The 51,632-nt window shown below is 70.4% G+C and carries 31 protein-coding genes and 3 pseudogenes; 15 read left to right on the forward strand and 19 right to left on the reverse strand.

Features of this window, described 5'->3' with window-relative positions; genetic code table 11:
* Nucleotides 1-221 precede the first annotated feature (221 nt).
* Nucleotides 222-2,003 (forward strand): annotated as a pseudogene (locus ACWD0A_RS28685) (IS481 family transposase).
* A gap of 164 nt (nucleotides 2,004-2,167) precedes the next feature.
* Here ACWD0A_RS28685 and ACWD0A_RS28690 read toward each other — a convergent pair.
* Nucleotides 2,168-2,398, reverse strand: a complete 231-nt coding sequence (locus ACWD0A_RS28690) for a DUF7848 domain-containing protein (RefSeq protein ID WP_451302722.1) — start codon at nucleotides 2,396-2,398, stop codon at nucleotides 2,168-2,170.
* Nucleotides 2,395-2,590, reverse strand: a pseudogene (locus tag ACWD0A_RS28695) (hypothetical protein). Before ACWD0A_RS28695 ends, ACWD0A_RS28690 begins: the two are co-directional and overlap by 4 nt.
* A 156-nt stretch (nucleotides 2,591-2,746) precedes the next feature.
* Between ACWD0A_RS28695 and ACWD0A_RS28700 the strand changes: the two are divergent.
* Complete coding sequence (locus ACWD0A_RS28700; protein ID WP_451302724.1) at nucleotides 2,747-3,469, forward strand: GntR family transcriptional regulator; 723 nt, start codon at nucleotides 2,747-2,749, stop codon at nucleotides 3,467-3,469.
* A 70-nt stretch (nucleotides 3,470-3,539) separates the two neighbouring features.
* Here ACWD0A_RS28700 and ACWD0A_RS28705 read toward each other — a convergent pair whose 3' ends face one another.
* Entirely contained in the window at nucleotides 3,540-4,409 is an 870-nt protein-coding gene (locus tag ACWD0A_RS28705; RefSeq protein ID WP_451302726.1) for a GntR family transcriptional regulator, read from the reverse strand.
* Between the two features lie 234 nt (nucleotides 4,410-4,643).
* Here ACWD0A_RS28705 and ACWD0A_RS28710 point away from each other — a divergent pair, with 234 nt between their 5' ends.
* From ACWD0A_RS28710 to ACWD0A_RS28730, 5 genes are all read left to right on the forward strand, one after another.
* Nucleotides 4,644-4,970, forward strand: coding sequence for an SCO3933 family regulatory protein (locus tag ACWD0A_RS28710; protein WP_241695228.1), 327 nt, complete (start codon nucleotides 4,644-4,646; stop codon nucleotides 4,968-4,970).
* Nucleotides 4,970-6,298 carry an FtsK/SpoIIIE domain-containing protein gene (locus ACWD0A_RS28715; protein ID WP_451302728.1) on the forward strand — a complete coding sequence of 443 codons (1,329 nt, stop codon included), beginning with the start codon at nucleotides 4,970-4,972 and terminating at the stop codon, nucleotides 6,296-6,298. Before ACWD0A_RS28710 ends, ACWD0A_RS28715 begins: the two co-directional genes overlap by 1 nt.
* 135 nt (nucleotides 6,299-6,433) lie before the next feature.
* Nucleotides 6,434-7,780: a replication initiator gene (locus ACWD0A_RS28720; RefSeq protein WP_451302730.1), complete on the forward strand. Its 1,347-nt coding sequence runs from the start codon at nucleotides 6,434-6,436 to the stop codon at nucleotides 7,778-7,780.
* Nucleotides 7,773-7,958, forward strand: coding sequence for a helix-turn-helix domain-containing protein (locus tag ACWD0A_RS28725; protein WP_043432604.1), 186 nt, complete (start codon nucleotides 7,773-7,775; stop codon nucleotides 7,956-7,958). The genes ACWD0A_RS28720 and ACWD0A_RS28725 overlap by 8 nt, the downstream gene beginning before the upstream one ends.
* Nucleotides 7,955-9,205, forward strand: coding sequence for a tyrosine-type recombinase/integrase (locus ACWD0A_RS28730; protein ID WP_451302732.1), 1,251 nt, complete (start codon nucleotides 7,955-7,957; stop codon nucleotides 9,203-9,205). The genes ACWD0A_RS28725 and ACWD0A_RS28730 overlap by 4 nt, the downstream gene beginning before the upstream one ends.
* 177 nt (nucleotides 9,206-9,382) lie before the next feature.
* Here the strand turns inward: ACWD0A_RS28730 and ACWD0A_RS28735 are convergent, their stop codons facing one another.
* From ACWD0A_RS28735 to ACWD0A_RS28785, 11 genes are all read right to left on the reverse strand, one after another.
* Entirely contained in the window at nucleotides 9,383-9,904 is a 522-nt protein-coding gene (locus ACWD0A_RS28735; protein WP_451302734.1) for a DUF4259 domain-containing protein, read from the reverse strand.
* Nucleotides 9,905-9,910: 6 nt separating this feature from the next.
* A complete protein-coding gene (locus tag ACWD0A_RS28740; RefSeq protein WP_451302736.1) occupies nucleotides 9,911-16,681 on the reverse strand; it encodes a polymorphic toxin-type HINT domain-containing protein in 6,771 nt (2,256 codons plus the stop codon).
* A gap of 189 nt (nucleotides 16,682-16,870) precedes the next feature.
* The gene (locus ACWD0A_RS28745; protein WP_451302738.1) at nucleotides 16,871-20,518 is read right to left on the reverse strand and encodes a LamG domain-containing protein; all 3,648 of its coding nucleotides are present in this window, start codon (nucleotides 20,516-20,518) and stop codon (nucleotides 16,871-16,873) included.
* A gap of 23 nt (nucleotides 20,519-20,541) precedes the next feature.
* The gene (locus tag ACWD0A_RS28750; RefSeq protein ID WP_451302740.1) at nucleotides 20,542-22,098 is read right to left on the reverse strand and encodes an FG-GAP repeat domain-containing protein; all 1,557 of its coding nucleotides are present in this window, start codon (nucleotides 22,096-22,098) and stop codon (nucleotides 20,542-20,544) included.
* Nucleotides 22,099-22,838: 740 nt separating this feature from the next.
* Nucleotides 22,839-23,993, reverse strand: coding sequence for a VCBS repeat-containing protein (locus ACWD0A_RS28755; protein WP_451302742.1), 1,155 nt, complete (start codon nucleotides 23,991-23,993; stop codon nucleotides 22,839-22,841).
* A gap of 1,632 nt (nucleotides 23,994-25,625) precedes the next feature.
* Nucleotides 25,626-28,280 carry an alpha-glucan family phosphorylase gene (gene glgP / locus ACWD0A_RS28760; RefSeq protein ID WP_451302744.1) on the reverse strand — a complete coding sequence of 885 codons (2,655 nt, stop codon included), beginning with the start codon at nucleotides 28,278-28,280 and terminating at the stop codon, nucleotides 25,626-25,628.
* A 178-nt stretch (nucleotides 28,281-28,458) separates the two neighbouring features.
* A complete protein-coding gene (locus ACWD0A_RS28765) occupies nucleotides 28,459-29,742 on the reverse strand; it encodes a flavin-dependent oxidoreductase (RefSeq protein WP_451302746.1) in 1,284 nt (427 codons plus the stop codon).
* A 43-nt stretch (nucleotides 29,743-29,785) separates the two neighbouring features.
* Nucleotides 29,786-30,907 (reverse strand): monodechloroaminopyrrolnitrin synthase PrnB family protein, encoded by a 1,122-nt coding sequence (locus tag ACWD0A_RS28770; RefSeq protein WP_451302748.1) that lies wholly within the window; start codon nucleotides 30,905-30,907, stop codon nucleotides 29,786-29,788.
* A 115-nt stretch (nucleotides 30,908-31,022) separates the two neighbouring features.
* Entirely contained in the window at nucleotides 31,023-32,483 is a 1,461-nt protein-coding gene (locus tag ACWD0A_RS28775; RefSeq protein WP_451302750.1) for an MFS transporter, read from the reverse strand.
* Nucleotides 32,480-33,940: a 4-hydroxyphenylacetate 3-hydroxylase family protein gene (locus tag ACWD0A_RS28780; protein WP_451302752.1), complete on the reverse strand. Its 1,461-nt coding sequence runs from the start codon at nucleotides 33,938-33,940 to the stop codon at nucleotides 32,480-32,482. Before ACWD0A_RS28780 ends, ACWD0A_RS28775 begins: the two co-directional genes overlap by 4 nt.
* Before the next feature lie 148 nt (nucleotides 33,941-34,088).
* A complete protein-coding gene (locus tag ACWD0A_RS28785) occupies nucleotides 34,089-35,054 on the reverse strand; it encodes an AraC family transcriptional regulator (RefSeq protein ID WP_307713346.1) in 966 nt (321 codons plus the stop codon).
* Nucleotides 35,055-35,172: 118 nt separating this feature from the next.
* Between ACWD0A_RS28785 and ACWD0A_RS28790 the strand changes: the two genes are divergently transcribed.
* From ACWD0A_RS28790 to glgB, 5 genes are all read left to right on the forward strand, one after another.
* Entirely contained in the window at nucleotides 35,173-36,120 is a 948-nt protein-coding gene (locus tag ACWD0A_RS28790) for an SDR family oxidoreductase (RefSeq protein ID WP_451302755.1), read from the forward strand.
* Between the two features lie 233 nt (nucleotides 36,121-36,353).
* Nucleotides 36,354-38,453, forward strand: coding sequence for an alpha-1,4-glucan--maltose-1-phosphate maltosyltransferase (locus ACWD0A_RS28795; RefSeq protein ID WP_451302757.1), 2,100 nt, complete (start codon nucleotides 36,354-36,356; stop codon nucleotides 38,451-38,453).
* Nucleotides 38,450-40,204, forward strand: a complete 1,755-nt coding sequence (gene treS, locus ACWD0A_RS28800; protein ID WP_451302759.1) for a maltose alpha-D-glucosyltransferase — start codon at nucleotides 38,450-38,452, stop codon at nucleotides 40,202-40,204. Before ACWD0A_RS28795 ends, treS begins: the two co-directional genes overlap by 4 nt.
* Before the next feature lie 177 nt (nucleotides 40,205-40,381).
* Nucleotides 40,382-41,746, forward strand: coding sequence for a maltokinase N-terminal cap-like domain-containing protein (locus ACWD0A_RS28805; protein ID WP_451302761.1), 1,365 nt, complete (start codon nucleotides 40,382-40,384; stop codon nucleotides 41,744-41,746).
* 915 nt (nucleotides 41,747-42,661) lie between these two features.
* Entirely contained in the window at nucleotides 42,662-44,944 is a 2,283-nt protein-coding gene (gene glgB / locus ACWD0A_RS28810; RefSeq protein ID WP_451302775.1) for a 1,4-alpha-glucan branching enzyme, read from the forward strand.
* A 90-nt stretch (nucleotides 44,945-45,034) separates the two neighbouring features.
* Here the strand turns inward: glgB and ACWD0A_RS28815 are convergent, their stop codons facing one another.
* A complete protein-coding gene (locus ACWD0A_RS28815; RefSeq protein ID WP_451302763.1) occupies nucleotides 45,035-47,302 on the reverse strand; it encodes a HelD family protein in 2,268 nt (755 codons plus the stop codon).
* Nucleotides 47,303-47,443: 141 nt separating this feature from the next.
* Here ACWD0A_RS28815 and ACWD0A_RS28820 point away from each other — a divergent pair, with 141 nt between their 5' ends.
* Complete coding sequence (locus tag ACWD0A_RS28820; protein ID WP_451302765.1) at nucleotides 47,444-48,091, forward strand: DUF6817 domain-containing protein; 648 nt, start codon at nucleotides 47,444-47,446, stop codon at nucleotides 48,089-48,091.
* An 81-nt stretch (nucleotides 48,092-48,172) separates the two neighbouring features.
* Here the strand turns inward: ACWD0A_RS28820 and trxA are convergent, their stop codons facing one another.
* Genes trxA through ACWD0A_RS28835 form a run of 3 tightly spaced genes read right to left on the reverse strand, consistent with a single transcriptional unit; the run spans nucleotide 48,173 to nucleotide 49,481 of the window.
* Nucleotides 48,173-48,511: a thioredoxin gene (gene trxA, locus ACWD0A_RS28825; RefSeq protein ID WP_451302767.1), complete on the reverse strand. Its 339-nt coding sequence runs from the start codon at nucleotides 48,509-48,511 to the stop codon at nucleotides 48,173-48,175.
* 3 nt (nucleotides 48,512-48,514) lie between these two features.
* Nucleotides 48,515-48,907 carry a MerR family transcriptional regulator gene (locus tag ACWD0A_RS28830; protein WP_451302769.1) on the reverse strand — a complete coding sequence of 131 codons (393 nt, stop codon included), beginning with the start codon at nucleotides 48,905-48,907 and terminating at the stop codon, nucleotides 48,515-48,517.
* 52 nt (nucleotides 48,908-48,959) lie between these two features.
* The gene (locus tag ACWD0A_RS28835; protein WP_307713356.1) at nucleotides 48,960-49,481 is read right to left on the reverse strand and encodes an Lrp/AsnC family transcriptional regulator; all 522 of its coding nucleotides are present in this window, start codon (nucleotides 49,479-49,481) and stop codon (nucleotides 48,960-48,962) included.
* Between the two features lie 85 nt (nucleotides 49,482-49,566).
* Here ACWD0A_RS28835 and ACWD0A_RS28840 point away from each other — a divergent pair, with 85 nt between their 5' ends.
* Both ACWD0A_RS28840 and ACWD0A_RS28845 read left to right on the forward strand, forming a co-directional pair.
* Nucleotides 49,567-50,487: an NAD-dependent epimerase/dehydratase family protein gene (locus ACWD0A_RS28840; RefSeq protein WP_451302771.1), complete on the forward strand. Its 921-nt coding sequence runs from the start codon at nucleotides 49,567-49,569 to the stop codon at nucleotides 50,485-50,487.
* Entirely contained in the window at nucleotides 50,484-51,362 is an 879-nt protein-coding gene (locus ACWD0A_RS28845; protein ID WP_451302773.1) for an aldo/keto reductase, read from the forward strand. Before ACWD0A_RS28840 ends, ACWD0A_RS28845 begins: the two co-directional genes overlap by 4 nt.
* A gap of 176 nt (nucleotides 51,363-51,538) precedes the next feature.
* Here ACWD0A_RS28845 and ACWD0A_RS28850 read toward each other — a convergent pair.
* A pseudogene (locus ACWD0A_RS28850) lies at nucleotides 51,539-51,632 on the reverse strand (cytidine deaminase); the annotation flags it as partial.

Genomic DNA, 51,632 nt, shown 5'->3' on the forward strand with positions numbered 1-51,632 from the left:
CCGGTGGCCGTTCTTGTATCCGGACACTCACTCCGACGCCAGGACAAACGCCCGGATCAGGTGGGAGCCCGTACACCACCTCTCAGGACGCAACCCGGTACTGTCCGGTCTCGGTTGATGCTTGACGCAGTGGCTTCACCTGATGCTTGACACCGCTTTCCTCGGCTTGGCTGTGTGCCTGGATTGGGCGCATGGGGAGGGCCGGGGCCGTGCTGGTGGAGTTGAGCGTGGTCGAGCAGAGGTATCACGCGGTCATGGAGGTGGCCGCGGGGGTTCCGGTCACTCAAGTCGCGGCCCGGTATGGGGTGTCGAGGCAGTCGGTGCATGCGTGGGTGCGCAAGTACGAGCAGTCGGGTCTGCCGGGCTTGGCGGACCGGTCGCACCGGCCGGCCTCGTGTCCGCACCGGATCGCGGCGGAGGTGGAAGCGGTGGTCTGCGAGTTACGGCGTCGGCATCCCGGCTGGGGGTGAGCGCCGCTTGGTGCACGAGCTGGACCGCAGGGGCATCGTGCCGGTGCCGGCGCGGGCGACGGTCTATCGGGTCCTGGTGCGCAACGCTCTGATCGCGCCCGGGGTCCGTAAGCGGCGCCGGTCGGATTACCGCAGGTGGGAACGGTCTGCAGCGATGGAGTTGTGGCAGATGGACATCGTCGGCGGGGTCCTGCTTGCGGGCGGTGGCGAGTGCAAGATGGTCACCGGGATCGATGACCATTCGAGGTTTGTGGTGATCGCGAAGGTGGTTGAGCGGGCGACGGCCCGGGCGGTGTGTCGGGCCTTCGGGGAAGCCCTGATGCTGTTCGGGGTGCCCGAGGAGGTGCTGACGGACAACGGCAAGCAGTTCACCGCCCGGTTCGGCTCCGGACGGCCCGGAGAGACGATGTTCGACCGGATCTGCCGGGAGAACGGCATCACGCACCGGCTCACCCGGCCGCAGTCACCGACCACCACCGGGAAGATCGAGCGGTTCCATCAGACGCTGCGGCGTGAACTCCTGGATGAGTCCGCGCCGTTCGCCGACCTGGTGGCGGCGCAGGCGGCGGTGGACGGCTGGCTGGAGGACTACAACCGGATGCGGCCGCATCAATCCCTGGACATGGCCGTCCCGGCGAGCAGGTTCGTCCCTCAGCCGCGAGCCGAGCAGGATGCGTTGCCGGTGGTCCTGCCCGCCCGCCTCGACCTGGTCACCCCTCCGGCTCCGCCGACATTCCCGCCGCCTGAACCGGCGCCCGTGACCTGGCCGTTGGCCGAGGGGGAGATCGGTGCGATCGAGGTGGAGCGGATGGTTCCTGCCTCGGGCAACCTGAGCCTGCGCGGGCAGCAGATCTGGTTCGGCCCGGCCCTGGCTGGCACCACGGTGACCTTGCGCATCGACGTGAACCGGCTGCATGTGCTCATCGGCGGCGCACGGCACAAGACGCTGCCCTCGAAGCTGTCCGGCCGGGACCTCAAAGCCCTGTTGGCGGCAGGACAAGCCCGGCCTGCAGGACCCTGGCTCGACGATCCCGGCCCGGCAGACGACTCCGCCGGGGCGGTGGAGGTGGATCGCACCGTCAACGCGGTCGGCTACGTCGGCCTGGGTGCGGCGACAAGGTCCTCATCGGCTGGCCGTTCGCCGGACAGCGGGTCACCCTGCGGCTGGACGGCCGGGTGCTGCAGGCCCTCGACGAACAGCGTGTCCTTAAGGCCACCCTGCCCAGCCCGCTGCCGCCGTCGGCCTGCAGCCGTCTACAAGGCGGCCGTCCGGCCGGACCGCCACCGCTGCTGCCGCCGCCTGCCGAGCAGGTCGCCGAGCGCACGGTCAGCAGCACCGGTGGCTTCATGGTGGCCGGACAGCGCATCCAGCTCGGCCGCGGCTATGCCCGCCAGGTCGTCACCGCCCACCTGAGCGAGGACACCATCTGCGTCTTCCACGGCCAAGAACTGATCACCACCGTCCCACGCGTGACCAGGAAGGAGGTGGTCGTCCGCAAGTCCGGCGAACACAACCGCCGGAAGATCGTCTAGGACAGACGTCAAGCATCACCCGACGCCAACCCGTCAACCATCAACTGAGACTCGACACTGCTCCGGCGGTACGCCGTTGTCGGTGGCCGAGCGTCCGGCTGGACTGCTGGCCTGGTGTGATGGCCTGTGGGGTGTGGGTCCTGTTCCGGTTGGCGGTGGTGGTTCTACTCGGCTCGGGTGACATTGGCGTGGTCGGTGAAGACGCGTCTGAACAGGTTGTGACCGGTGCGTCCGGTGTGGCGGAGTGCCCAGTCCTGTGCGGCTTCCTGCTCGGCGTGGGGTCCGGATTCGGCTTCGCAGTTGGCAGCGGTGCAGAACGCCTCGTAGGTGATACCGCCTTCAGGTGCGTGGCGGATGGTGTGGGTGATGTGCCGGTATACGGCGCGGGGGCTCACTGGTGGCCCTCGGGGTGGCGTCGCATGTAGACGTTGCAGTCGCTGACGGTGGTCATGTCGCCGACCTCGCGGGCCCGGTCGCGTACGTTGGCCAGCTCCGCGCAGCCCGCACAGCCCTCGACGGACCGGCTCCGGGTCCAGGCGCAAGGGGAGTTCAACCGGCTGGGTGGAGTACCTGGTCGGCTCCGTCACTGCACATCGCCACCTCTCGAACGTCACATGGCCGACCTCTTGACAGGTCGGTGCTCTAGTTCAGTATTCGAGTGGCCGAAGCACTCCCGCTACGGTTCGCAGTGCACTAGTGTGCCCTCACTGGCACCACGTCAACTCAACGGAGGGGCACGCCTTATGCCCAGTCCCAAGACGTTCACGAAGATCGCGGATCACTTCCGGGAACGCATCCTGTCGGGAGAGCTTGAGCCCGGCGCCAAGCTGCCGACGAACCGGGAGATCGCCGGCCAGTGGCAAGCTGCAGCCGCCACCGTCTCCCGCGCCTTGCAGGCCCTCCAAGTCGAGAACTTCATCCGCACCACCCCGCGCGGCACCTACGTTGCCGACGACCCGCGCTGGACGCTGTCGGCGCGCGACCGGCTGGCCCGGGTCCAGCGGGTGAAATCGTTCCTGGCCGAGGGTGAGACGAGCCGGGTGACGGCCGCCGAACTGATCACCCCGCCGCTGTATGTGGCGGAGATCTTCGACCTGGAAGCCGGGGACCAGGTGGTGCGGCGCGAGTGGCTGGCCGGACGGGGCAAGACCCGGACCGTGTTCGCCGTGACCTGGTACCCGGCCCCGTTCGCAGCCCTGGTGCCGGACCTGCTGAACACCGCCCCGGGCCGCAATCACGGACTGTCCGCCCGGGTTCTGGAAGCTACCGGGCGCACGATCACCCACGCCCGCGACGACATGCACGCCCGCCCCGCCGACGCCCGAGAGTCAAGCGCACTGGGGCTGCCGGTCGGGTCCCCGATCCTGGCCGGCGCCCACCGCTGGTCGGACGCGGAGGGGATCATCGAGTACGGGGAGTGGTGCCTGCCGCCTCGATTCACCATCGGCTACGAGTACCAGCCCTGACCGATCAACGCGAAGCGTCCCCGAAAGCCAGCCTGCGGCCTTCGGGGACGCCGTCGTTCACGTGCCTGCCTCAGTTGGCGTCGCGGCCTTCGAGGCGTTCGACCCGCTCCTCAAGCTCCTCGATCCGCTCCAGAGCTCGTTCCAGCTTGTAGGTCAGATCCGCTACTCCGGACGCCGCCGGGAACTCGTTCTGCGGAGCAGTCGACGCTTCGTCCGGCTCGTCCACCGGCTGCACCGTGACCGGCACCTCTGTGCCGAACTCGCCCCCCACGACGACGTACGCCATCGACCCGTTGCGCTGGTGGGCCTTCTTCATCCTGCCCTCCAGGGTGAGGAAGGTCAGGGCCTGGTCTGCGGATTCCGGGTCGCCGCCGATCGTGTCGACCACCTCGTCCACGGTGACCGTGGCGCCCCTAGCCAGTGATCCTTCTCTGATCTTGCGGACCAGGCGGCCGTGGGTGAGCTGGGTGGCGAAGCCGTGGTCGTCCCAGTCGCGTACGTAGACCTCGTCGCCGGGCAGCTCACCGGGGTATCGCAGGAGGAAGTTGCCAGCCAGCAGGGCGATGGCATTGGTGACCACGTTGAGCGGCACCGCATAGTGCTCCGCCAGGACCTCGCGGGCCGGGAGCCGGGAGCCGGGAGCCAGAGTGCCGGAGTAGATCTGCTGTGTGAGATCGCCGGCGACCTTCTCGAAGGCGTCCTCGAAGTCGGCCGAGCGCGTGACGAACGTGCCGCGCCCCTGGCGGGCGATGACCCAGCCCTCGTTCCTGAGCAGCCGGATCGCCTTCTGCACGGTCAGGCTCGATGCCTTGTAGGTCTGCATGAGCTGGCTCTGCGTCGGCAGGAGTTGGCCGGGCCGTAGCTCGCCGTCCCGGATCTGCTGCCGTAGGTCGTCCGCGATGCGTTCGAACGTCAAGCGCGCCTCGTCAGCAGCAGCCATGTCCATCCCTGGTCCCAGTCCGATTCCACCAGCCGCAGGCCGCCCGCTGCCTGTCGTGTTTCACCAGCTCAGCGGCCTCACGGGGTCAGGGTAGCCGCCTGATGGATGGACCACCGCAAGAATGGATGGAACTCAATAGGGATGGACTTAGAATGGAATGAATGATGGTTGCGGCGCGCGATCACTCACACGGGTGACTCGCACCCCTCTACCTGGAGGTTTGCCGTGAAGACCATGCCCATCGACCAGTCCCAGGCCCTGGTGATCCTGGCCTCCGAGTCCCGCCCGCACTTCAAGGACCGCGAAGGCCAGCAGCCCGCGATCGACCGGGCCACCGGCGCCCACCTGCACCTGGTGGACGTGATGTTCGCCTTCAACGGCCGAGCCGAAGTGATCACCGTGAAAATCCCGGAGCCCGGTCTCGGCAAGGGCCTCAAGGTCGGCCTGCCGGTCGTCTTCACCGGGCTTGTCGCCTCGGCCTGGGAAAACGAGATCAACGGCAAGGACCGGCACGGCATCTCCCTGCGCGCCGACGCCGTCACCGCCAAGGCGGGCGCCTGATGACCGGGAATCCCCTTGGGCTCGCGTTCCTGGCCGTGGTCGGCCTCGGCGCTCTCGGACTGCTGGGCCGGGCCGGGTTCTGCTTCGCCCGCTGGTACCGGGCCGATGCCGAGATCCGGATCAGCCTGCGGCAGGCGCGGCGGATGCGGTGGGGCTGGAAGCGGCTCGCCCCGATGCTCGGCCTGGCGGTCAAGGACGCCACCCCGACCGTGCTCCAGCAGTACGCCCCGCAGGAACAACCACCGAAGCCGCGCGTGCTGGTCCCGCGCCTGCGCACCCGCGCCGACGTCTTCGGCGTCACCGTCACCGCCGATGCCCTGCCGCAGGTCGGGCTCAGCGCCTGGCAGGACGCCAATGAGGGCCTGTGCGATGCCTGGGGTATGCGTCGCATCCGGATCAGCCAGCCCAAGCCCGGAGTGATCGTCGCGCGAGGCTTCCGGCGCGAGCCGCTGGAGGCGGTGATCCGCTCACCACTGCTCGGCCCGGACGGCTCCCCGGTCTGCCGGCCGGGGCAGTTCGTCTCCACCGATGATGTGCTGCTCGGCTGGGACGAGGACGGCACCCCCATCGTGCTCAACCTCGCCTATTCCGCCCACGCCCTCGTCGCCGGCCTCACCCGCTCCGGCAAATCGATCACCGTCAACACCCTCCTCGCCTACGCCTCGCTCATGCGGGACGTGCGGCTGATCGTGATCGATCCCAACCTCGGTGCGGTCGCGCCCTGGTGGCGTACCGCCTACAAGGTCTCCGACGCCATTCACCCAGACGAGCCGACCGAGATCCTGCGCTGGGTGCGCGAGGAGATGCAGCGCCGCGAGCGGCTGTTCTGGTCCGGCCGTACAGACCGCATCACCGACTTCAGCCCCGAACTGCCGCTGCTGCTCGTGGTGATCGACGAGGTCGCGAACTACACCCGCCACCCCGACCGCAAGGCCCGCGAACGCTTCGAGGCCGAGCTGCTGGCCATCGCCAGCCAGGGCGCCAAGTTCGGTATCCGGCTGTGGCTGCTCACCCAGAAACCCTCCGCCGACGTGCTCACCACCGCCGTACGCACCAACCTGTCCGCCCGGATCTGCCACCGCGTCGACACCATCGAGGACTTCCTGCACCTCTTCCCCGACGGCCGGGAACTGGACATCACCGCCGCCGACCGCACCATGCCCCAGGGCGTGTCCATCGCCTCCGTCGGCGACATGCGCACCCCCGTCCGGCTGCGCTCGGTCTACCTGCCCACCGAAGCCTGCTGGCAGATCAACGACCTCATGTGCGCCGAAGGGCTCAAGGTCCGCGAGCTGCCCGACCGCGTTGACCTGGGCAAGGCGGCGTGACCGCCTCCTCCTGGTCCCGTTTCGCAGTGATCCCCGGCAAGGGCGTGTAGTCGCCAAACCCTCGCCCTTGCGGGGCCTCCCTCCCATCCATCCACGGCACACGTGTGTGCCGCAGTGCAGAGAGGTCCCGCCAGCATGCCACCGCACGACCCGACCACCACAATCCCCCGCCCCGAACTCGCCACGGCCGCGCTGCCCACGTTCACCGGGTACCGGGACCTGCTCGGCCTGGTACGGCAGCTGTCCTCCCTGGGTGGCTGCGCCCAGCCGGTCCGCCTCGAAGGCCAGCGCATCGATGTCGACTCCTTCACCGGCGAGATCCTGCGCGAACTGAAGTCCAAGGAACTTCCCGCCGGGCACCTGCTGGTCCGCTGCGGCAACCGCCGCAGCACCCGCTGCCCCTCCTGCGCCGAGCTCTACCGTCAGGACACCTACCACCTCATCGCCGCCGGCCTGCGCGGCGGCAAGAACATCCCCGAACAGGTCGCCACCCATCCCCGTGTCTTCGCCACCCTCACCGCACCGTCATACGGACCCGTGCACGGGCGACGCGTGGGCGGCTCCGCCCGCTGCCGTTGCGGACGCACCCACACCAAGGGCGACCCGCTCCTCGGCACCGCGCTCGACCCGGAGCGCTACGACTACACCGGCGCCGTGCTGTGGAACGCCCATGCCCCGGCCCTGTGGGCCCGCTTCATGCTCCACCTGCGTCGCACCATCGCCGCCGCAGCTGGTGTCCCTCAGCGGCTGCTCTCCAAGGTCGTCCGGGTCTCGTACGCCAAGTTCGCCGAGTACCAGCAGCGCGGACTGATCCACTTCCACGCTGTCATCCGCCTCGACGGCCCCGCAGGCCCCTACACCCCGCCGCCCGCCTGGGCCACACCCGACCTGCTGGCCGATGCCATTCGGATCTCGGCCACCCGCGCCCGCATCGACGGGCCGGAGGCCAACGGCCGGGCCCGCGCCTTCGTCTTCGGCGAGCAGATCGACACCAGGATCATCCGGTCCACGGCCTTCCAGGGCGGGACCACGATCACCGAGGGCAAGGTCGCCGGATACGTCGCCAAGTACGCCACCAAGGGCACCGAAGCCGCCACCGGCACCCTCGACCACCGGCTGAATAAGATCACCGACCTCTGGTTCGAGTCCCTACCCGAGCACGCCGCCCGCATGATCCGCACCGCCTGGGCCCTCGGTACCCGCGACGATCTCAAGCACCTGAACCTGCGCAAGTGGGCCCACATGCTCGGCTTCCGCGGCCACTTCTCCACCAAGACCCGCGCCTACTCCACCACCCTCAGCGCGCTCCGGGCCGCCCGAGCCGCCTGGCATCGCCGCCACACCCCGCCGCCCTCCGCGACCACCCTCGTCCTCGCCCACTGGGCCTACGACGGCACCGGCCTCACCCCCGACCTCGAACGCCTCGCCGCACTCATCGGAGGTGGCCCGACGGGCGAACAGGAGGTAGCGACTCGTGCGTGACGACGAACTCCTCACCGTCCCCGAGGCAATGGCCCGCCTCAAGATCGGCCGCTCCGCCCTCTACGACCTCCTGCGCACCCGCCGCCTGGCCTCCCTGACCATCGGCCGCGCCCGCCGCATCCCCGCCCACGCCCTCGCTGACTACGTCCAGCACCACCTGGAAGAGGCCGCCCGATGACCGCCCCCAAGCGCAAGAAGGCCCGCGCCAACGGCGAAGGCACCATCTACCAGCGCAAGGACGGCCGCTGGGAAGCCGCCGGCTACGTCCTCGCCGCCGACGGCACCCGCAAACGCGTCCGCGTCTACGGCACCACCCGCAAGAATGCGGCCGACAAGCTCGCCGAGAAGATCGCCGACAGCAACCGCGGGCTGCCGGTCGCCACTGCTGACAGCACGCTCGGTGACTACCTGACGTACTGGCTCAGCAGTGTCGCCGTTCACCGGCTTCGCGAGAACACTCATACCCGATACGCCGCCTGCGTCCGCCTCCACCTCATCCCCGGACTCGGCACCAAGAAAATCGCACGGCTCACCGCCAAGGACGTCCGCACCTTCCTCGACCGACTCCGCACCGCCTGCCAGTGCTGCGCCCAAGGGCTGGACACCGAACGGAAGAAGTGCTGCCAGAAGCGGCTGTCCGCTTTGACCGTGACCTACGTGCACTCGGTGCTCAAGTCAGCACTGGAACACGCCGTCCGCGAAGACGAGCTGCCCCGCAACGTCGCCCGAAACGTCAAGACCACCACGCACCAGCCCAGGCGCTTCCATCCGCTCACTGCGGCAGAGGCCCGTCAGTTCCTCGACGTAGCCCGCACCGACCGGCTCCACGCACTCTACGAACTCGCCCTCCGCACCGGCCTCCGCAAAGGCGAACTCCTCGGGCTCCACTGGGAAGACCTCGACCTCAACGCAGGAACCGCCAGCATCCGCCGCTCACTCCAGCGCACCCGCACCGGCGGCCTCACACATCTCCCCACCAAGACCCGGGCATCCGAACGCCGCATCGCCCTCCCGACCGAATGCCTCCACTCCCTCAAGGAGCACAGAGGATGGCAAGACCAGGAGCGAGAGACAGCAGGAGCGCACTGGAGCGACAGCGGGCTCGTATTCACCACGCCCACCGGACGGCCTCTCGACCCTGCCAACCTCACCCGCCGCTTCCGCAGCTTCCTCAACCGGGCCGGACTCCGACGCATCCGCTTCCATGACCTCCGCCACTCGACCGCCACCCTGCTCCTCGAACAGGGCATCGACCTCGTCGTGATCAAGGAGTTGTTGGGTCACGCCCACATCGGCGTCACCGCCGGCGTCTACGCCCACGTCCGACTCCGACTCCAGCGCCAAGCCATCGACACCCTCAGCAACGCGCTCAGCCCCACCGGCAACGACCCCGACGACCCACCCGCCACAGTCGTCGTCCGCTGACGTTGCCGTCACCGTTGCCGTCAAACGACCCGAGGGTCCCCTCCGCGCAGAAGCGCGGAGGGGACCCTCGCATTTGCCGGGCTACCGAATTCTCCATGATCAGATGACGTGACGAAGTCACGGCTCACGCCTTCATGACCCTTCATTCAGTTGATTCAGATAGCCACCCTGAAGGTATTACCAAAGACCTTCCTGGGTGGATTCATTCTCATGCGCAGCTCGTCTAGCCCTCTGTGGCCCTTGCTTTTGACCTTCGGCGCCTGGAGCGGAGAGGGGAACCCCTGCAGTACTTTCTCTTTCAAGCACTGCTTTCAGCCTTCGGAGCATTGCAAGCCATTCAGCACCTTCCTCCTCCACGCTCCAGTCGTCCCGCAAGTCATTGCTTGTGGCGAGTAGGCGCGAAATCGCTTCGAGCGCCAGGGGTACCAGCTCTTTCGGAATCTGCGGAATCTCACCATTCGGCCCCCACGTCGCAGATTGAAATTCATCGCCGCCCTCAACCCCTCGGACTGTCAACGCAGCGGCAGCGATTGCCAGCTCTGCTCTACCACCATCGATATGCGGGCTGCCGTCGCCCGCCACCGAGGCGAGGGCAGCTCGGATCGCCTGAATTCGCCTAGACAGCGGAGTGGCATCCAAATCGCCAGCAAAGTCCGCGGCGCCATCGTTATCGAATGGCCCGTATCCCCATTTCCCCATATCGCCCTACTCGAACGGGAGCTCAGGCTGAGTCGCCTGGCGCTTGTTGTAGAGGTTTCGACCAAACCCCTCAATGCCGCTACTGAGCTTAAAGCCCATTTTTTCGAACTGAACCTTCATGATGTGCTCTCGGATTCTTAGAGCCGTGTCATCTCCGCACACATGGATGCAAATGACAGGCCCATCCTTGTCTCGCCTGCCCAAGTCTGCATGCTTGTTCAGTCGAACGTTAAAGTTGTTGGTCTTGCCGATATACACGTGGCCAGGCTTCGACTTATCGTCGAATATATAGACGCCTTGATTCTTGTTGCAATTGTGAACCAGGACCGGCGTGGCCCCCGCGAGCACATAGTACGTGTGGATGCCCGTGACGGTGAGGTCGTGGGTGCGCTGCCGCTCCTCGAAGTAGCGCGTGTCCGTGACCTTGACCGTGTCGCCCTCAGGGGTGCGCAGGGTCATGCCGGGACGGAGGTCGCCCGCCTCGACCCACTCGCTCTGGGAGACGGCCCAGAAGGGGTGGGTGGTGGTGGAGATCAGGGCCTCGGGTGTGCCCGTCTCGTCAGTAATGGTGAGGTCGACGAAGTGCTTGTCGTCCTCGGTGACGATCGTGCCCGCGACCTCGCGGACCGTCGTCTCACCCGTCTCCGGGTCGGTGACAGTGACCTTGTCGCCGAGTGCGACGTCCTCGATGGGTTTCGTGCTGCCGTCGGCGAGGAGGACTTGCGTGCCGGGCAGGAAGGAGTGGGGGGTGGGACACGTGCCCGTCCTCCCCTTCCCGACGGCTGTCTCGGCCTTCTCTCTCGCTGCGGCGAGGGCGTCCTTCGCCTTCCCGACGGCACTGTTTGCCTTGAACCAGTCCTTGATGCCACCGAGGAGGTCGGCGACGAGACCGGCCACTCGTTTGGCGAGCTGGGCTCCCTTGGCCCATTCCCACTTCAGGCCGTATTTGGCAAGGATTTTCCCTGCAAGACCACCGGCAAAGCTGCCTGCGATGTTGAGCGCGGTTTCTCCGCAGGCGGCCAGGTCGCCGCTGGAGATGCAGTCGAGCGCGGCATTGATACCGAGTTGGTCCTTGGCGATCTCCACCAGGGCTGTGCCCGCGGACTTGATCCTCTGTGTCGCCGTGGCCTGTTGGTTCTCCGCTGCAGCAATTTCTTCCTCTGCCTGGTCGACGTCGTCGTCGCCCTTGCCGGCCTTGCGCTTGTCCTTCTTATCGGCCTTTTCGCCGTTCTTGCCGACCGGCTTGCCGCCGCTGCACGTGTAGGTGCCCTGCCAGCACTCCGGAGGCATCTCGCCGCTGGGATCGGCGAGGGTGACCGGTGTGTTGTTGGCGTAGCTGTAGCCGTTGATCTGCTGCGGCTGGGTGTAGTCGATCAGCGGGTCGACGGAGATGAATTTGCCGATGACCGCGTCGTACTCACGCGCGCCCAGGCGTGTCAGCCCGGTCGACTTGTCGATCGTGCCACCGACATAGCCCTTCTCGCCGGGCCAGCTCCCGGTCGCCTCGCCCCGCTCGACACCGTACGGGTCGAAGCGGCGCTGCGAGACAGCGCCGATCGCGGCGTCAATGGCGAGCTCGCCCGTGCCGTGGTGGTCGGAGGCGATGAACGACACCTTGTTGTCGTTCATGCGCACCGCGACCGTCTGGCCGGCGTGGGAGTAGTAGCGGGTGGCTTCCTTCTTCGTTCCGTCGGCGGAGAGCTTCAGCTCCATGCCGGGCAGGTAGACGGTCGTGCCGGTCGGGTCCTTGCGCTGGACCCGGTTGCCGCCGCTGTCGTACAGGTAGGTCGTCTCGGACCCGTCGGCCTCCTTCGCCTTCGCGAGCTTGCCCGTGTCGGTCCACTCCAGCACCTGGGCGTCGCCGCCGATGGTGCGCTTGGTGGTGTTGCCGGTGGCGTCGTACTCGTAGGTCGACAGACGGTCCCCGGTCGGGGTGTTCTCGACGACCTTGGTGACCTGGTGCGGACCGTCGCCGAGAGCTCCGGCACCGCCGTAGGTGTAGGTGCGGGTGATGTTCTGCACCGGGTTGAGTCCGGTGTCGTGGACGGTCTCGGACGTCCGGTTGCCGATGGCGTCCGTGACGTACGACTTCCAGTACGGGGCAGGGCCGCCCAGCGGGTTGGCGCCCGGGGCGGCCTGGCAGGCCGTCGGCCCGGAACCCTCGACGGGAGCGGTCGAGCCGATCGTGCCGTTCCCGGACGCGGCGGCCACGGTGGACACGGGGGTCCACGCCTCGGCAAGACGCTTGCGCGAGTCGTAGCCGAAGCACTGGACGTCGGGTGAGGCGGTGTTCGACGTGTCCGCGATGGACAGGACGTTGCCGGCCTGGTCGTAGGAGTAGTTCGCCTCCTTGGCGGGGGCGGACGCGCCGTAGACGTCGACCACCATGCGCGTGAGCCGGTCCGTGCCGGTCTCGTAGTCGAAGGTCTGCCAGACCTTCTTGCCGCCCGTGTTCAACTCGAGCTGCTGGACGTGGCTCCGGTTGGAGTAGACGGTGTTGGTGACGTACGGCGTCGTGCCTGTCAGCGTCGTCGGGCGCTGAAGGTCGTCGTAACCGTTGACCAGCACCTCGGCAGGCAGGTCACCCGCGGCGGGCATGCCGCTCGACTGCAGGGTGCCGTCCCGGTTGTACGCCGAGGTGAAGGTGTACGTGCCGGCCAGCGCCCCCTGAGAGGCGGGCACCACGTAGGCCGTCTTCAGCGGACGGTAGAAGTTGTCCCATGCATGGATGACGGTGCCGAACGACTCCGTCGACGTGACGTAGCTGATGTCGGCCCACGCGTGCCCGAGCATCCCGGTCCTGTCGTACCGGGTCTCCGTCAGGCGCGTGCCCGTGGTCGGCTCGCCCTGCCAAGTGGAGAGCGTGCGGCCGAGTTTGTCGTAGACCGTGGAGACCTTCTTGCCCCGGCTGTCCGTGGACGAGACCGGGCGGTCGAGCGCGTCATACACGGTGGTCGAGGTGCCCGCGTCGGGGTCGACGCTCTTGGTCTTGCGGCCCAGCTGGTCGTACTCGTATCGCCACTCGTTGCCCTGCGCGTCGGTGACGGTCTTGAGCTCGCTCTTCGGCGTGTAGGTGTACTTCGTTACGTCGTAGCCGGAAAGCGGATTCGGAGAGTCCCCCCGGTAGTGCCAGATCTCCTTGGTATTGCCCGCGAAGTCCGTGATCGTGGTGGTGGGCACGCCGCCCGTGGGCGGGTCGACCGTGGTCCGCTCACCGTCGTACGTGGTGGTGGTGCGCCACTGCTCGACGCCCGACACGGCAAGGATCTGGGCCGTCTGGCGGCCGAGGCCGTCGTACTCCAGCAGGCTCTGCTGACCGACCTCACCGTTGTGGACGATCAGCAGTTCGTCGGAGGCCGCGCCCGCCGCGTTGTATGTGGCGTGGGTCTTCTTGACCTTACCCGTGCCGTCGTAGAACGAGTCCGCGACCATCCGCGTCCCGCCCGGCCCCTCGGTCTGGATCTGGCGCGGGCGCAGCAGGCTGTCGTACAGCTGGTACTCGGAACCGTACGAACCGTCGTTCTCGATCTTCTCCGTCCGGATCGCCGTGACCTTGTCGCGGCGGACGTTGTACGAGTACTTGATGCTCGGCGTCTGGATCTTGGCCCGGTCGGGGAGCCAGACAGAGGTCAGGCGGCCGAGAGCGTCGTAGGCAAGGTCCGTGCGCTTGCCGTTGGGGTCGGTCTGGCCGGTCGACATGCCCCAGGCCGGGACATAGTCGGTGGTCGTGACGTGGCCCAGCGCGTTGGTGTTCTTGGTCTGCGAGATCAGGCCGTTGACGTCCGTGTAAGCCGTCTTGGTCTCGGCTCCGGACGCGTCCGTCTGAGACAGCGGGCGGCCGAAGGCGTCGTACGTGGTGGTGCCGGTGACCTGGTAGGTGCCCGTGGTTCCGTCGTGCGACGTGAGGCGCTCAGTCTTGGTGGCATCGCCCTTGGTGGGGGCCTCGCCGAACGCCTTGCCGTCGTAGGAGGTGCGCTCGTCCGCGTGGACTTGAGTTCTTCGGTCGGGTGTGGCAGAGCACCTTACACCCACGGCCTCGCTGCGGGAGGGCAGGGAGAGGATGTTCGCCCCGACATTGTCGGCGTACCAGGTGCGCGTGCAGGTGTCGTCGGCCATCGTGGAGACGTCACCCTGGTCGTCGACCTCCAGCACCCGGCCGGTGCCGTTGGTGGTGTCGTACTTCGTGGTGCTCTTCGTCTCGCGCCAGGTGCCGTCGGACAGCAGGCTGTAGCCACGCTCGGTGTCGGAGCGGACGATGACCGAGTGCGATGTGCCCCAGCTGCGGGTCTGCGTTGCGGTGGTGTACTTCCAGGGCTGGTTGATCACCTTGGAGACGAGCTTGGTTCCGTCGTAGGTGTGCGCCTCCAGCTGGTGGCCGGTGAACTCCTCGGCGTCCGTGTACTCGACCCCGGTCGAGTCCTTGACCTTGACCGAGCGAGTGCCGCCGGCCGGGTCCTTGTCGCCGTCCATGCCCTGCAGGTACGTGTAGTCGATCCGCGAGGTCTGGTGGTCAGCGCTGCCCGAGGTGACGGTGACCTTGCCGTAGCCCTGCCAGCCACCCCACGTCAGGTACTTGTCCTCGGTGATGCCGTCCGGCTTGGCTTTCCGCCAGGCCGCTTCGCCGCTGTAGGCGTACCGCGTGACGAGCGAGTCGCTGCCACCGGTGCGGTCGGTCTCGACGATCTCTGCGACGACGTACTTGTGGAACCAGTCCGTGATCGGCTCGATGGTGCCGGGCGGTGCCCACTTGACCGGATAGCAGCGCTTGGTCGACTCGCCCGGGTTGGGCAGCGCGGCCTTCGTGCACTCGGTCGGCGCATAGTTGACGTCGAGCTGCGCTCCGGTCTCGCTCAGGACGGCCGCGAGCCGGTAGCGGTGGAACGGCGCGATGTTGTCGCCGACGGCGTCGACGCGGTTGGCCAGCTGCTGGCCGTACAGCTCCAGGGTGGGCAGCTTCGCCGCCGTGCCGACCCGTCCCTCGTGGTCGATCTTCGACAGCCACAGGGTCTTTGAGTCGTCGCCGTTGTCAGTGAAAAGGTGGGTGAACGTCCACGCGTCCACGTCCTGATACGTGGACGCGTCCTTGCGCATCTGGGTGGTGATGCCGGTCAGCCGCTTCGTCGTCCAGAAGGTCTGTCCGACGGTGCACTTGGTGTCGGCCTTGCACTCCTGGTCGACCGGTGTATCCGGCCAGTACGCGGCGTTCGCCTTGGTTCGCTTGGACTCCGCACAATCGAAGTCCGTGGTGGGCAGGCAGCGTTCGAAAACGTTGAAAACGACGCGGGCGGGTGCCTCGGCCGCGTAGACGGAGCCGTCGCGCTCGCCGTAGTCGATCCGCTTGAGATAGCCGCCGCGGTGGTACGCCGTGCCGTTGACGTCCGTCTTGCCGTTGAGGGCGTAGTGGTTCGTCTCGGGTGCGTAGAAGTAGGACATCACGTTCCCGTGGGTGTCCTTGACGTAGTCCAGGCTCCAGCGCCAGGCCTGCTTGCAGTGCGCGCTGGTGAAGGTGGCGTTGTAGCAGGGCTCGCCGGAGTCGTCACCGAAGACGGGGACGGTCCACGTGGAGCCGGTCTCCTCGTTACCGGTGGCCCAGCCGGGCAGACGGTTGAGTCCGAACCAGTACTCGGTGCCGTCGGAAGTGATGACTTTCCAGTGCTCGCCGTTGTTGTCGCCGTTGTGCGTGGCGCCGGTGAGCTTTTCCACTCTCGTACCGTCGTCGGACGAGAACTTCCAGTCGCCGGTCTTGTCGTCCTTGATCAGCTCGCTGGAGCTGCCGTTGAGCATGACCGTGGCGTTGTCGAACGCCCAGCACTGTTCACCGGAGGTCGAGTGGCCGTCGTCGGAGCACGGCTTGTAGCGGCGCTCGATGTAGCCCGCGTCGTACGAGAAACCCTCTCCGACCCACGAGCCCTGGTTGTTGGTCGCGGAGGTACGGCCGTCGGCGGACTGGGACGAGTAGCCGAGACCGACCGTCGGGGAATGACCGCCCGGCGTGGGCACCGTCCGCATCGGATAGTTCCAGCTGAAGCCGCCGGACGAGTTGGCAACATTCCAGCTCGCCGACGGGGAGAGCGAGGTCGCCTTGTACGTGCCCTGGGCAGAGGACGGACCGGCCGCGAGCGCGACCATCTCCGTGCCCTCGACGGCCATGGTCGACGGGCCGGACTCCCGAGCGGGGGCAGCGACGACGGTGGCGGAGACCGTGCGGTCCTCGGGGTCGTTGACCGTCGGCAGCGGCTTCGGCAGCTCGGGGCACGCCTTGCTGCCGGGGGTTGCTACGGCCGCACAGGCGGGCAGCTGGACGAGGTGCAGGCGGGAGGCGTACGAGCCGCCGTAGCCCTCCGCGAAGGAGGAGTAGTCGACGGTCAGGCGCACCTTCGCGTCCTTCGCCTTGCCGTCGGCGCGCTCAATGCGCAGCAGCGCGGCTGAGTGAAGTTCGGCGGCCCGCTTCGCGGGCAGCACGTCGACCTTCACCTCGGCCGGGGCGGCTGGGGCGGAGGCGCTGCCGGCGCGTGCCGACTTCGCTGCCTTGGCCGGCACCGAGGAGACCGCGACCGGCAGTCCGCCGACCGTCGTCTCCTTCGGCGCGGTGGACGCGACGGCGAGTTCGGCGCTGCCGCCGCCGGGCCACACCGCCTTGTCGAGCGCCCTGACCTCGGCCTTCTTCGCCGGGTCGGCCGGACGTGGTGCGGCCTTGGCGTCCTTGCCCTCGATGGGGTCGCCAAAGTCCTGCACGCCGGGTCTGCCCCGGCCCTGTTCCTGCAGGGTGAGCGGCATCGCTTGGACCGTGCCGGCGGTCAAGGCGATGGTCACCCCCAGGGCGGTCGCTGCAAGCAGCCGCCCGGGTATGCGCCGGTTCAGCAACCGGCCACGAAATGGCATCACGTGTCTCCGCACGTAGAAGGGATGAGCAGGGAGAACGGGCGGGTGCGCCAAGTGCTGAACCGGCGCACCCGCCCGCACGAATCACATGTCGGGCAAGGACTCCGGGTTGGCCATCTTCAGGATCGCGGTCGTGTCCCCCGCTCCGCTGTACACACGGACCTCGTCGATCGCTCCGGCGAAGTACTCGCTGCCGCCGCCGAGCGCCGAACGGCCCACCTGAAGCCCGCCGGTGGCGCCCCACAGGGTGTCGTCGGTGCGGTCCGCAACGTCGGCGAGCATGCCGTTGACGTACAGCCGGATCTGATTGGCGAACGCGTCGTACACGACGGCCAGGTGCTGACCCGCCGGGTCGGTGTTCGGGAGCGCCTGGCCGTCGGTGAACTTCTTCACCGTCGCCGTGGCCGAGTCGGACTCCGCGACAGCGAGCTCCCACATCGACGGGGTCTCGGCGTCCGGTCCCGGCCGGTAGCGGACCGCGAGGCGGTTCGCCGCCGTGCCCGGAAGGGACAGGACCGTCTGCGCCTTGACCGGGTCCAGCGAGGTGATCTGGGCGCGGGCCGTCACCGTGAAGCTCGCGGCTCCGGTGACCGGAGCAGTGGCGGTCGACGCGTAGTCCCCGTCACCGTCCAGCAGCAGGTGACCGTCGCCGACCATCGGGCGCGGGTCTAGCGAGTACGGATCGGTGGGCGCGGGAAGGATGTAGGCGTTGCCCGCGAGGCTCAGTGCTTGCCCCGACCCCGTGTCCGGAGAGGAGCCGGAGGAGGCCGAGTCGAGCTGCCAGTAATTCATGCGGCTCGGCTTGACCGTCATCATCTCCGCCACCTGGGCGGCGGGCACGACGCGGTCGAAGACGCGGACCTCGGCGAGGTCGCCATCAAGGTTGTCGCGGTAGCCGCTCTTCGCCGTGGTACGGCCGAGCTGCAGCGGGCCGTAGGACCGCCACACCGAGCGGCGCGAGGCGACGCCCTTGGAGTACTCGTTGACGTACAGCCGCAGTTCGGACTTGGTGGCGTCGTAGACGCCGGTCAGCAGGACCCACTGGTCGGCGAGCACCCTGACGCCGGTGGCGACGGCCTTCCACTCGCCGAGCGAGTCGACGTCGGTCACCGGGACGGAGAACGCCCAGGTGCCCGCGGTGTGGTCGTAGCCGAGGGTGAAGCCGGGCTCGCCGGTGCCGTCCTGGCTGACGACGGCCATGTCACGGGTCGGGGTGCCCTTCGGGCGGACCCAGGCGCTGACGCTGAAGCTCTTCGAGGAGTCGAGGACCGTCTCGTTGACATCCGCGTAGGCGGCGGAGGTGCCATCGAAGCGGGCGGCCGCGTCGACCTTGCCGCCGGGACCCTCCACACCGAAGGTGACGCCCGTGCCCGCGTTCGCGGAGAAGGCTCCGGTCTCGTCGTGCGCCTCGGTGCTGGTCGGCGCGTCGGCGAGGCTCCACTGGGCGGCGACGGGGGTTCCCTCGGTCACGAGGAACTCATAGTGCGCCTTGGTGCTCGGGTTCTCCGCCTTGTCGACGGCGATGACGTCGACCCAGTGGCGTCCCGCACGGGGCGGCATCCACGTCACGGTCGCGGAGCCGCCGGCCGACGTGGCGTTGACAGTCGTAGCCGGGGAGGCCGTACTGTCGAACGCGTACCGGTACTTCACGATATCGGTGTCCGGCACGGAGTCGTTCGGGTTGGGCGAGAAGGTGAACGAGCCGTAGGTGCCGACGCCGTCGTGGTAGACGCTGTCGGACGGGTACTCCTTGGAGAGCACGTTCGGCTTGCCCGGCAATGTCTTGTCGTAGATGAACTCGCAGCGGACCGTGTCGCCGTCATAGCTCCAGGGCCCGTAACCGTCACCGTCGTAGGCGCGTGCGCTCCAGAAGATGACGGTGTTCTGCGGGATCGTCGACTTCACCGTGTGCGTGAATTTGGTGCTGGGCGTCGGCGCGAGCCAGCTCGGGGTGAGGTACGTGTAGCTCTTCGCCTCCTTGGTGACCGGGTCCGTCCAGTCCACCTTGAACTCGACCTTGACCTTGTCGGTCTGACCGTTGGCATGGTCGGGGTCGCTCGCCACCGCCTGCAGCTGCGGCGGGACCTCCGCATAGGGGCGGCCGGCGCCCGTGGCGCACACACCGCCAGGGTTCTGCGACAGCGTGGTGATCTTCCGCGGCAGGTTGTTGTAGCTGATCGACAGATACGCGTTGCCGCAGACCCGCTTCCACTCCGGCAGCCGGGTCTCGTCGGCGGCTCGCAGGCCGAGCGTCATCGAGGACCAGCCCTCGGCTGCGGCCGTCTTCACCTCGGTGGTCAGCTCGCCCGTGGCGCCGGCCTCGAAGTGCAGGTTGGCCTGGCTGGAGCAACTCGTCGGCGAGATCGCCTTCTCGACCGTGCCGATGTGGTCGAGCCAGTCGTCCGAGGTGTTGGACCAGTTGGAGGAGGAGGTGATGCTGTAGTTCTTGCCGCCGATGCGGTAGAGCCGGATCGGCTCGGCGGTCGGCGTCGCGCTGTAGATGTGCTCGACGCGTGCGGAGAACGTCGCGCCGAGGATCTGCTTGCCCGAGTAGAACGACATCGGCATGGTGAACAGAACACGGCGGACGCCGACGCCGTTGCAGGACACGGGGTTGTAGTCGGTGGGGCACTTGCCCACACCGGCGCTGCCGGAGTACTTCCAGTCCTGCTCGGTCGGCATGCCCGACATCACGCCGGTCCACGCGGTGCGCGAGGTGGTGCGCTGGATGGGGTCGATGACGACCGGGAAGACGGTGTCCTTGCTCTTGAGAAGCTTCTGGTCGGGCACCAGGGACAGCTTCCCCTTGCCGACCTGGACGCCGAGCGGCGAGGTCTTGCCCCCACCGCCGGGACCGGCGAGCGCGGGCTCCGGGGCGACGGCCGGGGCGGGAGCCGCGTCCGCGGACGCGGCGGCGAGCGCCTTGGAGACGGCCCGCGGGCCCTGCTTCCTGGCGGCGGCCTCCTTGACGGCGGCCGAGTCCCACATGACGGGCTTGCCGGCCTCGAAGACGGTGCCGCCGACGGCGGCGTCCTCGGCCTTGAGCGCGCCGGTGGCAGCCTCGGTGACCTTCAGCCCGTCGGTCGTGAGGCCCAGGTCGACTCGGGCGATCCTCGGATCGGCGGCGGCCTCGGGTGTCTTGACGATCAGGAGGTGACCGAATCCGTCGGCCTCCGCGCGCACCGTGAGGTCCACACCGGGCAGCGCGTCCTTGTACGTGGCCGTCTCACCGTCGAGGACCGGTGCCGGCAGCTTTCCGTACGGCCAGGTCAGGGACAGTTCGCGGCCCGCCTGGTTCATCCTGACGAACGGCTTGCCGGCCGTGCCGTCCGAGAACGACAGGGCCACGGCGGTCGCCTTCGGCGCCACACTGCCGTCGGACCGGCGCACCAGGGTCTTGTCGATGTCGACCCACGAGCCGTCCCGGAAGGTGCGGATCGGATCGGTGTACTCCCGGGCCGTGAACGTCCCGTTGGGCTCGGCGTAGATCTCCCGGCGCGCGGTGCGCATGCCGAGGATCTCGATCTTCTTGTTGCTCTTCTTCGCGACCGCGAGGGCCTCGGCCTCCGTCTGCACGGGGGTCCCCGCGCCGACGGCGGACTGCTTCGGTGCGGCGTCCGCACCATCCGGTTCGTACGGCAGCGCCTGGAAGCCGCCGGTCAGTACGACGCCGGCCGTCACCGCGGCGATCGCGCCGCGCAGCCCGAGGCCGCGTCGTATACGTCTGGACACGTGTCCGTTCTCCTTGTGGTTCATCAGCGGACCGCCGCACCGAAGGCGGTGCCGCCGGCGGGGATACCGCTCTCGCCGGGCTTGAATGTCTGCGTGGGGGCGCCGCCGTTGGCGACGTTCCACGGAAAGAGGTGGACCGCGTGGCCCGCCGCGGGCCCGTAGGGCATGCCGACGTACAAACCGCCCGGCGCGGCGGCCAGGCTGAGGCCCGCAAGCTGGTTGGGGGCCGGTTCGCCCGGGATGCCGTAACCCGGGTCGAACCAGGCGTCGGAGACCCCGGGCGCGCCGACCATGGGCACGACGTGGACGCCGCCCTTCTCGCGGTGCTCCTCCGACGACTCCTCACCGGGGACGCCGACAGCGAGCCGGGTATTGCCGGCAGAACTGGTACTGCTGGGAGCGGTGTTGACGGCCGTAAGGCGCTGGCCGAAGAAGTCGCCCGGCTCGCTCTCCTGCTCTACGTCGGCGGAGTTCTGGTCGAGCCACATGGTCTGGGTGAAGGTGCCCGAAGCGGTGACCCGGAAGACGTGGACGGCACCCGCGTCGACCGTCGTGGACAGATCCTCGCCGGGGACGCCGACGGCGAGCAGTGACTCCGTGGTCGACGTCGCCCCTGCCGGGCGGTAGGGGACCATGGCCAGTGACGTCGCGAAGCCGTCGCCAGGCTCCTCGCTGCCCCCGATCACATCCTGGTCCTGGCCCAAGCCGAACAGCGGCTTGGGGGAACCGGACGACAGCGTGTGGCTGAAGACGGCCGCGCCTCCCGCGAACCTCGCCGAGCCGATCGCCTCACCGGGCGTTCCGACGGCGAAGTGCGTCGGTGTGGAGGCGATCGCCGCGCCGAAACGGTCGTCCACCTCGGCCGTGCCAGGTACCGCTCCGCCCGTCTCGACGTCCTGGTTGACGCTGGCCACGGTCTGCGCGGTCCCGTGGATGTAGACGAAGCCGCCGGCGTCCTCCACCGTGCCGATCGACTCCCCCGGTATGCCGACGATCAGGTACGGCACGTCCGCGGACGTCTTGCCGGCGGAGAGTGCGTACCCGGCCCAGTCGCCGGGTTCGGCGGCGCCGCCCAGGGTTGCTGTGTCGCCCTGCATGTGCTCCTTGACGGCCTTGCCACCGTTCAGACCAGCCGGAGAGCCGTACACGATATGCACCCAGCCGGCGTCGGCGTTGGTGGAGAGGTCCTCGTACGGGGAGCCGACAGCCAGGTCGGCGCAGCCGTCGGAGTCGGCGTCGTACACGGCGAGGGCAAAGCCGTACTGGTCGCCAGCTTCGGAGCCGCCGGGGACTCCCGGGGTCTCCTGTGACAGCTGCAGGGCCCCCTTGCCGCCGCCGTAGACGATGTGCACGACGCCCGCGCGCGTCTTGCCGTTGGCGGTCGCCTCCGGATCGGCGATCGCCGTGTCGCGGATCCCGTCGCCGTTGAAGTCCGACTCCACGCCGGAACAGCCGGGGGCGACCGCGCCGGTCGTCGCCGGGCCGAGACCGAGGGCGGAGGCGGTCAGGACGAGTGCGCTCGCGGCGAGCGCCGTTCGCCGTCGGACGGCCCGCAGCCGCAGGGGCGTTCTGATGTCCAATGGACTGGTCCTCCCTTAGGTGGTCGGCGGTTCACCGCCGGACGTCTTCGAAATCTGACCGAAATAGCAGGATTCGGGTACTACTTGCCGGTCTGGACGCATACGACCGGCTCGCGTGCGGTCGATGGACCACCGAGTTGACGCCACATATGAACGTCCGTTCGACGGCGAGTCGCGCCCGGCAGAACAGGCAGCACAGCCGCCTGCGTGGTGTCGGGGTAGCTGATGGCTCATCCGTCGTCGGGAATGCCACACCCCGCACTGGCCTTCAGTTCAGAAGCACGCCCCATGCGGATCGGTCGGCCGCTGGACCGCTTCTGCATCCGCGGTGGTCTCACGGAACGGAATGGGGCACCGTTCCGCTGTAGAACCTGCCGACGGGGCCTGTCGATGTCGACCCACGAGCCGTTCTGATAGGTACGGATAGGGTCGGTGTACTCCTGGGCCGTGAACGTGCCATTGGCTCGGCGTAGATCTCACGGCGAGCCGTGCGCATGCCGCGAATCTCGACCTTCTTGCCGCTCTTCTTGGCGATCGTGAGCGCCTCGGCCTCTGTCTGCACCGGCTTGCCTGCAGCAACCGTCTACTGCTCGGGCACGGTGCTGTTCGGTCTGAGTCGCCGGGAAGTGCATTGAAGCCCCCGGTCAGTACGGCGCCGGCCGCCACTGCGGCGACCGCGCCGCGCAGTACGAGGCTGCGTCGTATGCGTCTGGACACGTATCCGTTCTCCCTGTTGTTCATCAGCGCACCGCCGCACCGAAGGAGGTGTCACCCGTGGGGATGCCGCCCTCACCGGGCTTGAAGGTCTGGGTGGGCGCGCCGCCGTTCGCCGCGTTCCATGGGAAGAGGTGGACGGCGTGGCCTGCCACCGGCCCGTAGGGCATGCCGACGTACAGCCCGCCCGGGGCGGGCGCCAGGCTGAGGCCCGCGAGCTGGATGGGGGCGGGTTCGCCGGGGATGCCCATGCCCGGTTCGAACCAGGCGTCGGAGACCCCGGGATCACCAACCATCGGCACCATGTGGAAGCCGCCCTTCTCACGGTGCTCCTCGGCTGACTCCTCACCGGGCGCACCAATGGCCAGACGGGTATTGGTCCCCGAACTAGTGCTGTTCGGAACCGTGTTGGCCGCCGCGAGTCGTTGACCGAAGAAGTCCCCCGCTTCGCTCTTCTCCTCGACCTCGAGGCTGTCCTGCTCGATCCACTCCGTCTCGACGAAGCTTCCTCCCGGCGCGATCTTGAAAACCTGCACGGCACCCGCATCGATGACGGTCTTCAGGTCCTCGCCAGGGGAACCGATGGCCAGGAGAGCCTCCGTGGTGGAAGTAGCACCAGAGGCCCGGTACGGCACCATCGCGACAGCAGTTCCGAAGCCGTCGCCCACTTCCGGGGCTCCGTCAACCACGTCCAGGTCCTGGCCGAGACCAGCGATCGGCTTGGGATGGCCAGAGACCAGAGTGTGGCTGAACACACCGACACCGCCGGCGAAAGTGACGGCTCCCAGTGCCTCGCCCGGTCTGCCCACGGCGAAGTGAGTCGGAGTGGCCGCCAGCGACGCGCCGAACCGGTCGTCCGTCTCGTTGGCTCCGTCCACGGCTCCCGCTGTCTCGGTGTCCTGGTGGTTGCCCTGTGCAGTGGCCGCGTCATTCGCGACGTAAAAAAAGGCCCCGGTGTCCACAGCCGCGTCGATATCCTCACCGGGTGTGCCGATCAGCAGGTATGAGGTGCCACCGGCTGTCCTGCCTGCGGCCAGGGCGTAGCCGGTCCAGTCGCCCGCCTCATCGGCGCCGCCGAGCGAGTACCCCGCGCCCTGCTTGTGCTCTCTGACACCTTTGCCGCCGAGAAGGCCGGTCGGCGACCCGTAGACGATCTGAACGAGACCGGCATCGGAGGCCACGAGGTCCTCGTACGGGAATGCCGACTGCGAGATCGCTGCAGCCGTCGGCGTCGGCGTCGTAAACGGCGAGGGCGAATCCGTACTGGTCGTCGTCCTCGGCGCCGCCGGGTACGCCCGCCGTCTCCTGCGACAGCTGCATAGTCCCCTTCCCACCGCCATAGACGATGTGGACAAGGCCTGCGCGCGTCTTGCCGTTGACGGTCGCCTCGGGATCGGAGATCGCGGTGTCTCGAATGCCATCGCCGTTGAAGTCCGACTCCACGCCACTGCAGCCGGCGACAGTCACGGCTGGGGCCGCCGGGCTGACGCCCAGGGCCGAGGCAGTCAGTACGACTGCACTCGCTGCGAGCATCGTTCGCCGTCGGACGGCCCGCAGGCGCGGGCGCGTTCTGATGTCCAATGGACTGGGTCCTCCCCTGCGTGGTGCCGGCGGCGCTCCGCCGGAGGTTTTGAAAATCTGCCTGACGAGCCGGACTCGGGTGCGACTTGCCGGTCTGGACGCATACGACCGGCTCAAGTACGACTGAGAGATCGCGGAGTTGACGCCGCGCACGCGCATCCGTGATCGATGGCAAGTCACGCCCGGGGGACAGGCCGCACAGCCGACTGCGTGGTGTCGGCGGCAGCTGATGGTTCGTCCGTCGTCGGGAATGCCACACCCCGATCGCGCCGTACTCCCGAGTGGGCGACCGCACTGGCCTTCAGTTCAGAAACAGGCCCCATGCGGAACGGTCGGCTGCTGGACCGCTTCTGCATCCCGTCAACGGGCTATCCCCAGTGACACTCCCACGCGCGCGGGGAAGGGAGTCGGAGTGCTGATACACAGGCAGCCTGCCTGCAGCCCTCCTGCTGTCGTCCGCCCCGGGTCCGGAACCATGGAAACCACGCGGTGTGGGCTCGGCATAGCCGCCGCCCCGGCCCAAGAGGCCACCCGTCCCGGGTACTTGGAGCGACGGGGCAGCCTCGACAGCCTCTTCGCCGGGGAAGTCCGCGTCCCGCAGTACGATTTCGGCAGTGCACGACAGGTAAGCAGTCGGCATGTGGCGGATCGCGGTGGCTGCCGTGGTACGTGGCTCCATAGCCCGGCCCAGCAGCACAACAAGCGTCGCCAGGAGCAGCGCCGTGACGGCCCGCCCCCGCTGCACACCGACCGGCAACATCGCTCGCTCCCCCCGGCTGTAAGCCTGTTTCGCAGGTGAGGCCCCCCACAACCCGCGGAATCGAACGCAATATCGCAGCCGCCGATACGCCGGACAAGATCAGATGTCCGACATCGGCCCATCCAATACGGTCACAACTTGATCACTTCACGTACGCCATAAGGTCATGAGCAACACACGAGCAGGACATCGGCGGCGGGACGGAGAGGGAATCCGGGCTTCACGGCGGGTCCTGGCGGGCCGGACCGGGCGATCACTCTGGCCACATGGGCATCACAGTTCGGGTTCCGCATGAAGCCGCCGTGATCACGTGAGGCAGCGGGGCTCATAGGGTGATCACATTCTTCTCTACAGAAAGTGACGTCATGCAAGCCGCGCTCATCCGACGTGCCGTGAATCCGCACGGACAGCGCAGAAATGGGCACGGCCCTTCCGGATTCCGGAAGGGCCGTGCCCCGTACGGCGGAACGGCTCAGCGCAGCAGCACGCCCGCGTCCTGCCCCGCGGCCTCCGGCGGCAGCGCCACCAGTCCCATGTCCGCGCCCGCCGGGATCAGCCGGTGGGCGGGCAGCACCCGCACCGTGTAGCCGAACGGTCCCGTGCGGTCCAGCGCCATCGGCCCCTCGTACACCCAGCGGCCCTCCAGATCCGGCCCGCTCGACGGCTTCAGCGGGAAGGTCTGGGCGTCGCGGATCGCGTCGTCGGAGTCGACCCGGCCCGCCACCGCCTGCACCTCCACGTCGTCCGGCCGCAGGTCACCGAGCCGGGCCTGCACCCGCAGCGTCAGCGTGGACCCGAGGCCCGCCGTCGCCGCGGCACCCGCACCGGCGTCCTGGTCCACGGCCTCCACGTGGTCGACCGCGACCCGCGGCCAGCCCGCCCGCACCCGCGCCTTCCAGTCCGCGAGCTCCTCGGCGGCGGACGCGTCCAGGGCCCGGTGGGCCTTCGCCGCGGGGGCGTAGAGCCGCTCGACGTACTCGCGCACCATGCGGCCCGCGAGCACCTTGGGGCCGAGCGTGGTCAGGGTGCGGCGCACCATCGCGATCCAGCGGTCGGGCAGGCCGCCCGAGCCCTGCTCGTAGAAGCGGGGCGCGACCCGCTCCTCGATCAGCGAGTACAGCGCCGCGGCCTCGAGTTCGTCGCGGCGGTCCTCGTCGGTGGCCGCGCCGTCGGCGGTGGGGATCGCCCAGCCGAAGTCCGGCTCGTACCACTCGTCCCACCAGCCGTCGAGCACCGACAGGTTGAGGGATCCGTTCAGCGCGGCCTTCATCCCGCTCGTACCGCACGCCTCCAGCGGACGCAGCGGATTGTTGAGCCACACGTCGCAGCCCGGGTAGAGCTTCTTCGCCATCGCCATGCCGTAGTCGGGCAGGAAGACGATGCGGTGGCGCACCTTCGGGTCGTCGGCGAAGCGCACCAGTTCGCGTACGAGACGCTTGCCTCCGTCGTCGGCCGGGTGGGCCTTGCCCGCGACGACGATCTGGATCGGGTGTGTGGGGTGCAGCAGCAGCTCGGTGAGTTTGCGGCGGTCGCGCAGCATCAGCGTGAGCCGCTTGTACGACGGCACCCGCCGGGCGAACCCGATGGTGAGCACGTCGGGGTCGAGCACCCCGTCGATCCACCCCAGTTCGGCGGCGCCCGCGCCGCGCTGGCGCCAGGACGCGCGCAGCCTCTCCCTCACCTCCTGCACCAGCTGCTCGCGCAGCGAGCGGCGCAGCTCCCAGATGTCGGCGTCGGGGATGTTCGCGACGGCGTCCCAGCGCGAGGACCCGCCGACCGACAGGGCGTCCTCCGCACGGCCCGCGCCGATCTGACGCGCCCCCAGCCGGAAGACCTCGGGCGCGACCCAGGTCGGCGCGTGCACGCCGTTGGTGATCGAGGTGATGGGCACCTCGGCCGCGTCGAAGCCCGGCCACAGGCCGGAGAACATCTCGCGGCTGACGGCTCCGTGGAGCCGGGAGACGCCGTTGGCGCGCTGGGCCAGCCGCAGGCCCATCACCGCCATGTTGAACAGGTTCGGCTCACCGCCGGGGTAGCTCTCGGTGCCCAACTGGAGCACCCGGTCGACGGGTACTCCGGGCAGCTCGGCCCCCTCCGCGAAATGGCGGGCGACGAGCTCGCGGTCGAAACGGTCGATGCCCGCGGGCACCGGTGTGTGGGTGGTGAACACCGTGCCCGCGCGCACGGCTTCGAGGGCCGCGTCGAATCCGAGACCGGCGCTCTCGCCCAGTTCACGGATGCGCTCCAGGCCGAGGAAGCCGGCGTGGCCCTCGTTGGTGTGGAACACCTCGGGCGCCTCGTGCCCGGTGATCCTGCAGTACGCGCGGACCGCCCGGACGCCGCCGATGCCGAGCAGCATCTCCTGGAGCAGGCGGTGCTCGCTGCCGCCGCCGTAGAGCCGGTCGGTGACGTCGCGGGCGCCCGGTCCGTTGCCCTCGACGTCGGAGTCGAGCATCAGCAGGGGTACGCGGCCGACCCGGGCGACCCAGATGTGGGCGTGCAGCAGGCGGCCGCCGGGCAGGGCCAGGGACACTCCGGCCGGGGTCCCGTCGGCCTCCCGCAGCAGGGTGAGCGGCAGTTCGTTCGGGTCGAGCACGGGATAGTGCTCCTGCTGCCAGCCGTCGCGGGACAGCGACTGGCGGAAGTAGCCGTGCCGGTAGAGCAGGCCGACTCCGATCAGGGGCACGCCGAGGTCGCTGGCGGCCTTGAGGTGGTCGCCGGCGAGGATGCCGAGGCCGCCCGAGTACTGGGGCAGGGCGGCGGTGACACCGAACTCCGGCGAGAAGTAGGCGATGGCGGCGGGGAATTCGCCGTCGCCGGGGTCGCCGTCCGCGGACTGGTACCACCTGCGTCCGTGCAGGTAGTCGTCCAGGTCGTCGGCGGCCGCGGCGAGCCGGCGCAGGAAGCGCCGGTCCTTGGCCAGTTCCGCCATCCGGGCGGCGGACACGTTCCCGAGGAGCCGCACGGGATCGCCGGCGACGGCCTGCCACCCCTCGGGATCGACGGAGCGGAACAGCTCTTGGGTCTCGGCGTGCCAGGACCAGCGCAGATTGCGCGCCAGGCCGCTGAGCGGTTGCAGTGGTTCGGGGAGGACGGGGCGGACGGTGAATCGACGAATGGCCTTCACAGGTCCCACCTTCGCAGGGGATGTACGCATCCGAGCGGACGCACGACGGTGTGCGCCCTTTTCCGTCGTTCCCGACCGTAGTCGCACCCCGTCCTCCCCGACCACGGCGCACGGCCCCCTCCTGGGGGCTCGCTTCCCCCAGGCTGCGCCGGGGGACCCCATGCGGCCGTAACCGCTGCTACCGATGGGCGTGCAAAGTTCCTCCGTACGGGGACCCCTGGTTCACGCTCTGCGGGTCGAACGCGCCGGTGGCCGCGTACCGTGCCGCGATCTCGGCGAGTTCGCACTCCGGGATCACGTCGCGGATGTCCGTGAATCCGCCGGGCGCACGCCGGTGCGCCAGATCGATGACCACCTCGGGCCCCTGCTGCCGGTTGGACAGCTGAAGCCGCGTCATGGCCGGCCGGCGGTCCGCCTCGTAGGCGGCGAGGGCGGTCACGGGGTCGCGGTGGCGGGCCAGCGCGTGGGCCAGCGCGCGGCCGTCGACGATGGACTGGGTCGCCCCGTTGGAGCCGATCGGGTACATCGCGTGGGCCGCGTCGCCGATCAGCGTCGTACGGCCCAGGGACCAGGCGGGCAGCGGGTCGCGGTCCACCATCGGGTACTCGTACGCGGCGTCGGCGGCGGCGAGGATATCGGGGACGCTGACCCCGTCGAACTCCCAGCCCTCGAAGCGGTCCGCGAAGGTCTCCACGGGGACGGCCCGGTTCCAGTCGCCGCGGAAGGTGCCCCCGGCCGTCTCGGAGGGTGCGGCGAGCGCCCAGTTGACGAGGACGTCGCCCCCGTCGGCGGGCTCGGAGATCGGGTAGACGACCGCCCGCAGCCGGTCGTCCCCGGCGATGAGCATGAAGCGGCCCGCGCGGGCGGCCGGCACGCGGGAGATCCCGCGCCAGACGAGCATCCCGTTCCACGGCGGTTCCCCCTCGCCGGGGTGGAGCGCGGCGCGTACGGCGGAGCGGATGCCGTCCGCGCCGATGAGCAGGTCCGGCTCCAGCGAGGCCCGGCCGCGCCGGGTGCCCTCGCTGTGCTCCAGGGTGACGCGCGGGCGGCCGTCGGGGAAAGGGTCGACGCCGGTCACGCGTACGCCGCTGAGCAGGGCGCACTCGCCGAGCCTGGCCCGCACGGCCTCGGCCAGCACGAGCTGCAGGTCGCCGCGGTGGACGGACAGCTGGGGCCAGTGGTAGCCGGCGCCCAGCCCGCGCGGATCGCGGGAGATGAGGCCGCCGCTGCGGTGGTAGTAGCGCAGCTCCCGGGTGCGTACGGCGCGTTCCTCGACGCGGTCGAGCACGCCGAGCGCGTCGAGTTCGCGCACCGCGTTGGGCATGATGTTCAGGCCGGCGCCGACGGGGCGGATCTCCTGGGTCGCCTCGACGACCGTGATCCGCTCGAACCCGGCCGTGTGCAGGGCGAGTGCCGCGGTCAGACCGGCGATGCCGCCGCCGGCGATCAAGATGTGGGTCATGGGGACGGTCTCCTCGTACTCTCCTGTGGGTCTCCTTCGGCGGTCAGCGGGCGGCCCGGGCGGGCGGCTCCACGGAGCGGCGCACCAGGGTCTCGTTGTCCCGGGTCAGGTCGAGCACGGAGCGCAGGAGGGCGACGGGGGCTCCGCCGCTGCCCGCGTCGTAGAGCCGTACCTCCTCGCTGTAGGCCTTGCGCGCGATGGTGAGGTGGCGGGCGCGGAAGGTCTTGAGGATGCGCAGGACGCGGGTGAGGGAGACGGCCGACGCGGTGAGCGTGGCGGGGACGCGGCCACCTCCCTCCCAGCTGAAGGCGGCGGAGAGCTTGGAGACCGCCGAGACGCCGCCGCGGTGGGCCGCGTAGTGGGCGCGCCAGGACGGCAGGCTGTACTGGACGGAGTCGTCGAGGAAGGCGTCGTAGCGCTCGTTGCCGCGATCGCACTGCCACAGCGTCAGGTCGACCAGCCAGAGCGGGACCTGGGCGGCGGCGGGGCCGAGGTAGTCGCGGCCTGCGACGTCGATCTCCTCGAAGTAGGAGCGCAGTTCGCGGGCGAAGAAGACGGGCGAGACGCGGGCGACGGTGAGGTCGATGGCGTCGACCATGGCCTGCACCTGCTGGGCGATGCGGTCGAGGACGAGGGCGAAGCAGGGATCGTAGGGCTCCAGGCGGGCGAGCTCCGCGCAGGTGTCGAGCGAGGCGACGAGGCTGGGGAAGACCATGCGGACGGCGTCCTGGAGGTTGCCCTCCATCGGGTCGCCCGTGTACATCCGCTGGCGCTTCCCCGACGGGTTCCAGGTCGTGTAGTGGTGCACGGTGTCACGCGGCACCATGTCGGTGCGGCGGCCCAGTTCCTCGAGGACGGGAAGCGCCTCCGGCACGGCAGCGAGCGGCTGCGTGCCGTGACGTTTCAGCGAGCCGAGGAGGATGCCGAGGTCGCGCATCGCGGCGAGCGCGTCGACGACGCCGAGCGAGGCCACCCGGTCCTCGTCGGGTACGAGGGTGCGCAGGGCGACGGTGAGCGCGGGCACGTCCGCCTCCGCGTTCATCGCGGGGAGCGCGGCGATCAGCGCGTCCGCGCCGAGCGGGTCCGCCGCGCGTATCTCCGCTATCCGGTAACGCGGTTCGCCAAGCACATCGAGACCGGGCGCGACAAGGTCGTACAGGGTCAACGGAACGTCCCTTCGGACAGAACGGTTCACTGGTGGGATGTGGGGCGGGCGGTGCGCGGGCGCCGCGGTGCCGCAGGGCCGCACGGCTCCCGCCGGGGCACTGTCCCGCCCCCGGTCACTCCACGGCGCCGCCGACCCGGTCCTGGCGTGGCGGCGCCATGGCGGGCGCGGGCAGCCGCAGCCGGGAGGAGAGCAGGGCGGCCAGGGCCGCGAACACGGCCCCGGCCAGAAGGGCGGACCTGAAGCCCGCTGTCTCGGCCGCGGCGTCACCGGCCGCCGTGGTCCCCGCGGTCGCGACGGCGACCAGGACGGCGAGCCCGAGGACCGAGCCGAACTGCTGGCTGGTGTTGACGAGTCCGGAAGCGAGCCCGGTCTCGTCGGGCGACGCGTCGGCGGTCGCCGCCACGTTGGTGGTGACCATGACGAGCGGCAGGGCGACGCCCAGGACGAGGCTCGGGGCCAGGACGGTGGTCGGGAACGTGCCGCCGGCGTCGAGCGCGAGCGCGAGCCAGACCATGCCGGAGAGCAGCAGGCCGAAGCCGAGCGTCATGGTGCGGCCCAGCCCCAGCCGGCCGATGAGCCGGCCGGTCTGCGGCGCGACCGCGACGACGACCAGGGACAGCGGCAGCAGGCCGAGGCCGCCGACGAGCGGGGACTGGCCGAGCACGCTCTGCAGGAAGAGGCTGACCAGGAAGAACATCGGGAACAGCGCCATCTGGGCCAGTGCGGCCAGGAGGTTGGCGAGCCGCAGGGCGGGGCGGCGCAGCACGGCGGGCGGCACGAGCGGCCGGGCGGCCTGCCGCTCCAGCAGGGCGAACGCGGCGAGCAGGGCGAGTCCCGCCGCCCCGCTCGCGAGCGTCCGCGCCGCGGTCCAGCCCGCCTCGCCCGCGCCGACGAGGGCGTACGCCAGGAGCCCGAGCCCGCCGGTCGCGGTGAGGGCGCCGCCGATGTCGAAGCCTCGTTCGCGGCGGCGTTCGCTCCGGGGGAGCAGCCGCAGGGCCGCGGCGGCGAGCACGAGCGCGACGAGGACGTTGAGCCAGAACGTGGCGCGCCAGCCCAGGAGATCGGTGAGCACGCCGCCGAGCACCGTGCCGAGCACCCCGCCGAGTCCGCCCATGGCGGCGAACACCCCGAGCGCCCTGTGCCGGCCGGGTCCGTCGGGGAAGAGGGTGAGCAGCAGGGCGAAGGCCGCGGCAGCGGCGAGCGCCGCGCCCACGCCCTGCGCGGCGCGCGCGGCGATCAGGTGCCCGGCGCTGCCGGCGACGCCGCCCGCGGCGGACGCGGCGGCGAGCAGCCCCAGTCCGGTCAGGTAGAGCCTGCGGTGCCCGAACAGGTCGGCGGTCCGCCCGCCGAGCAGCAGCAGTCCCCCGAAGGTGATGAGATACGCGTTGGCCACCCACGACAGACCGGCGGAGCCGGACCCGAGGTCGTCGCCCACGGAGGGCAGGGCGACGTTGACGATCGCGGTGTCCATGATGAGGAGCAGCTGGGTGGCGGCGAGCAGCAGGAGCGCGGGGCCGGCCCCGGACGCGGCGCGGTCGGCGTGGGCCGCGTCCGCGGTGCGGTCGGGGGTCACCGTTGCGGGGTCCTCTCGTCGAGCGCGTACCCGGACAGGCACGCCCGCGCCAGCGCCTCGCAGCTGTCCGTGTCGCCCTCCCACACCTGCTGCATCAGGTAGACGTGCGGTGCGCCGTGGTAGAAGCGCTCGTACTGCTCGTGGCGGGAGGCGAACTCCGAGCCGAGCGCGTCCCACGCCAGCTTCAGCAGCTTGACGCGGTCCTCGGCCGGGTGGCCGGGCGAGCGGATGTACTTGCGCACCAGCGGCCCCAGTTCCGGGTGGAGCAGATCCTCGGCGGAGGCGGGAAGCTGGATAACTCCGCCGCCCGCCAGCGTCTTGATCTCCTGGACCGCCGCCGGGTACAGCTCACCCGCCATGATCCGCTGCGCGAACGAGATCTCCTTTCCGGGCATCACGCCCCCGCGTCCGCCGTCGACCTGCTCGTACGACGCCTCGGCCGCCAGCACGAACGCCTTGGCCTGCGCCACCCTGCCCATCAGCCGGCCGATCGCCTGGGTGACGGGCGGCAGCTGGTAGGTGTTGTTCGCCTTGGTCAGCAGGATGGCGATGCCGGTCAGGAACTCCAGCTTGGTCCAGAAGCGCGTGGCGGCCTGGTGCACGAAGTTCACGTACGCCGGGGTGCGCCACCACATGCCGAACGTCGCGTCGACGTTCCGGTACGTCAGCACCCGCTCCCACGGCACGAACACGTCGTCGCACACGAGCAGCGCGTCGTTCTCGTCGAACCGCGAGGAGAGCGGGTTGTCGAAGACGCTGCGGGCCTGCGCCTCGTAGGAGGTACGGGAGAGGAACTTCAGACCGGGCGTGCCGATCGGCACCGAGAAGCACAGGGCGTGGTCGACGTCCTGCGGTGCGAGCGGCTCGATGGTGCCGACGATGACCTCGTTGCCGAAGACGGCCGCCGTGCCGATCATCTTGGCGCCGCGCACCACGACGCCGCCGTCCTTCTCCGCGACGACCCGCACGACCAGGTCGTCCTCCTCCTGCTCCGACGCCGCCTTCGTACGGTCGATCTGCGGGTTGGTGATGGTGAACGTGGGGTAGAGGTCGCCCTCGGCCAGCCTGCGGTGGTAGGCCACCGCGTTGTCCGCGCCGTCGAAGCCGTCGGTGGTGAACAGTTCCGGCGCCGCCGCGAACCCGGCCGCCCCGCCCGCCATGTAGTCCGGCGTGCGCCCGAGGAACCCGAAGCTCGACTCGGCCCACACCTTGTACGCGCGGCGCCGCTCGACGAGGTCCTCGTACGAGCGCGGGACCTTGAACGCGCGATGCGCACCGTCCGCGGTGAGCACGGACGCGTACCGCGGGTCGCGTGCCAGGTCGTAGAGCCGCGCGATCGATGCCGCGGTGTTGCGGAAGGCGGCATGGCGGGTGACATCGGCGACGCGCTCGCCGTCGAGCCACACCTCGCGCCCGTCCTGCAGCGATGCGAGGTATTCCTGGCCGGACCTGGTCAACGTCTCTCCTCGAAGGGACTGCGGCTGGACGGACCTCCGCCTGGCCGCGCTCGGGGCGGGCCGGCGGCGGCCGGTTCCAGCCGAGCCTGTCCCCCGCCGGGACACCGGGCAATGAACGACCGTCCAGCGGTCCTTAAGAACCGGCCAATCATGCGGCTGACGCACCCTTGCTGCGGTACTCGCCGGGCGTCATCCCGTACCACTTGCGGAAGGCCAGGTGAAAGCCGACCGTGCTCTGGTAGCCGACCCGTTCGGGCACGGCCGACTGCGGCAGCGAGGTCTCGCCGAGCAGCCGGGCGGCCTCCTGCATCCGGCGGCCCGTCAGATGGCGGGCGGGCGCCTCGCCGACGAGGTCCCGGAAGGCCGCGGTGAACGCGGAGCGGGACATGCCGACCTCGCGGGCGAGCGACTCGATGGTCCAGGGCTCGGCGAACCGGGTCGCGATGATCACCATGGCCCTGCTGATGCCGGGGTGCCCGAGGACGGGCAGAGCGGACGGATTGCCGGCCAGGTCGCGCAGCAGCGGCCGCAGCGCGAGCACGAGCGCCATCTCGAAGGCGCGCAGGGTGATGAGCCGGTCGCCCGGGCCCACCGGCCGGTCCGTCGTGGCGAGCAGCCGCAGGGTGTCGCGCAGCAGCGGCTCCTGGTCGACCTGGGAGCCGTCGAGCACCAGGGCCCAGGGCAGCGCCTTGTACAGGCCGGTCGCCGCGCTCGCGTCGTAGTGCAGTCCGGCGCACAGTATCCGGCTGACAGGTCCCTCCCCCTCGATGCGGATCTCGCCGGACGTGCCGGGCCGGCGCTCGGGCAGCATCGCGGCGAGCGACACGCCCCGCCGGTCGGGGCGGTCGGCGAGCCGGTGCGCGGTCCCGGTGGGGAAGACGGCGAGGTCGCCGGCGCGCAGTTCGATCGGCGTCTGGTCCTCGCCGGTGATCCAGCAGCCCCCTTCGGTGATGAAGTGCAGTACGGCACAGCTCTGCTCGGCGTCCCCCTCGATGGCCCACGGCGCGCGCAGATGCCACCGGCTGTCGAACACCCCGGTGAGCCGAAGTGGTTTCAGCAGCTCGCTCAGGAGGTCGTCACGCTCACTATGGGTCGGTTCCAGTGGTCGGTCCATTGGACGATCCTTCAACCCCCGCCCCGGATTGTTAATTGATCGGCCGAAGCCGCCGCCGCGAGCCTGGACGTGCCGTTCACGGCAGCAGCCACACCCTATCGAAGGGCCCTTCTGAGACATGTCCGATCACATTCCGATGCGCGTAGCCGTGGTGGGGGCGACCGGCTTCCAGGGCGGCGCGACGGCCCGTCTGCTGACCGAGCGGGGCCACCGGGTACGCACCCTGAGCCGCAAGCCCGAGGAGGACCGCCCCAAGCTGCCCGGGGTCTCGGTCGCGAGCGGCGACCTGGGCCGGCAGGAGGACGTGCGGCAGCTCTTCGAGGGCGCGACCCATGCCGCGGTGACGATCCCGCTGGTGTACGAGGCCGAGAAGGTCATGCGCTACGCCCAGCACATCGCGAGGGCGGCCCGGGACAGCAAGGTGCACCGGATCGTCTACAACGCCAACACCCGTGTCCCGCAGCAGACGACGAACGTCGCGGCCTTCGAGACGCGCCGCCTGGTGGAGACGGTGCTGCGCGAGGGCCTCGCCGAGAGCGGCGTGGAACTGGTCGTCGTGCGCCCTCCCGTGTATCTGGACAACCTCTTCAGCCCCTGGAACGGACCGGCGCTGGTGAACGAGGGCGTGCTCGCCTACCCGCTGCCCGCCGGCGTCCGTACCGCCTGGATCTCCCATCGCGACCTGGCGCAGGCGGTCGTCGGGGCCCTCGCCGCGGAGGGGATGGACGGCCGGGTCTTCGACATCGGCGGCGCGCAGACCCTGACCGGCCCGGAGCTAGCCGAGGCGTTCGCCCGGGGGCTCGGGCGTCCGGTGCGCTACACGGCACTCGAGCCGCACGTCTTCGAGCAGGGACTCGCGCAGATCCTGGGCCCCCGGACGGCGGCCGGGGTGGCGGGGATCTACCACTTCATGGCGAGCGGCGCCGAGCCGGGCCTGATGGCGGGCGACGGCGGCCGAGCGGCGCGGGAGCTGGCGTTCACGGCGGCGGCGGTGGACGAGTGGGTCACCCGGCAGCCGTGGCAGATGTGGTCGGGCCGTACGGCGGAGTCCGCCGAGACGGCCTGACGGCACGTCGGGAGCGACCGTATACAAGGGCAGACAGGAAGGACCGGTTCCGTTCGCGTGACGGGTCCGGTCCTTTTTCGTCCGTCTTGCGCGCCCCGCTACGTCCTAGTAGTTAACACATCGCCGGATTGGCCTCCCCTGGGGCGGGGGAAGGCTCATCCGGTACGTACGCGAGCGCGCCCTGAAGATCGCATCCTTTCCCGCCACCCGAGTGAACGCGGACAGGAGCCGACATGCCCGCACCCGGCCAGTCACCGACCGAGCAGTTACAAAGAAGACAAACACTGCCTCTACGTGCTCGACCCGCCCTGCCCGCACAGCCCTCAGGTGATGTCGTGAACTCGCTCATTGGTCGCATTCCCGTCCTGGACGTACGCCCGCTCGTCGACTGCGGCAGAAGGCCGGCGAAAGCCGTGGCGGGTGAGACCTTCCGGGTCACCGCCACGGTCTTCCGCGAGGGCCACGACGCGGTCGCCGCCAATGTCGTGCTGCACGACCCGAAGGGCCGCCCGGGGCCCTTCACCCCGATGCGGGAGCTGGCTCCCGGCACCGACCGCTGGGGCGCCGACGTCACCCCCGACTGCGAGGGCGCGTGGACCTACACGGTGGAGGCGTGGAGCGACCCGGTCGCCACCTGGCGGCACCACGCCGGGATCAAGGTCCCGGCCGGCATCGACACCGAACTGGTCCTCGCGGAGGGCGCCGAGCTGTACGAGCGCGCCGCGGCCGGAGTGCCCAAGAAGGACGGCCGTGAGGCGGTCCTCGCGGTCGCCGACGCACTCCGTGACACGGAACGGCCCGCGGCCGCACGGCTCGCCGCCGCCCTCGCCGCCGACGCCGCCGCCGCGCTCGCCCGTCACCCCCTGCGCGAACTGGTCAGTTCGTCACCGCCGCTGCCGCTCAAGGTCGAGCGCCGGCGCGCGCTGTACGGCTCCTGGTACGAGCTGTTCCCGCGTTCGGAGGGCGCGGTGGTCAAGGAGGGCGAGCCGCCCGTCTCCGGCACGCTGCGCACCGCGGCCGAGCGGCTTCCGGCCATCGCGGCGATGGGCTTCGACGTGGTGTACCTGCCGCCCGTCCACCCCATCGGCACCACCCACCGCAAGGGCCGCGACAACTCCCTGACGCCGGGCCCCCATGACGTCGGCGTGCCCTGGGCGATCGGCTCGGCCGAGGGCGGTCACGACGCGATCCACCCCGACCTCGGCACGCTCACGGACTTCGACCACTTCGTGCGGGCGGCCCGCTCGCTGCGCATGGAGGTCGCGCTGGACTTCGCGCTCCAGTGCTCGCCCGACCACCCCTGGGTGGAGGAGCACCCGGAGTGGTTCCGCCACCGCCCCGACGGCTCCATCGCGTACGCCGAGAACCCGCCGAAGAAGTACCAGGACATCTACCCCATCGCCTTCGACGCCGACATGCCGGGACTGGTCCGCGAGACGGTGCGGCTGCTGCGCTTCTGGATGGACCGGGGTGTGCGCATCTTCCGTGTCGACAACCCGCACACCAAGCCCGTCGTCTTCTGGGAACAGGTGATCGCCGAGATCAACGGCGCGGACCCCGACGTGGTCTTCCTCGCGGAGGCGTTCACCAGACCGGCCATGATGCACACGCTGGCCGCGATCGGCTTCCAGCAGTCGTACACCTACTTCACCTGGCGCAACGGCAAGCACGAACTCACCGAGTACATCCGGGAACTGTCCGGTGAGGCCGCCTCGTACATGCGGCCGAACTTCTTCGTGAACACCCCCGACATCCTGCACGCCTACCTCCAGGAGGGCGGCCGGCCCGCGTTCGAGGTGCGGGCGGTGCTGGCCGCGACGCTGTCGCCGTCGTGGGGCATGTACGCCGGGTACGAGCTGTGCGAGAACGTCCCGCTGCGCGTCGGAAGCGAGGAGTACCGCTGCTCGGAGAAGTACCAACTGCGGCCGCGGGACTGGGAGTCGGCCGAGCGGGAGGGCCGCACCATCACTCCTCTCATCACCCTGCTCAACCGGCTCAGGCGCCGCCACCCGGCACTTCAGCAGCTGCGCGACGTCCACTTCCACCACGCCGACAACGAGGCGGTGATCGCCTACTCCAAGCGCTCGGGCCAGGACGTCGTGCTCGTCGTCGCCAACCTCGACCCCCACCACACCCAGGAGGCCACGGTCTCGTTGGACATGCCGCGGCTCGGACTCGAAGAACACGAGACCGTACCGGTGCGCGACGAGCTCACCGGCGAGACCTATCACTGGGGCAGGGCCAACTATGTGCGCCTCGAGCCGGGCATCACGCCCGCGCACATCGTCACCCTGCGACCGTCCCCGCAGACCGGAGGGTCACCCACATCATGATCGTCAATGAACCCGTTCCCGACACGTTCGAGGACACTCCCGCCCGCGACCGCGACCCCGACTGGTTCAAGCGGGCCGTCTTCTACGAGGTCCTCGTCCGCTCCTTCCAGGACAGCAACGGCGACGGCATCGGCGACCTCAAGGGAATCACCGCCAAACTGGACTATCTGCAGTGGCTGGGCGTCGACTGCCTGTGGCTGCCGCCGTTCTTCAAGTCACCCTTGAAGGACGGCGGTTACGACGTCGCCGACTACACCTCGGTGCTGCCCGACTTCGGTGACCTGGCCGACTTCGTGGAGTTCGTGGACGCCGCCCACCAGCGCGGCATGCGCGTCATCATCGACTTCGTGGTGAACCACACCAGCGACCAGCACCCGTGGTTCCAGGAGTCCCGGACCAACCCCGACGGCCCGTACGGCGACTACTACGTCTGGGCCGACGACGACAAGCAGTACCAGGACGCCCGCATCATCTTCGTCGACACGGAGTCGTCGAACTGGACCTTCGACCCGGTACGGAAGCAGTACTACTGGCACCGGTTCTTCTCCCACCAGCCCGACCTCAACTACGAGAACCCCGCCGTGCAGGAGGAGATCATCTCCGCGCTGCGGTTCTGGCTGGACCTGGGCATCGACGGATTCCGGCTCGACGCCGTGCCGTACCTGTACCAGGAGGAGGGCACCAACTGCGAGAACCTGCCGCGCACGCACTCCTTCCTGAAGCGGGTGCGCAAGGAGATCGACGCGCACTACCCGGACACGGTGCTCCTCGCCGAGGCCAACCAGTGGCCCGAGGACGTCGTCGACTACTTCGGCGACTACGCGGCCGGCGGCGACGAGTGCCACATGGCGTTCCACTTCCCGGTGATGCCGCGGATCTTCATGGCGGTGCGGCGTGAGTCCCGCTACCCGGTCTCGGAGATCCTGGCCAAGACCCCGGCCATCCCGAAGAACTGCCAGTGGGGCATCTTCCTGCGCAACCACGACGAGCTCACGCTCGAGATGGTCACGGACGAAGAACGCGACTACATGTACGCGGAGTACGCCAAGGACCCGCGGATGCGCGCCAACATCGGCATCCGCCGCCGTCTTGCCCCGCTGCTGGACAACGACCGCAACCAGATCGAGCTGTTCACCGCGCTGCTGCTGTCCCTGCCCGGCTCGCCGATCCTCTACTACGGCGACGAGATCGGCATGGGCGACAACATCTGGCTCGGCGACCGCGACGCGGTGCGCACACCGATGCAGTGGACCCCCGACCGCAACGCGGGCTTCTCCTCCTGCGACCCGGGCCGGCTGTACCTGCCGACCATCATGGACCCGGTCTACGGCTACCAGGTCACCAACGTCGAGGCGTCGATGTCCTCTCCGTCGTCGCTGCTGCACTGGACGCGCCGGATGATCGAGATCCGCAAGCAGAACCCGGCCTTCGGACTCGGTTCGTACACCGAGCTGCCGTCGTCGAATCCCGCGGTGCTCGCCTTCCTGCGCGAGTACAAGGACGATCTCGTGCTCTGTGTGCACAACTTCTCGCGGTTCGCACAGCCGACCGAGCTCGATCTGCAGACGTTCAACGGACGCCACCCGGTGGAACTGATCGGCGGGGTGCGGTTCCCGGCCATCGGTCAATGGCCGTATCTGCTGACGCTCGCGGGCCACGGCTTCTACTGGTTCCGGCTGCGGAAGGAGGCCGCACCGGTGCCGGCACCGACCGTGATGCCCGGCACCGGAACGGGAACCACCCCGGTCTGACGCCCCCCGGAGGGGGAGTCACGGGTCCGAAAGGCGCCCCCGGCGCCGGCGGGGCGGTTTCCGCCGCCCCGCACCGGGCACTCTCCCCCTCATCCCCGCGCGCCGCCGGACAGCCACAGCTGTAATCCGGGACACTTTGCGCATTCGTGGTGTACCCGGGGAAAGGACGCGATGCCCATGTCGGAGGCTGCATCCACCCGGATCCCGCTCGCTCTGCTTCCGTCGCTCGCCCCCCTGCTCCACCAATGGCTGCCCCGGCAGCGCTGGTTCGCGGGCAAGGGAACGCCGGTCACCGGCTTCTCCCTCGTGTCGGCGACCGAACTGCTGCCTCTGCGGGGCCCGGGACCGGGTCTGCTGCACCTGCTCGTACGAGTCGAGCAGCCCGGGGCGCCGGGCGACTGCTACCAACTGCTGATCGGCGTACGGGAGGCCCTGCCGCACGCTCTCGCGCCCGCGCTCATCGGCCATCTCACCGACGGCCCGCTCGCCGGGCGCATCGTGTACGAGGGCACCCACGACCCACGGCTCGCCGCCCTGCTCCTGGAGCGGCTGCGTACGCCGGGCTCGCTGGGGCCGCTGCGCTTCCAGCGCTACGGCGGCTCGCCCGCGATCCCCCACGGACTCGCACCCCGGCCGCTCGGCGCGGAGCAGTCCAACTCCTCGCTGGTGTACGGCGACACGTACATCCTCAAGCTCTTCCGCCGCCTGCACCCCGGCCCCAACCCGGATCTGGAGCTGCCGCTCGCGCTGGCCCGCGCGGGATGCGAGCGGGTGCCCACGCCTGTCGCCTGGTACGAGTCGGCCGCGCCGGAACCTTTCACCCTGGGCGTGCTCCAGCCGTTCCTGCGCGGCTCGCGCGACGGATGGGTGCTCGCCCTCGAGGCCCTGGCCGCGGGCCGCTCCTTCCGGAACGAGGCCGGTGAACTCGGGCGCGTGACCGCCGAGGTGCACACGGCGCTGGCCCGCGCGCTGCCGAGCGTGAAGCTCAGCGGAGCGCAGAGCGAGGAGCTGGCCACCGCGATGACCCGGCGGCTGGAGGCCGCCGTGGGCGCGGTTCCCGCGCTGGAGCCGTACGCGCCCCGGCTGCGGACGGCGTTCGAGGCGGTGGCGGTGCTCGGGCGGCGCGGCCGCATCTGGGCCGCGCAGCGCGTGCACGGCGATCTGCACCTCGGACAGATACTGCGCGGCCCCGTCGCGACGCCCTGGTCGGTCATCGACTTCGAGGGCGAGCCGGCCCGGCCGCTCACCGAGCGCTGCCGCCCGCAGCCGGCGGTGCGCGACGTCGCCGGAATGCTCCGTTCCTTCGACTACGCGGCCCGCACGCACCGCCCGTCCAACCCGGCCTGGGCGGAGGCGTGCCGCGACGCGTACTGCACGGGCTACGCGGAGGCCTGCGGCAGCGACCCGCGCGCCGAGCCCGAACTGCTGCGCGCCTACGAGACCGACAAGGCCGTCTACGAGGTCGTGTACGAGGCCAGGCACCGGCCGCACTGGCTGCCGGTTCCGATGGCCGCGATCGACCGCCTCGCGACGCTCGACTGACTCTCCCCGCTCCCTTACTCGCGACTCGCGCCCAGGAGGCCGACCCCCGTGACCCCCCGCCGCTCCTCTCGCCCCGCCGCCGCCCCGACCCCTGCCCCGCCCCCACCGGGCCACGACGGCGCCACCCCGCCCGAGGCCCCCGCGCCGGGCGCCGATACCGCTCGGGCGGGCGGGGACGACACGTCGGCGTCTTCGGGGACCGCGTCCGGCACCGGCCGGGCCGCGGCCGATGCGGCTGCCGCGCCGGAGCCCGCGCCCGCTCCCGCGGAGCCCGGCACGGCAGACGGGTCCGTGTCCGGCGCCCCGCAGCGGCCGGGCGGTACTTCCACGCCGACGGGGGCCGAGCCGGGCGGGGACAGTGCGTCGGGGTCGTCGCCCGGGACCGGGTCCGGTACCGCCGGGGCCGACGGCGCGGAGGCTGCGGCGCCCAGGGCCGCGGACGGGGACGCGGCCGGGACGAAGCCCACGGCCCGACGCACGGCCGCGGCCGGCAGGACCGGGGCCGACGCCCCCGCGCCCACGGCGCGACGCGTGGCCTCCGCCCGCAACGCCGGAGCCGACGAGCACACCGCGGCAGACAGCCCCACACCCACCGCACGACGCGTCGCCTCCGCCCGCAACGCCGGAGCCGACGAACAGGCCGCGCCAGACAGCCCCTCAGCCACCGCACGACGCGTCGTCTCCGCCCGCGACGCCGCGGCGGACGAGCACACCGCGGACGACGCCCCCGCGCCCACGACGGACCCCGTGCCCGGGGCCGGCGGCGAGGCATCCGCCCGGCGGCGCGTCACCGCGGCGCGCAAGGCCGATCCCGTGGAGGACGGCCCGGCGCGCGAGCCGTTGGCCGTGAGCGGGTCCACGGCAGGCGCAGCGCGCGCGGCACGGACCGGCACGGCGGACGCGGCCGGCGGGTCCTTGCCCGCCAAGGGCTCCGGCGGCGGCCGCACGGGCACGGCGGGCGCGCCCGCCAAGGGCTCCGGCGGCGGCCGGGGCGCGCCGCGCCCCCGGACCGGCGGCGTACGGGCGGCCAAGCCGCTCGGGGACGACGACCGCGGACGGCTCCTGTCCGGCAGCCACCACGACCCGCACGCCGTGCTCGGCGCGCACTCGGTCCGCGGCGGCATCCAGATCCGCGTCCTGCGTCCGCACGCGCTCTCCGTGACCGTCCTCGCCAAGGGGCTGCGCGCCGAGCTGAACGACGACGGCGACGGCTTCTTCTCCGGCGTGCTCCCCCAGCGGACCGTCCCCGACTACCGGCTCCTGGTCGCCTACGAGGGCCACGAGGACGGCTTCGAGGTCGAGGACCCGTACCGCCTGCTGCCCGCGCTGGGCGACCTCGACCTGTATCTCATCGGCGAGGGCCGGCACGAGGAGCTGTGGAAGGCGCTCGGCGCGCATCCCATGACGCACCAGGGCGTGACCGGCACCCGGTTCACGGTCTGGGCGCCCGACGCCCGCGGCGTCAGGGTGGTCGGTGACTTCAACTTCTGGGACGGCACCGGCCACCCCATGCGGTCGCTCGGCGCGACCGGCGTGTGGGAGCTGTTCCTGCCGGGCGTCGCCGAGGGCACCCTGTACAAGTTCGAGATCACGCGCCCGGACGGCTCGCGCACGCAGCGGGCCGACCCGATGGCCCGGCGCACCGAGGTGCCGCCCGCGAACGCGTCGATCGTGACCGAGTCCCACCACGTGTGGCAGGACGGCGAGTGGATGGCGCACCGCGCCGACCGCCCCGTCCACGAGGCGCCGTTCTGCGTGTACGAGGTGCATCTGCCGTCATGGCGTCCCGGTCTGACGTACCGCCAGCTCGCCGAGCAGCTGCCGCGGTACGTGAAGGACCTCGGTTTCACGCACGTGGAGTTCATGCCGGTCGCCGAGCACCCCTTCGGCGGCTCCTGGGGCTACCAGGTCACCGGCTTCTACGCACCGACCTCCCGGATGGGCACCCCGGACGACTTCCGCTTCCTCGTCGACAGCCTGCACCGGGCCGGCATCGGCGTGCTGGTGGACTGGGTGCCGGCGCACTTCCCGCGCGACGACTGGGCGCTGGCGCAGTTCGACGGGCGGCCGCTGTACGAGCACAGCGATCCGGCACGGGCGGCCCACCCGGACTGGGGCACGCTGGAGTTCGACTACGGCCGCAAGGAGGTGCGCAACTTCCTGGTCGCCAACGCCACGTACTGGTGCGAGGAGTTCCATGTCGACGGGCTGCGCGTCGACGCCGTCGCGTCGATGCTGTACCTCGACTACTCGCGCGAGGACGGCCAGTGGTCGCCGAACGAGCACGGCGGCCGGGAGAACCTGGACGCGGTCTCCTTCCTCCAGGAGATGAACGCCACCGTCTACCGGCGCAACCCGGGCGTCGTCACGATCGCCGAGGAGTCGACGGCCTGGAACGGCGTGACCCGGCCCACGCACCACGGCGGCCTCGGCTTCGGTCTGAAGTGGAACATGGGCTGGATGCACGACTCGCTTCAGTACGTGGCGAAGGAGCCGGTGCACCGCAAGTTCCACCACAACGAGATGACGTTCTCGATGGTGTACGCGTACAGCGAGAACTATGTGCTGCCCATCTCGCACGACGAGGTGGTGCACGGCAAGCGTGCGCTGGTGAGCAAGATGCCGGGCGACTGGTGGCAGCAGCGGGCGAACCACCGCGCGTACCTGGGCTTCATGTGGGCCCATCCCGGCAAGCAACTGCTGTTCATGGGGCAGGAGTTCGCCCAGGGCGCGGAGTGGTCCGAGGGCCACGGCCCCGACTGGTGGCTGCTGGACCCGTCGTACTCGGCGGAGCCCGACCACCGGGGTGTCCGGGACCTCGTGCGCGAGCTGAACGCGGTCTACGGCGACGCGCCCGAGCTGTGGCAGCTCGACACCGTGCCGGAGGGCTTCGCCTGGGTGGACGGCGGGGCGGCCGAGGACAACGTCTTCGCCTTCCTGCGGTTCGACAGGGAGGGCACGCCGCTGCTCGCCGTGAGCAACTTCTCGCCGGTGGTGCGTCACGACTTCCGGCTCGGGGTGCCGGGGGTGGTGTCCGCCTGGGTGGAGGTCCTGAACACGGACGAGGAGCGGTTCGGCGGCTCGGGCGTGCGCAACGCGGAGCCGATGAAGCCGGAGCAGGTGGAGTCGCACGGCAGGCGGACGTCGATCGCGCCGACGCTGCCGCCGCTGGCGACGATCTGGCTGCGCCCGGCCTGACGGACGGGCCGTGCCCCGCTGCCGGCGCGGCAGCGGGGCACCTTCGGCTACGCCCTCGGATCTTGCCGGTCTCGCGAGCCCTGGGAGGACCTACGCGCCGGTGCTCACCAGGCCGAGCCGCTGGGTGGCGCGGGTGCAGGCGACGTAGAGGTCGTTCACGCCGCGCGCGGAGCCCGAGCGGATGAGGCCGGGCTCGACCACGATCACCGTGTCGAACTCCAGCCCCTTCGCCGCCTTCGGGTCGAGCAGCACGACGGGCCGGGTCAGGTCCGGCTCCTCGCCCGCGATCACGTCCGGCAGTTCGGCGGCGAGCACGGTGTGCAGCGCGGCGGGTGCGATCACCGCGAGCCGACCCTCGTGCGGCGCGCGGGCGACGTGCGCGGCCACGGTGCGGGCGAGTTCGTCCGGGGCGACGACGACCTGCCAGGGGTCGACGCCGGTGGAGCGCACCGAGCGCGGCGGCTCGAAGGCCGGGTCCTCGGCGCGCCGCACCTCGGCCGCGAGCGCCATGACCTCGGCGGGTGTGCGGTAGTTGACGCCCAGCCGGGTGTGCTCGAAACGGTCGCCGACATAAGGCTCCAGGATCTCCCGCCACGATCCGCAGCCCGCCGCGTCGCCGGTCTGCGCCGGGTCGCCGACCAGGGTCATCGACCGGGTGGGGCAGCGGCGCATCAGCAGCCGCCACGCCATCGCGGACAGCTCCTGCGCCTCGTCGACGATGATGTGCCCGAACGCCCAGGTGCGGTCGGCGGCGGCGCGGGCGGCCGCGCTGCGGTGGTCGGCCTCCTCGTGGCGCTCGGCCATGCGCTCGGCGTCGATGATGTCGTGCGCGGCGAGCACCTCGGACTCCTCGTCCTCGAACTCGTACGTCTGCGAGCCGTGCGACAGCTCCAGCACGCCCTGCGCGTAGGCGATACGGTCCTGGCGCTCGGCCTCGGCCGCGGCCCGCTCCGCGCTGTCGTCGACGCCCAGGAGCTCGGCTGCCTCGTCGAGGAGCGGCACGTCGGCGGGCGTCCAGGGACCTCCGGCGCGCCGGACGGCGGCCGCGTCCTCGGGATCCAGGTACGGCTCCGGCTCGGCGAGGAAGCCGGCGACCAGCTGCTGCGGCGTGAGCGGGGGCCACAGCGTGTCGATGGCCGCGTGGACCTCGGCGCTGGTGGCGATCTCCTTGCCGAGCTGGGCGATGTCGTCGGGTCCCAGCAGGTTCTCGCCGCCGTACGGGTCCGCGCCGAGCCGGTCGGCGAGCTGTTCGGTCAGCGCGTCGATGACGCGGAAGGCGAAGTGGGGGCGGGCCAGGTTGTGCGGGAGTCCGGTGTCCCGTGCCCGGTCGCGGGCCTCGTACGCCATCTCCCGGTGCAGCAGCAGCGTCCCGTACTCGGCGTGGTCGATCTCCAGGGCGGGTTCGGGCAGGGCGCCGCCGTCCTCGCCGGTGGCCGTCGGCAGGGTCTCGGGCAGCGTCTGCCGGCCGGCGACGACGCGGGCGAGGACGTCCGCCATCCGGGCCGCGCCCTTGACGGCGGCGGCCTCGGGGGTGTCGGTCCCGGTGGCGTGCACGCCGGGGAACAGCTCGCCCATCGTGGACAGCAGGACGCCGGTCTCGCCGAGGGAGGGCAGCACCTCGCCGATGTAGCCGAGGAAGGCGGGGTTGGGGCCGACGATCAGGACGGCGCGGCGGGCGAGCTGCTCGCGGTGGGCGTAGAGGAGGTACGCGGCGCGGTGCAGCGCGACCGCGGTCTTCCCCGTGCCGGGTCCGCCCTCGACGACGAGCACGCCGTGGCGCGGGGCACGGATGATGCGGTCCTGCTCGGCCTGGATGGTCTGCACGATGTCGGCCATGCGCCCGGTGCGTGCGGCGCCGAGCGCGGCGAGCAGCACCTCGTCGGCGTCGTGCGCCTCGTAGCCGGTGCGGGTGGTGTCCGCGAGGTCGAGGATCTCGTCGTGCAGCGCGGTGACGGTCCGGCCCCGGGTGCTGATGTGCCGCCGTCTGCTGAGCCCCATCGCCTCGTGGCCGGTGGCGAGGTAGAAGGGCCGGGCGACGGGCGCGCGCCAGTCGATGAGCATCGGAGTGCGCTGCGGATCGTCCTTGCGCATTCCGATTCTGCCGATGTGATGACGTGTGCCGTCCTTGAGATCGATGCGGCCGAAACACAGACCGTTGTCGACCGCATTGAGCGCGGAGAGGTGCGCACCGTGTTCGGCGACGCCCACGTCCCGTTCCACGCGGGACTGGGCGAGGCCGGTGCTGGCCTGCCTCAACGTGGACGCGATGGCCCCTTCGGCCTCCTCGCGCAGCGCGTCGAGACGCTCGTAGAGCCCGGTGATGAATTGCTGCTCGTTCTGCAATTCCTCGGTTGACAATTCAGCTCCTGACGCGATATGGTGTCACCAATGAACTTCTCCGCGTTTATCGCTGCGCCCTGACGCAGGCAAACTCGGAAACATTCAATATACGCAGAGAAAGCCCCCGGCCGTCAATTCGGTCGGGGTATTTTTCTGCGCATGGACACACCGACGGACATATCGGCGGGCATCACCGCGGCGACAGCGCTGCTGCGACGGCACGGCGCGGCGGACCTCGGCCACCCGGGAGGCACCCTCCTGGCTCACCTGGAGCGGGTCGAGCAGCGCCTCGCCGGCTGGGGTGCCCGCCCCGCGCTGCGGCTGGCGGGACTGTGCCACGCCTTCTACGGCACCGACGGCTTCGCCGCGTCGCTGCTGCCACGGGAGCGGCGCGGGGAACTGGCCGCCGTGATCGGCGCCGAGGCGGAGGAGCTCGTGCACTTCTACGCGAGCTGCGACCGCGAGGCGTCCTACGGGACTCTGGCGCAGCCCGGCGCGCTCTTCCGCGACCGGTTCACGGGCCGCACGTCCGCACCCGCGCCCGCGCGGCTGCGGGACTTCGCCGAACTGACGGCGGCGAACGAGCTGGACCTCGCGGTGGTGAACGACGCGATACGGGCCGAGCACGGCGGCGCACTGCTGCGGCTGTTCACCGCGTGGGGTCCGCTGCTGTCGGAAGCGGCGTACGAGGACGCCCAAAGCGTCCTCGCTCCGCGCGGCGAGGACCGCCGTTCCGGCTCCCCCGCCGAGGGCGTCCCCACGGGCCAGGAACCCACCCGTCACGATGCGGGGCGTGGAGACGGATGACGGCAACGGCCGGGACCTGCGTCCCGGCCCGCCGCGGGTTGCCGGACGGGCGGCGAGACCGTCGCCCCGCAGGCGCGCTCGTCAGCGCGTGAGCACGTCCTCCAGTTCCTCGAGGAGCCGGCGCCTGGGGCGGGCGCCGACCATCGAGCGGACCGGTTCGCCGTTGCGGAACACCAGCAGCGTCGGCAGCGAGAGCACCCCGTAGCAGGTCACCGTCTCCGGGTTGGCGTCCGCGTCGATCTGCACGACCTTCAGGCGGTCGGCCTCCTCCCGTGACACCGCGCTCAGCACGGGCGCGAGCTGCCGGCACGGGCCGCACCAGTCCGCGCCGAACTCCACCAGGACCGGGCGGTCGGCGCCCAGCACCTCGGCGTCGAAATCCGCGTCCGTCACCACGGCCACGTCCTTGGCCAGAATCATCGATCAGCCTCCGAATTCGCATCTGGGTTCCGGGCCGGCCTGTTGTTGCGCCTCGGCGCGCAGCAACTGCGCGCCGACCTGCGCGCGCACCGATCTCAACTGGTCGATGAGCGCGTCCAGCTCGGCGAGCTTGGCCCGGTAGACGGCGAGCGAGGCGGGGCAGGAGTCCCCCGCCGGGTGCCCGGCGCGCAGGCATTCGACGAACGGCCGGGTCTCCTCCAGGTCGAACCCGAAGTCCTGCAGGGTCCGGATCTGCCGGAGCAGCCGCAGGTCGTCCTCGTCGTAGGTGCGGTAGCCGTTCACCGCGCGCCGGGCGGGCAGGAGCCCGCGGGACTCGTAGTAGCGCAGAGTGCGGGTGGTCGTGCCGGCCCGCTCCGCAAGCTCGCCGATTCGCATGTCCCCGACCGTAATCCTTGACGCCGACGTCAAGGCAACGGCCGGCGGCCGCTCAACCGCCGTGCGGCAGCAGCGGCTTGCGCTCCAGCGGGGAGGTCAGCACGATCGACGTCGTCGTGCGGCCGAGCGCCGAGACCTGTTCCAGCACGTCCTCCAGGTGGACCGTGTCGGTGACGGCGACCTTGAGGATCCAGCAGTCCTCGCCGACGACGTGGTGCGCCTCGATCACCTCCGGGCGCTCCAGCAGCTCCAGCGTCCTCGGGTGCTTGAAGTTGTGGCCGCCGTGGGGATTCACGCGGATGAACGCCTGGATGCCGTGTCCGAGCCGGGCGGGCGAGACGTGCGCCCCGTAGCCCGTGATCACCCCGGACGCCTCCAGCCTGCGGACCCGCTCGGTGACCGCCGCCGGGCTCAGCCGGACCCGGCGTCCGAGCTCGCTGAGCTTGACGCGGCCGTCCCGCTGGAGGATCTCCAGGATGTGCCGGTCGACGGCATCCAGAGCGGCCACCGACGTTTCCTTGGCGACGGCCCTCGGATGCCGTGGTTCTTTCGGCGCGGCGGCCGGATCTCCCATGTCTCCCCCTTCATGACGCGGCCCGCAAACATAACACTGGTGTCCCACAAGGAAATCGGGGACAGGAAAAGAGGATCCGGGTCGGATGAGGGACGTACTGGTCATCGGGGGAAATCGGTATTTCGGAAAGCGGCTGATATCCCGGCTGCTGAATTCCGGTGACCGGGTCACCGTGCTGAATCGCGGTTCGTCCGCACCGCCCGCGGGCGTGACGGCGCTGCGGGCCGACCGCGACGACGAGCACGCTCTGCGGACCGCGGTCGGCCCGCGCGCATTCGACGTGGTGATCGACCAGGTCTGCTACACCCCGCGCCAGGCGGACGTCGCCCGCCGGGTGTTCGCGGGCCGCACCGGGCGCTATGTCATGACGTCCACCGTGGAGGTCTACGAGTACGAGGACTCGGCCGCGCCGGTCGGCGAGGGCGCTGTCGACCCGCTGAGCGTGCTGGTCGACCTCACGGCCCCGTGGGACGACGCGGATTTCCGGGACGGGCACTACGGCGAGGGGAAGCGGCAGGCGGAGGCCGTCTTCGCGGCCGGCGCCGGATTCGACTGGGTGTCCGTGCGGACCGCCCATGTGCTGGGCGGGGCAGACGACTTCACGGGGAGACTGGAGCACTACGCGTCCCTGATGCGCGCGGGCAGGCCCGTCGCGGTGCCCGCGCGGAACCATCCGGCGACCTACGTTCACGTCGAGGAGATCGCCGACTTCCTCTTCTGGGCGGCCGGCCGGGACTTCACGGGCCCCGTGAACGCGAATTCCCACGGCCCGCTCACGACCGCCGGCATCTGCGCGGCGATCGGCCGTCTCACGGGCGCCGAGGCGCAATTCACGACGGTGGAGGTCGGCGAGACGTCGCCGTTCTCCTTCGCCCGCTCCTACGCAATGGACAACGCCCGCGCCACCGCACTGGGCTTCGCGTTCGGCCACACCTGCGACTGGCTCGGCCGCGCCGTCGCCGAGACGCTCGGCGCGCGAGGGGGCGACGGGGAGGCCCGGCGATGAGGCACCGCATGCTCGGCGATCTCCGGGTCGGCGCCATCGGGTACGGGGCCATGCCCCTGTCCATCGAGGGTCACCCCGACGTGCGGCGGGCCGTCGCCACCGTCCACGCGGCGCTCGACGCGGGCGTCACCCTGATCGACACGGCCGACTCGTACCACGTGCCCGGCGGCGAACCGGGAGCCGGCGAACGGCTCGTGGCCCGCGCGCTCGCCTCGTACGGCGGGGACACCGGCGGCGTGCTCGTCGCCACCAAGGGCGGCCGGGGGCGCACGGCCGACGGGGGCTGGACGGTCGACGGGTATCCGCGGCACATCAAGCGGGCCGCGCGGGCATCGCTCGCCCGGCTGGGCGGCCCCGCCGTCGGGCTGTACCAGCTGCACAAGCCGGACCCGGCGGTCCCGTACGCCGAATCCGTCGGCGCGCTGCGGGACCTGCTGGAGGAGGGGACGATCCGGTACGCGGGCATCTCCAACGCCGACTCCGCGCAGATCGCGCTCGCGCACGACATGCTGGGCGACCGCCTGGTGTCCGTGCAGAACCGCTACTCGCCCGAGGTGCGCGACAGCGAACCCGAGCTGCGCCTGTGCGCGGAACGGGGGTTGGCGTTCCTGCCCTGGAGCCCGCTCGGCGGGATCTCGCGCAGCTCCCTGGACGGCTCGTCGGCGCTCGCGGCGGCGAGCCCTTACGCGGCCTTCCACGCCGTGGCGCGCGAGCGCGGGGTCAGCCCGCAACGGGTCGCGCTGGCCTGGCTGCTGGCGAAGTCGCCCACGGTCGTGCCCATCCCCGGGGCGAGCCGCCCGGCCACCGTCACGGACTCCGCGGCGGCGGCCGGACTGGAGCTGACGGAGGAGGAGCTGGCGGCGCTGGACGCGTGAACCCGGAACGGCGGCGGCTCCGGCCGGATCAACGGCGTTCGGGGGGCCGTTCCGCGAAGGCGGGTCACGTCAGAGGCGGTTCCGCCAGGGCCGGTGACGTTCGGCCGGTCACGTTCGGCCGGTTCCGCGAGAGCCGGTCAGCGGTGTGCGCCGGGCCCGAGGGGGTGGGGCCCGGCGGCGGCACCCTCGGGCACACCGTTGCGGGCCCGGGCACTGCGGGCCAGCGTGATGATCTTGCGGTCCTCGGGGCCGAGGTCGGTGCTCTGCGTC

The organism is Streptomyces sp. NPDC002867 (assembly GCF_053591895.1).

What these genes read in the sequence shown, in the direction of transcription:
- ACWD0A_RS28790 (WP_451302755.1), top strand. Translation starts at nt 35,173, where the DNA reads ATGTCCGATCACATTCCGATGCGCGTAGCCGTGGTGGGGGCGACCGGC.
- ACWD0A_RS28820 (WP_451302765.1), top strand. Translation starts at nt 47,444, where the DNA reads ATGGACACACCGACGGACATATCGGCGGGCATCACCGCGGCGACAGCG.
- ACWD0A_RS28805 (WP_451302761.1), top strand. Translation starts at nt 40,382, where the DNA reads ATGTCGGAGGCTGCATCCACCCGGATCCCGCTCGCTCTGCTTCCGTCG.
- ACWD0A_RS28700 (WP_451302724.1), top strand. Translation starts at nt 2,747, where the DNA reads ATGCCCAGTCCCAAGACGTTCACGAAGATCGCGGATCACTTCCGGGAA.
- ACWD0A_RS28785 (WP_307713346.1), bottom strand. Translation starts at nt 35,054, where the DNA reads ATGGACCGACCACTGGAACCGACCCATAGTGAGCGTGACGACCTCCTG.
- ACWD0A_RS28715 (WP_451302728.1), top strand. Translation starts at nt 4,970, where the DNA reads ATGACCGGGAATCCCCTTGGGCTCGCGTTCCTGGCCGTGGTCGGCCTC.
- ACWD0A_RS28835 (WP_307713356.1), bottom strand. Translation starts at nt 49,481, where the DNA reads ATGGGAGATCCGGCCGCCGCGCCGAAAGAACCACGGCATCCGAGGGCC.
- ACWD0A_RS28735 (WP_451302734.1), bottom strand. Translation starts at nt 9,904, where the DNA reads ATGGGGAAATGGGGATACGGGCCATTCGATAACGATGGCGCCGCGGAC.
- treS (WP_451302759.1), top strand. Translation starts at nt 38,450, where the DNA reads ATGATCGTCAATGAACCCGTTCCCGACACGTTCGAGGACACTCCCGCC.
- ACWD0A_RS28830 (WP_451302769.1), bottom strand. Translation starts at nt 48,907, where the DNA reads ATGCGAATCGGCGAGCTTGCGGAGCGGGCCGGCACGACCACCCGCACT.
- ACWD0A_RS28765 (WP_451302746.1), bottom strand. Translation starts at nt 29,742, where the DNA reads ATGACCCACATCTTGATCGCCGGCGGCGGCATCGCCGGTCTGACCGCG.
- ACWD0A_RS28705 (WP_451302726.1), bottom strand. Translation starts at nt 4,409, where the DNA reads ATGGCTGCTGCTGACGAGGCGCGCTTGACGTTCGAACGCATCGCGGAC.
- trxA (WP_451302767.1), bottom strand. Translation starts at nt 48,511, where the DNA reads ATGATTCTGGCCAAGGACGTGGCCGTGGTGACGGACGCGGATTTCGAC.
- ACWD0A_RS28720 (WP_451302730.1), top strand. Translation starts at nt 6,434, where the DNA reads ATGCCACCGCACGACCCGACCACCACAATCCCCCGCCCCGAACTCGCC.
- ACWD0A_RS28740 (WP_451302736.1), bottom strand. Translation starts at nt 16,681, where the DNA reads ATGCCGCTCACCCTGCAGGAACAGGGCCGGGGCAGACCCGGCGTGCAG.
- ACWD0A_RS28795 (WP_451302757.1), top strand. Translation starts at nt 36,354, where the DNA reads ATGCCCGCACCCGGCCAGTCACCGACCGAGCAGTTACAAAGAAGACAA.
- ACWD0A_RS28710 (WP_241695228.1), top strand. Translation starts at nt 4,644, where the DNA reads ATGCCCATCGACCAGTCCCAGGCCCTGGTGATCCTGGCCTCCGAGTCC.
- ACWD0A_RS28840 (WP_451302771.1), top strand. Translation starts at nt 49,567, where the DNA reads ATGAGGGACGTACTGGTCATCGGGGGAAATCGGTATTTCGGAAAGCGG.
- ACWD0A_RS28730 (WP_451302732.1), top strand. Translation starts at nt 7,955, where the DNA reads ATGACCGCCCCCAAGCGCAAGAAGGCCCGCGCCAACGGCGAAGGCACC.
- ACWD0A_RS28845 (WP_451302773.1), top strand. Translation starts at nt 50,484, where the DNA reads ATGAGGCACCGCATGCTCGGCGATCTCCGGGTCGGCGCCATCGGGTAC.